Raw genomic sequence first — 40,906 nt, forward strand, 5'->3', positions numbered from 1 at the left:
ATAATGAGATGTAGACTCGTAAACGGCAATCATTCCAGTCTTTTTGTTTGTGTACTTCACTATCGACATCTTTCATCCAACCTCCTTAACTGTACTTGGTACTATTTATTATATATCATACCAATATTTATGTCAATACGTGTATTGGTATTATTTAGTTATATAGTACCATTATTTTCCACAAACTTTCAATCAGAAATTAGTGCAAAATGCAGAGAGGCCGTAACCCCAGACATAATCTGAGTTTACGACCTCTTGCATCAATCAGCACTTATATATTTTTAGTCAATCATTAGACCGTGAATAGTAACGCGGCATGTGATTTTATAATTAATTACCAGCAACCATGTACAGTGAATAGAACTGCCCCTTTTCTTCCATAAGATCCTTGAAATTTCCAATCTCGCATGCTATCCCGTTTTTTAACATGATTATTTCGTCATATTGCTTCAGGATTTGCTCATCGAGTCTATGTGTGACAACGATGCGTGTCATGTTCTTTAAGGCAAGAATAGCTGTTGAAACATGCTTTGCAGTTTCGTTATCAAGGGAAGCGGTTGCTTCATCAACAAGAAGGACATTGCTTCCTTTGAGAAGACTTCGTGCAATGGCAATCCGCTGGCGTTCGCCACCGGAAAGTTTGTTTCCGTTTTCTCCGCAACTATAGTCTTCGCCCCTTTCTTTTATCACGTCCTCCAAGCCAGCAAGCTTGATTGCCCTATTAACTTCTTCATCTGGAAAAGAAGCAAACATGGTGATATTATTCCGAATGGTATCATCAAACAGGAAAATATTCTGATCTATAAGGCTCATTAGGTCATACATGCTGTCGGAAGAAAAGGATTTTACATCAGTTCCATCTATAGATAATAATCCGTCGTAGGTTCTGTATGAACCCATAAGAAGTTTTAGGAGAGTTGTTTTTCCGGATCCCGATCCGCCAACTATTGCATAACTTTTTCCGGATTCAAAGTTGCAGGATAATCCTTTGAGGATGGTCGAAGATGCTTCATATCCAAATGAAAGATTCTGCACAGCTATGTTACTCTTTATCGCCTGTGGAGCCGGAGCTCCTAATGTATTCCCTGTTTCATCTAGTATTGAGCCGAATTTATCAATAAGAACTTTTGCTGCTTTCAAGTTTGCATAACAGGTCGGGATATTCTGAACCGGTTGATTTACAAAATTGCAAAGGTTTACGAATACAAGGATGGATCCTACTGTCAGCTTCCCGCTAAAAACAAAAAGAGCTCCAATAAAAATAATGCAGAACTGAACTGCCATCCCGGAGGATTCAGAAGCTGACGTAATGATTCCCAAGTACCTGCGGCGTTTTTCTTTGGACACTTCCAGTGCATGATTTTGGGCACAAAAAACAGACTCTAAGCGCTTTTCAGCCTTAAAACATTTTATTACAGCAAAACCACTAAGTATATCCTTTAGTTTCGAAGTATAATGTTCATTTTTGTCAGAAACCTTTTTCTCCCGTCCAGCCAGTTCTTTTCCCATTAAAACGGATATTGTAACAGGCAAGAAGCTAAGAATGATCACGATAAGAGTCAGCAAGGGATTATACCAAATCATCATTGCAAGTGTCATTATCAGCATGGAAACATAGTAAACAAACAGAACAATATTATTAAGGTAATTTGTCTCAACAGAGATGGAATCATTTGTAAAAGCTGAAAGATATTTGCCGGTGTTTTCGCCTGATATTGTTGATATGGATTTTTTAGTTAGGATTTCGAATGCTTTCGTTTTATACTGACTGATTCCACGATGTACAAACCTTGCCTTTATGATTGTTGCTGCTGTATTGATAAGGAAGATTGTTGGAACACTTATGAGAACAAATATCCCAAGACGATATAGGCAAAGTCTGTCAGATGAGCTTATTGCATCCAAAGCAGCTCCAAGTTGCCATGAGATAATGAGATTACACGAAGCTCCTAGTATCTGAAATATAATAGCTGCCACGAAGGTGGCTATGTTGTTTTCATAAAGCGCTGTGCGCAGATGGTTTGCTGAATTATGGCTTTTCATTTTTCTGCTCCTTGGTTAATATTGGTTTTTTGCGGCCATTCCAATAGCAAAGATACGAATCATTCTTTTCATTTAGCCAGCGAGACAGAAGCATGAATGGAACAAAGACATCACTACTGTCATTTAATGAATAGGTTTCTATAGGGGTATCTTCAAGTTCTACCTCTGTCTTTTTGAGGATATTGCATTCTGTAAGCTTAATAAGTAATTTTTCTGTTGTTTCCACAGAAATATGGGCCGCTTTTGCTATAGCTTTTTTGGATCTATAGTTGGATTTTCTCGCATACAGTGTTCTCAATATTTCAAGTGCTCCGGGCATTGCGAGCGTAGAAAAAAGAGTACGATATTCTTCATTATCAGAAAAGTGGAGTTCGTATCCGTCTACTGGCTCTGGCATTACCATGAACAGAGGACAGTCTTCAGCCGGTATGGCAAGTTGAATTCCATTATCTAAAATGATTGCAGATCTGAACCACGCAGTCTGCTTGGGCATGCTGGCATCAATTGAGTAACAACTGCTTATAGGTAATTTTATTATTTCATTTCCATCAGCACTCTGTATATTTATGTCGACATAATATGGATGTCCAAGAGTACAACATAGTAAAGAAAATAACTTGTACATACGCTTTTCTTTAGGGAATTTTGAAAGCCAGTTCAGAAGAGTGGTTTTCATATCTTTATGAGGTTCGTTGGAGCGACCATACAGAGTGTCTATCGTAACACCAAGAGTATCTGCAATTTCCGGAAGCATTTCTGTATCAGGAGATCCACCGTTTTCCCACTTGCTGACAGCCTGGCTGGAAATTCCCAAAGCTTTCCCTAATTGCTCCTGCGTAATACCGCGCTCTTTTCTTATCTTTGCAATTGTTTGACCGATTTTCATGTGCACATTTCTCCTTGATTCAAATCACATTTGTATGATAACAAAACCAATGGTTGATAACAATGGAGGTAATTTTGAATTATTACAACTGTTAGTTGTTTTGTTGGGTTTAATTGAGAATAGCGGAGGATAGCATGTTGCTAAATCTTTATTTTGGGTGATATGTTTCTGCGGTATGAATCGTATTATAGTTAGAAGGCCTTCTAAAAAATACAGAGTTTTGTCATGGAGGAAAAAGAAGCTAGGCGGATACTGGAAACATATGCTGATATGATACTGAGGATCAGTTATAGTTACTTACGCCAGACATATGACGCAGAGGACATCTGCCAGAATGTAATACTGAAATACCTGTCCTCCCACCAAAGATTTGATAGCCGCGAGCATGAAAAAGCCTGGATAATCAGGACTACGATCAATGCCTGCAAGGACCTGAGAAAGAGCGCTTTCTTCGGAAAGACAATAGGGCTTGATGCGCTGCCGGAAAGAGCTGTGCCGGAAGAACCGGTGTCTGTACTTCCTAAATATTGGTAGCTCTCTTTTTGGAATTGGATTCCTCAAAGTAGCAATAATCTGCTTTTTTTCATTGACGCAAAAGTATATAGTAGATGTATGTATTTTGCTAGAGGGAACCAAATGTTGGTTAATGCAGGAAAAGACAAATGAGATTAGATTTTTATTATTATTCCTATCAATGTCCTCTGAATGATGACATGTTACAGCTTTTGGAAAAATATAGGGATAAACTGGATATTTATTACCATGATATTTCAGAAGATCCTGAAACTGCGAAGAATATGGGGATGTTTTATCCGACTTTGATGGTTTTGGATAATAATAAAAGGTATTATAGTCCTATCAGCAGATCATTCTTAGAACAGGTGGTTAAAGGAGCTTACCCTACCGAAAAGCCATATATGTGCACTTTATCCCAACAGGTTGTGGCAGGTAATATAGAGGCTATAACAGCCAAAAACATTGAGACAGCTTGCGAATGCTGTGAGAATGCAAACATAAGTAACTGCCGTAAAAAAGCCGGTTTTTTAAAACAGTATGGTGACTGTTATGGATTCCTTAATATGGATGACGACGGGAAAATGCTTGGTGGAGTAGAGTTTTTGCCGTCAGAAATCATTCCATACGACATTCCACGTGGTAAGCATATTGCTTTTATCACATGCATATATAGGTCTGATTCGGAATACGATTATAAGACAGCCCCATTACAAGCGCTGGAGCAGCATTTACGTGGAGAATATTCGGAAATAATCGCGATAACTGATGAAAAGGGAGTGTTTCCAAACGGGGATTTGGATTTTTTCATAAGAAACGGTTATATTGACAAAGGTGTAGTATTCAAAGATAAAAGCTATTGCACTCTGCATCTAGTATCAAAGCGACTATAGCAACTCTCAATAATGATCATTTTTTAATAATTATAGAAATAATTTACATATAGATAGGAGTCTTCTGTGTGGAAATCATTAAAAGAATAGAACCAACGGATTATAACTATGTTCTAAAACTGAATGAAGAAAATGTCGATGTCCTGATACCTACGGACAGAGAAGAACTGGAATACCTTGCAGAAAAAGCAGTGCTCTTTCATGTTATCTATGTAGATGAGAATCCTGCCGGCTTTATCATTGCCTTACGAGACGGTCTTGAGGACTATGATTTCAAGAGCTATAGATGGTTTAAAGAGCGGTATTCCAAATTCCTTTATATAGACAGAGTTGTTGTTGATAAAAAATACTGGAAAAAAGGTTTAGGACGCAAGTTATATCAATATGCATTCGATTATGCCAAAGTAAATGACATAGAGATAGTAGGCGCTGCAATTACTACTATCCCTTATAATAAAGAGAGTCTGGCTTTTCATGCAAAACAGGGCTTCCATGAGGTAGGAGAGCAGCTAATTCGTGGTGGTACTGTTAAAATATCCCAACAAATTAAAGAAAGAACTGAGGAATAGGTATGGCATTTGAAGAAGATAGCATTGTTCAGGAATGGATGGCGCACCTTTCAGATTTAAATGTTGAAACGAAAAAGATGTTCGGATGTTATTGCTTATACTGTGATGGCCAGGCTGTTGGTTGGATTCATGACAGTGTATTAAGTTTGCATGAAGTGGGACTGAGCTATATCCCTGAAGATGTCAAAAGACCCGGGAAGGATGACAAAATACAAGAGATGGTTATCCCGCTGGATTATGTGAATGCGGATTGGCTATCCCAAGCAGTTCAAGATACTGCTGATATGCGAAGAGAATGCGGGAAATGACTATGTACATTGAAGGGACTCTTTTGATTTCAACCTCAGGTTGTACAGACTTGAAATCTGCGTCATTGTGAGCAAGTTGGCAATATTCAAAAATTATTCTTCTTAGAGACATAGAAAGTGAGAGAAATTATGGAACATAAAGAGATTATTGGAAAAAGAGTCATTTTACGAGAACAAAGAGAAGAAGACGCAAAATTCTTTGCTCATTGGTTCAATCAGCCTATGGTTATGTTTCAGTGTGGCTTTGAACGCCCTACGAATGAAGAAGAGGAGAAAAAGTATATCAATGCATCCCACAAATCAGAAGATTCGGTTTGGTTTACAATCACGGACCTTGATGGAAATGTTATTGGTGAAACTGGACTGCTTCGAATGTTCCCGGATTGGCATTGTACTGATTTAACAATTATTATTCCTGATCCTAAGAGCCAGCACAAAGGGTACGGCACAGAGGCAATACGATTAATACTGGATATGGCATTTGAAGAATTTGACATGAACCGTGTATCTATAGGTGTAGTGGGGCTTAATACAGATGCTTTGGAATTTTATAAGAAGATTGGTTTTAAGCAGGAAGGCATACAGGAACAAGGGTATTATTACAATGGTGAGTACAGTGACTTCGTTATGATGCGTATTCTTCGTTGCGAATGGAAATAAAGAACACTCCGAGTTTGTCATACACACAGTAGCAAGTTATGCTCCGCCTAAAAGCTCTGCAACTGTGCATGGCTCTCCGGAAGCTAGTCTCAAAAGGACAATATTAGAAAAACCGCAATTCCAGATCCATCGATTTGGAATTGCAGTCTAAATCACATATTTTGGACCTGTATCCAAACTCTTCTTTTATTTCTGCCGTCAAAATATCCATCAAGATATATAAGGGCTACAAGATACACTATCTGGATAATTCCCAAGAACAATACGAGATTTATGCTTATAATGCTCTTGATGCCTGATCCAAATACAATCATCACAGCCAGAGATAAAAGCAGGACTTTCAGAGAAAGGTTGCACCAGCGCTTTCTGTAGTATAGCCATAGTTTGTATATTCCAAAGCTAATTCCGGCGATACTTGCAATCAGAAGTGCAAATGATAGAACCCTAAGAAGCCATGCAACTCCGGCAGAGTAAGCAAAGAGTTTTTCACTGCCATCTACATACTTGGTATAATAGGGTGTTGCCATCCATTTTGCATAGATGCTAAGGTTATTCAAAGCCCACAGAATGGGAGCTGATATGAACTCCCATGCATCCTCTAAGAAGGCAGGATAAGCCATGAGGCAGCAATATAGTGTTACGATAAGTGATCCCCATTCAATCTGTTCTCTTTTCTTAGCAGCTTTGATCTTGGTATTGGCCAGCCTTATTGCATCAGTCTTTGCAGTGATGGCTTCAGAAACCTTGCTATTAGCTTCCTCTTTACAGTCAGCAACATCCTGTCTGGCCTTAGCCTCGGCAGCCGTCTGGGCTGCCTGAGCATTTCTTACGGCTTCAACACTGGACATATTGACTAGTTTCTTTGTATCAGAGAGAAGGCCCTGAGTGGTGGTGAGTTCTTCTTCGAGCTTCTGCTGCTCTTTCCTGGTCAAGAGTCCTGCGCTGTTCCTCAAGCTGTCGTTCTCTGTCACGAGCTGCTGATTCACGATCTGCACGGAGGATATCTCTGCTCTGAGATCTGCTATTACAGATGTCAAATCTGACTTCTCTGACAAGGCGGTCTGTATCTGATTCCTCAGGTCCTCTATCGTTTCGTCCTTCTGCTTCAGCACTGCTTTCTGCTCCTGTATTGCCTTCGACTGAGCCTCCACCACCAAGTCCAGCGATGGCTGATTCAACTTCTGCATAGTATCTCTCGAAGTCTGCTGGGATGAGTTCTGCTGAAGATTCTCTTTCTTCGTCTGCTCTGTTGTCACTGAGTCTGATTTCTTTCTGTCTTTCAAATTCATTTGTAAGTGCCTCCTTGTTCACGTGTAGACCTGCAAAGGTCTTTTCAATTTTGCTGTCACGGACTTTATCTCCGTTTTCATTTTCAAATACTATATGCTTGCGCTTATCCTCCCACTTCACAGACCAGCCTTTCTCTGCCATTCCGGAAATGAATTCCTCTTTGCTGGCTGACTTTGGGATTACTTCCATAAGAGTAATTCCGCAGTCTGCCAAAAAGCTCTTTTTTGAGTCATTGGTAAGAAGCTTGTAAGTATTCTTGTTCCATGTGATGATCTCGCCTGACTCGATAGGAGTACCATCAAAGTGATGTCCTTTCTCAGCTACATGCAGTCCTCTTTCACGGCAAAGGTTGTTGGTAAATACCTTCTGCTGTTCCAAGTCTTTTTTAGACTGATGGAGCTTTCTGCCATCAATATAGGAAACGCTGTTGGTTACGATATGACAGTGAAGGTGGTCTCTGTCCTGATGAACTGCAATAAGGCTCTGGTGCCCTGAAAAGAATTCCTCCGTAAAAGCCCTTCCTATTTCAAGGACTTCAGCAGGAGTGACCTGTTCATCTTTGTGAAAACTGATGACGTTATGAGCACACATCCTTCCCGAATCCTTATCCCACAGTTTCTTTTCTTCCAACCAGGCCCTATACACCGCATCGTAGTTGACTGTAGGTTCAAGATAAGGCCCGATCACATCCAGATAGCCTTCCCTGACCTTTTCATCCTTTAGTACGTACTCTATGGTGTTCCTCAAGCCCCCGTGGCTTTTAGCGGGCTTACCGACTGCCTTATTAATCGCCATCTGTTATCATCCTCCTTTCGAAATTCCAAAATCATATCAGCAATCTCATCCATTTTTTCTACTGTTGGTAAGAGACCCTGACCATTTGCAACATGTGCCATCTGATTAATGTTGGTGGCTATTCCTCTTAGCTGCCTGTCCTGATCAGCAAAATTCCTGCTGATATCCTTTATTACCTCTAACTCCTTGGCAGAGGCGATGTTTGAGTCACGGATTGCACTTATGATAAATGACTGCTGTGTCAATCCGGATTCTTTTATTTTTTCCTGTAATCCATCATATTCAAAATCATTCATGCGTATGGTGATTGCTTTATTTCTTCTGCGTTTAGCTTTTGACATGCTTATCATGCTCCTTTCATATATATTCGCTGGTTTCCAAAGGGAAGCGGATCCCTTTGGCGGAGTGCAGAGGCAGAGCCTCTAGACTATCGAACGTAGAAAAAGAAATTATCCGGGGGATGATTTCTTTTTCTGAAGTCCGGTAGTCGGCTCCGGTGTGCAGAGGTTGGATAAACCTTTGCTGGGGGTTCCAAGGGGGCAAAGCCCATCTGGCAAGTTTAGCGAAAGAGAGAATGCCGATAGGCGTTTTCGATGAAGCGGTGCAATGTGGCTTGCCACTTTGCGAAACTTGCCATATTTTTCCATCGCCGATACGGCATTTAAGTATGGGGCGGTGCGTCGGGGCGATGGGAAAATATGTGGTCTTGCGATTTGCCCGGGAGGAGATACACGATGCCGGTATGGAGAGCATGAATGTCAGTTCCGCCAGGAAGTGGTGTTCATGTTCTTCATACTGGCAAACGAAGAAGGAGCAAACAGTCTGGTGGACTATTTGCCCCTTCGCAGTGGTCTTGTATCTACGGCTCGGGAAGAAATGATATGGGTGCGAACAGCGCCTATATCATTTCTGGTAAATCGCCTCGCGTCAGCGAGCAATCTCAGTTTTCGCTCCCATGGCATCATTTTGATGCCATATGAATTTTTGTGGTGGCTCCAAAGTGATGCCACGTTAAAATTCATCAAGAAAACTGAGGGCTTCTTTGCTGACAGCCCTATATTCATATGTCTGTGGTTCATCCTTGGCTATTGTGGTCGAATTCACATTACTTTCGGTTACAGGCATTTCTTTATCCTGTATTTGAACTGCACCTATTTTATTTACAACCAAATCTGCGATTCTTTCTGCCACAGTGTTCAATGAAGAACCTTCCGTGGACTCAGTATTTAATGCACCCTTACATATAAGTCTGAGAGCCACTGCATTCTTGGATGTGTTTTCTTCTTCAGAAATCCTTTGGAGTAATTCCCAGGCTTCTTTATCCTGGGGGTTATCCATACGAAATCTGAGGCTCAATCTCTTTTCTGACATACAGTCACCTCCGGGAAAAGAGCTTAAGCTCCCTTCCTAAGCTGGTGCTGTGCGTTATAGAGTTCCTCGTAGCCCTTGGCTGTAGCACAGATATCTTCAACGATCTCTACGCTTGAAGCATCATATTTTCCGAAGTTCCTTATAAGGCACCCACCGCCTCCGATGATATGGAGCTTAACAAGTTCCGGATCATACTCATATTCGCTGAGCTTATCGAAGATCATCTCGGTATATCTGACCGCCTCGCGCCTCATCACATTCTGGATTCTCTCGGATACATCAGCAGTACCGTAAATGAGGAAATCTTCAATAACGCTTTCATCAGGAACCTTTCCGCATTCTGCCTGAACTTCATTCATGATTCTTTTAACACACTCATGAACACCGATCTTGTCGGTAAACTTCTTGTCGGAAAGAGGGCGGCCATTTGTGATCACAAGTGTGTTCATGGTGCCGTTTCCAATATCTGCCAGCATGTGAACTCCCTTATAGTCCTGCAGAGAAGCCGCAACAGCAGCATATCCCTGAGGATATATCGCTACATCGCAGATTCTGATGTGATAATACCTGCCACAGAATCTGTAGCTGACTTCCTTTCTTCTCATGAGGTAGTCCCTGAAGGAATCCTTCTGCTTGGACATCCAGTGTAGCGGAAGTCCTACAGCAAGGATCACATCAGCTGATCTTAAGCCTCTAAGCTCAAGTTCTTTCGCCACAGCAGCAAGGGTTAAGATGTAGTAGTCATTATCTCCATCCTTATTAGCAATGAAAACCTTATGGTTCTCACCGATGACATAATACATGCCGTCAAGCTGCAATACGTTGGTCGCTATTGCAGGCTCTTCGCCATATGCCTTAACTCCGCTCTTGAAGACCTCGTTTCTGGTCTTCATGTTTCCATAACCGTGATCAATTCCGATCACTAACTTTCCATCAAAAAACAAATCTTTCATACCTTAAATTCCTCCATTCTCTCGAATAATTGTTCATCAGTTGCACAGAAGCTGTCTTTCCAGCTCCTCAAAGTCATAGTCATTTCTCTGCTCGAAGTTGCAAAATGCATTCTTCCTTGGCGGCGCACCAGGCATTGTAGCCGGGCGGGCCTGCCTTTCCTTACACCAGGCCTTTATAGTCTCGTAGTTAAGGCATCCCCTATAGCCGCGATCCTTGATACGCTGTATCTGGTAGTCAACACTTCCCTTGCCAAACTCCGAAACCAGATCTTCATATTCGCTGTCCGTGAGTGTGTCCTCCTCACTACACACTTCTTTAGTAATAGATTTATAGTTATTAGATATATTATTAATATATTGTGGCGGATTCTCCGGACACGGTTTTTCCGCATGCGGATTTACCGCATCCGGTTTTTCAGGACACGGTGAAGAGTCAGGTTTTATCGAGAATTCCTTAATAACCTTTCTCTTGGGATCAGTAGGATCTGTTGGCTGTGTTGGCTCTGTCGGAATGACAGGTGTCTCATGGACTTCAAGGATTGTAGAATCAAACTTTCCTCCGCCGTCCCTACTTTGTTCCCTGGTGATATAGCCTTTATCTATGAGACTGTTCAGCGTCTTAGATACCTTATCTTTTCCATCCGGAAGGATCTGACACAGGCCTTTGATGGTAAGCTGCCAGCTATCCGGTAAGGAAAGAAGAGTCAGAAGCATACCACGTTCTGTAAGCGATAAGCTTCTGTCTCTCATAATATTCTGAGAAACCAATGTGTAGTTTCCCTGAGTTTTGTTCTTTAGTACTGCCATTAAACTTTTTCTCCTCCCCTTTACAGGTACAAAAAAAGCTCTCTGAGAATCTCCTGGATAGGATTCTCAAAAAGCTTTCTGTTCTAACTTTTGTTCTAACTTTTTTGCTTTATTCTGTTTTTATTCTGTGTTACCTCATGTTATACTGTATATGCAATCCTATAGAAATGCAGGAAATAAGCGGCTTTGTAACAAAACGGTATAAGATAAAAAGTCCGTAACGATATTCGGGACGCAGAGGCCGCAGGTTCAAATCCTGTCATTCCGACTAAAGTTTAAGGACTTGAAGAGATTCAAGTCCTTAATTTTTTGCTTTCGGTATTATCCTGCTCTCTTTTATCCATAAGAAATCCGATAACCGTGCCTATTACAACTCCTGAAATTGTTCCCATCCACAAGTTTGACAGAGTTATTCCGATAATAAACCCGGCTATCATTCCAATCATGACATATAAACCTGTCCAGGAAGTCTTCTGCTTTTTCATGGAGTAATAATCATTTCCGTCCTTAAATTCCCGAAGGACGTAGCCTGCTTTTTCGAGCCCTCGGACAAGGTTCTCGTTCTCATGTCTGCAGACAGTGCAGATTTCCTTAACCTTCTCGGATTTAAATACAAAGCTGGCCACTGCATAAAATATCTCCGAAATATGTCCCCCTTTATAGGTCTCATCAAATGAAACACTAAAATGGATCTCCCCATGGACGTTGGTATTCTCAAAGCTAAGGCTGCCTATCTTCTTTTTCTCTCCACTCTTTAGGCATACATCCCACTCTTCATCCCAAAGATTCTCCATATTTTGTGGCTGTATTATAAAATGCCCGGTATCAAGCGGTAAAACATTCTCTTTCATATCCATATCCTCGTTTCTATTTATCTATATCCAGCACAATAGTCACCGGCCCGTCATTTACCGATTCAACCTTCATATCTGCCCCAAATTCGCCTGTTTGTACGTTAAAGCCCCTGTCCCTGCACTCGGAAACCACAAGCTCATATAAAGGCTCTGAGACCTCCGGTCTTGCAGCGTCCGTAAAGCCCGGTCTTCTTGAACTGCAGTCCGCATATAAAGTAAATTGACTTACTATCAAAAGTTCAGCCCCCGCATCTTTGGGGTTAATATTCATTTTACCATTCTCATCCTCAAAAATCCTGAGTCCACAGATTTTATCGGCAATCTTTTTTGCTTCTTGCTCTGTATCACCCACCTTGACTCCCAGAAGAACCAAAAAGCCCTTTCCTATCTCTGAAACCTTCTTACCATCTATTGTAACTGAAGCAGATAATACCCTTGTTAAAACCGCTCGCATTTCATCCTCCCATTCATAAAGCCTTACGGCAGTATCAACCTTTATTTTACAGGAAAATCAAAGATTTTTGCAGAAAAAAATACCTTCCCAGAATATTAGGGAAGGTATCTATAGTCTCGTAATATGAAATATTACATCATCTTAAGCACTTCATCTCTCACACCGTCCATACGGGCATCAGAGAGACCAAAATCCATCTCTTTGTAGCTCCATGCAGCACGTCCGATATTGTACTTGTTAAAGCAGGTTCCAATTGCTGTATACCACTTTAATGCATCCTCGGGAGTAGCTCTCTCGATAACACCGTACTCACCGCAATAAAGTGCAACGTTTCTCTCCTCGGCTACTCTTACAGCCTCCTGCATATACTGCTCAAAGTACTCGATTCCAAGCTTCTTATCGGGATCATCAACTTTGATTTCCTCAGGTCTGTTTCCAAGCTGAGCAAAAGCATTCTCATCATACTGACGATATGTGGAATCAAAAGCCATACGGAAGTTCGGATCCATAGTCTCAATCCACGGTGCTCCCTGATGTGTGAAGATCAAAGGCTCATAGCAGTGGAAATTGTAAACCACGTTCTCATCATAAGGATCACAGATGTCCTTGAGTGCAACAATACTGTTGTTGTAATAACCGCCAAGAAGAATCTTGATTGTCGGAGCATAAACTCTGATTCTCTTGATGCACTCGGTTGAAATGCGATTCCAGGTCTCACCGTACTCAGGCTTTGTTACCTCATTTAAAAGCTCAAAGGCAAGTCTGTCTTCATATTTTCCGAAACGCTGAGCAAACTGCTCCCAAAGCTTATAGAAGCGCTCCTGGAATTTCTCATTTTCAAAGAATCCCGCTTCCTGCTCGCCGCTGTCAAAGCTGTAGCCATAAGTCTTATGAAGATCAAGAACTGTATTAAGACCATATTTTCCGGTCCAGTCAAGAGCCTTCTGGATATATGCGAAGCCTTCCTCTTTATAAGTTCCGTCCTTCTCCTCTACAAGATCGTAGTCTACAGGAATTCTTATATGATCAAGACCCCAGCTCTTTATCTTCTCGATATCGCTCTCTGTAATAAAATTGTCGTAACGCTCTTTGGTATGATCGCACTGTGACAGCCATCCACCAAGGTTTATTCCATGTGAAAATCCCGGGAATTGTTTCATTTCATTCTCTCCTTAAATTTTATTTGAAATAGAAATCTACAGGTGACTATTTTATTACTGCATATATCTTATTTTATACTAAAACCATATTATTTTTATCAAAATCATGGCCTTATTATGATAATTTAAGGTCACCCTCACCAATCCAGCCGATTTTTCTGAAAAATGCTCCGAAAATGCATGTAAGAACTGCAGGAAGGACAAAGCAGATAAGCACAAGGCCCAGCCAGTCAAATCCGGTAATGCCTGCCTTTGCTCCTGTAGCAACATCGTTTACCCATCCGGCATAAACACCGATCTGTCCGACAAGTCCGCAGGTTCCCATTCCGGAAGCAACCGCACTTGCGGGATCGTTCATCTGAAGGTGGAAAACGCAGGTCGCGATAGGTCCTGTAATCGCACTGGTAAGAATCGGTGCAATCCAGATCTTAGGATTTTTAACAATGTTTCCCATCTGAAGCATTGATGTTCCGATTCCCTGTGAAATGAGACCACCCCATTTATTTTCTTTAAATGACATGAAGGCGAAACCGACCATCTGTGCACAGCATCCTGCTACGGCAGCTCCTCCCGCAAGACCAGTAAGTCCAAGTGCTGCGCAGATTGCTGCAGAGGAAATAGGTAAAGTAAGAGCAATTCCCACAACCACGGAAACAATGATTCCCATGAGGAACGGCTGCTGCTCCGTAGCCCACATAACCACGCCTCCGACTGAGGAAGCTGCAGTTCCTATAGCAGGAGCAATTAAGGCTGCAAGCCCTACACCCACAAGAATAGTCACTATCGGGGTTACAAGAATATCTACCTTTGTTTCTTTGGATACCGCTTTTCCGAACTCAGCGGCAATTATTGCTATGAAAAGAACAGCAAGCGGGCCACCGGCTCCGGATCCACCCGAAAGTGTTGTACTTCCCAGAGCATTAGCTGCATATCCAACCGTTACAAGTGAAAAAAGTACAAGGGGCGGTGCCTGTAGCGCATAACCAATCGCTACGGCCATAGCTGCTCCGCTCATCGACGAAGCATACTTACCAATCTCGGATAACCACGCAAGTCCGCACTGTGTGCCAATGGTGTTAAGAATTGTTCCAATCAGCAGCGACGCAAACAATCCCTGCGCCATTGCAGACAGTGCCTCGATACCGTATTTCTTTCCGGAGATTACGATATTCTTTCTTTTCAAAAACTCTTTCATTACTCCTCCTTGCCTCCTTATATCAGCCTCTTTAGGCTGTATACGTGAAGGTCTTAAAAAATTAGTAGTTTCCGAACACGCCCCCATACGCGTTCATAGATTTATGCTTCAACGACAGCTGTCACGAAGGCTTCAAGCTCCGGTTCATCTGTCACATGAAGTGCACTCTTGATCGTGAGAACAGGCTCTACTATAGTTACATTTTTAAGAGTCTGAAGCTTCTCTGTCATGAGTTTACCTGAAGCAGGTGCCCAGGTTCCGTTTTGCGCAAGTGCGAATATTCTGTTCTGAACTGTAAGCGCCTGGCAGTCTGACAGGAAGTTCTCCATAGGAATATATATTCCGTTATTATATGTAGGACAAAACAGTACAATCTTGCCGCAGCGCCAAACCTCGGATATCAGCTTTGAAGGATGGGTCTGTGATACGTCATAAACACTGACCTTCTTTCCGCTCTTTTCACGAATCATGGCTGCTGCTCTCTGCGCCGCACTCTCTGTATGTCCGTAGAGACTTCCGTAAATGACAACAATTTCGTCATCCTCGGGAGTATAGGTGCTCCACTTCTGATATTTATCTATAAACCATGCTATATTCTCTCTCCAGATCGGACCATGAAGCGGACAGATATATTTAATGTCGATGGCTGCGGCCTTCTTAAGAACTGCCTGAACCTGCATACCGTATTTGCCAACAATATTAGCATAGTACCTTCTGGCCTCGTCAAGGAATTTCTTCTCGAAATCATATTCATCCGCAAAAATTCCCGCATCTATTGCACCGAAAGTACCGAATGCATCAGCACTAAACAATGCTCCGGTTGCCTTGTCATAGGTAAACATTGCTTCCGGCCAGTGCACCATAGGTGCCATTACAAAGGTCAGCGTGTGCTTACCAAGCTCAAGGGTATCTCCTTCAGCAACAGTGATTTTACTCTGAGCGCCGAGCTCCGGGAAAAACTGTGACAGGAAAGTGAAAGTTTTAGCATTACCAACCAGCGTTACCTCAGGATACATAGCAACAACAGTAGCTATCTGTGAGCAGTGGTCAGGCTCCATATGATTAATGATCAGATAATCAAGCTTCTTATCACCGAGAACACCGGCTACATTCTCCAAAAACTGATCGGAGATTGAAATATCGGCCGTATCAAAAAGCGCTGTGTTTTCATCCGCAATCACATAGCTGTTGTAAGATACGCCATCCTCAAGAGGGAAGATATTCTCAAATCTTGAGAGTCTTCTGTCGCTTCCTCCAACCCAGTAAGTTTCATCTGTAATCTTTGTGTAGTTGATCATTGTTTCTGCCTCCTTTTACCCTCATCTTTTAAAAACGGACGCCAATACTGTAATTGGCGCCCGTATAAAATCAGTCTATTTCTATCTCTTCGTCCTCTGGATTCTTTGCCTCCGTGGATTCATGATATTCTTTCTCTGTATTAACACTCCAGATGTTGCTCCTGTCGCGTGTGCCTGAAAGAATATTCTTTACAGTTTCAAAAGAAGTGCACATTGAGTGGTCTATATTGTTGTATCTGTGCTGTCCGTTACGTCCAACGCAGAAAAGGTTGTCGATGGTGTTGAGATAATCTACAAGTGTGTCCATCTCATCATAGGTGTCAAAGTAAGCCGGATATGCCTTTTTAACACGCTCTACATGATAATCAAGAACCTCTTTTTCCTCATCGATGAGGTTGATCTTAACCATCTCCTTGATTGCCATCTTGGCAAACTCATCATCTGTCATACTCCACATGGAATCGCCTTCGTTGCAGAAATACTCAAGACCCATCCATACGGTATTATCAATATCCTTAACAAGATAAGGTGACCAGTTGTTGTAGATCTGGAAACGTCCCATAGATACGCTGCGATCATGAACATATACCCAGTTATCCGGAACGATGTTTCCAATTGTTTTGGTGCTTGTCTTATTCTCGAGATTAAGATGCGGAATAAGAACACCCAGTGTCATGTAATCTCTGTAAGGAAGTCCTGCTGCGATTCTTGCAGGATCAGCGGGAACATCATTCATTCCTGCCACGAGATCCTTTATAGGCATGGAGCTTATTATGTAATCACCCTCTATGGTGACATTCTGTCCATCCTTCACATAAGTAACACCTGTGAGATGTTCTCCATCCTTATTAATCTTGGTAACCTTGGCACCTGTAATTATGGTACCGCCCTTTTTCTGAATTTCGGATGCGGTTACGTCCCAGAGCTGTCCGGGACCGAGCTTCGGATAGCTGAACTCTTCGATAAGAGATGTCTCAACCTTTCCGCCTGTCTTGCCGCTCTTTTTCTTAAATGCATTGGCAAGAACCGCCATTATGGAGACACCTTTAACGCGCTGAGCTCCCCAGCTGGGATCGATCTCGGAAGGATGTCTGCCCCAGAGGTTAGCTGTGTAGTGCTCAAAGAACATTGAGTAAAGCTTCTTACCGAAACGATTTACATAGAAATCTTCAAGTGAATTCTCTTTACGCTTAAAGAGCATCGCCTTTATGTATGAAAAGCCTGCTACGATAGTTGTGCCGAGTCCCATGTTCGTGAAAGTCTCAACCTTCAGTGTTATGGGATAATCAAAAAATTTGCCGTTAAAGAAAATACGTGAAATACGATTTCTTCTAAGCATAACCCTATCCTCTGTCTCAGGATCGGGACCGCCCTTTACAACAGTAGACGGACGTTTTAAAACTATATCATCATAGGACGGGCTTCCCTGTCTGGGGAGCATATTATCCCACCATTCATTAACTTCAGGGACCTTGGAGAAAAATCTGTGTCCTCCCATGTCCATACGGTTTCCTTTATACTCAACCGTTCTGGAAATACCGCCGAACTTGTCTGTCTCCTCAAGGACAACAACTTCTATATCGTTGGTTTTTTCCAATAACTCATATGCTGCCGTAAGTCCGGCCGGACCGGCACCTATGATCAATGCTTTCTTCATCTTACTATTTGCTCCACTATCTTATTAATATACGTTCACAATAGTGTAATTTTATCATTTAATAATCTCTATGTCGACTGCATATTTGTTTTTAATGACAAAATTGTAGCCTCCACAACCTTCATATCTATGGGCTTTGACACATGTGCATTCATTCCCGCATCAAGTGCTCTCTGCACATCATCGGCATAGGCGTTCGCAGTCATAGCAATTATCGGTATTTGTGAGGCATCCTCCTTGTCCAGTTTCCTTATTGCTGCCGTCGCCTGATATCCGTTAAGGAATGGCATCTGAATATCCATAAGAATCATGTCATAATATCCGGGCTCTGCCTTTTCAAACATCTCCACAGCTTCCCTGCCGTTGGATGCCCTCTCGATCACAGCACCTTCCATGTTCATTAGCTCTGAAAGTATGTCTGCATTTATATCATTATCCTCTGCTGCCAAAAGCCTTATTCCCTTAAGCGGTTTTTCAAGTTGCTTTTCCTTTTCCGTACCAACCCTGCATACAACATTTTCCATGAGTTGACGGAAAGTAGATAGGAAAAACGGCCTTTGCAGGAAATCATATATTCCGGCCTCCCTAGCCTCAGCCGCAATTTCTTCCCAGTCATCAGTTAACAGGATAAAAACAGGCTTATGTTTAAGCGGCTTTTCCTTGAGATATGATGCGACCTCAAAGCAGCTAAGGCTCCTTATCTGCATGCAAAAAACAATAACATCAATGCTCTTATCTTCCTCATCACCTGCATCTATGAGCTTAATTGCCTTGTATCCGCTCGAGCAGATAAGGACTTCTACCCCCGTATCCTCAAATACTGTCTCTATGTTATGGCACTCATCTATATCTTCGTCAATTACAAGTAATCTGCGGATTTTGTTCTTTTCCCAGAAATCATCCGCCTCATGTCTGATACTCTGAAGTCTCAGGGTTATTACGAAGGTGGATCCCCGGCCCTCCTCGGAGTCTACCGAAATGGTTCCGCCCATCATCTGTACCAGACTCTTGGTTATGGCCATTCCAAGACCTGTGCCCTGAATTCCAGAAGTCTCCTTTCTCTCCTCTCTGGTAAAGGCATCAAACAGCTTTTCCTGAAAATCCTTGCTCATTCCTATTCCGTTATCTCTTACTGAAAAACGCACATCCCAGTAATCCCCGCTGGTGCACTTTTCTTCTGATACGGAAAAGACAATTCTTCCGCCTGTCGGTGTATATTTGACCGCATTTCCAAGAATATTTACAAGCACCTCATTAATTCTTTTTTTGTCGCCGACAAAACGATCCTGGGGCATTGATCCGGATTTTATCTGATAATCCAATTGTTTACTTTTAGCCTGAAAAGCCACAACGGAATTGACCTCTTCCAAAAGAAGCCCCAGCGCAAATTCTTCATTGTGAATATTTGCTTTTCCGCTTTCAATCTTACTCATGTCAAGAACATCGTTCAAAAGCGAAAGAAGATTCTGACACGCAAGTCCGATTTTGTGTGTATAATCCCTGACTTTCTGTGGATTGTCTGAGTTCTTGGCAATCAGAAGATTAAAGTTTGTTATGGCATTCATGGGCGTTCTGAAATCATGGGACATATTTGCGAGGAAGCTCGTTTTTGCCTCATTAGCGGCATTAGCAACCTCAATCATATCCTCCATCTGGCGCTTTCTTTGGATCTCCTCTGTAATATCCACCCAAATCAGAAGGAAGTTGTCGCCTCCGTCCATATCTGTGTGGTTAATGCTGCCTCTGAAATATTTTGTCTCTCCTGTTTTCTGATTATGTGCTTCTAATACTTCGGCCTCTATAGTCTGTCCCATCGGAACCTTTTTAATAGTGTCGTCCGAAGGCGGAATCTCTTCCTCTACCCTCACTCCCAAATCTATAAGATTTCTGATGTCCTTGTAAATGAGTTCTCTGTCCACGCCAAGAATTTCCTCAGCATTATCAGTCAGAAATTCAACCTTAAAATCCTTTGCTGAGAAAATAGCAGCTACCGTTCTGTTTTGTTTTATAACATAATCAAAAAACCATTCCTTGCACCGGATTTTTTTGTCCTGTGCTTTTTCTTTATTATCACTCATAGGCTCTCGTGCCCCCTGACCTTAAGTGCTTTGACCGTATTCTCAAAAAGCTTTAAATCAATCGGCTTTGGTATATGTGCATCCATCCCCGACTCACTGGTTTTTTCTATATCATCCTTAAATGCGTTTGCACTCATCGCTATAATCGGAATCTTGCCTGCATCCTTCCTGCCCTCATCCTTCATCGCCCTAATGGTCATAGCGGCCTGGTAGCCATCCATGTTTGGCATTTGAATATCCATTAGAACCATGTCATAGTAGCCTTCACCCTTTTCTTTGAATGCTTCTACAGCTTTTTCACCGTCCTCAGCTACGTCCACAAGCGCTGCGCCCTGCATTTTAAGTATTTCTGTAAGTATTTCCGCATTCAGCTCATTATCCTCTGCCGCAAGGAAACGCATCCCCTCAAATGTATTCTCATCCCCGGAATCATCCTGCATATTTCCGTTTTCCAAAACCTCTTCAATCTCTCTTATCTCATCCAGTTCGGTTTTGGGCGCTATATCAAAGGCCAGTCTCACGGTAAAGATACTGCCCTCATTAATCTTGCTCTCAACATTAATGGTTCCGCCAAGCGATTCAACCATCTTTTTGGTTACCGTAAGTCCAAGACCTGTACCCTGTTCCTTGCTTGCATTTTTCCTCTGTTCCCTTTTGAAGGGCTCAAAAATGTGCTCCAAAAATTCACTGCCCATCCCGATTCCGTTGTCCTTGATCTCGAATCTGAGCATAAGCCTCTCGGTATCTTCTTCATTTTCGGGAGTGATATCAACATTAATGATTCCGTCATTCTCTGTGTAAGTTACAGCATTCTGAATTATGTTCTTAAGAATTATCTCAAGCTTAAGATCATCACCGACAAATATATCCTCTTTGACCTTACCTCTGTCTATCGTAAGCTTCAGCCTTTTGTTATCCGCAAGCGCTCCCATCTCCTGCCCGACTCTGTTAAGAACATCACTCAGATAAAATCTCTCATACCTGACCTCGTCGCCTCCTTCTTCCATCTTGCTTAGATCAAGCACGCAGTTGATCATATTGAGCATATTGCGATGAGCATACTCGGCCTTTTCTCCGTATTCCCGGACTTTATCGGGGTCATCTGCATTTTCTTTCATAAGGGTCAGATATCCCGCCAATGCGTTCATAGGTGTCCTGAAATCATGGGACATGTTGGCAAGAAACCTTGTCTTTGTTTCATTCGCGGAATTGGCAACAACAAGCATTTCCTGAACAGACAAATAACGAACTATCACCATAATGACAATTAGAACAATAGCAAATGCCACAATAAGCAGTATATTGTTGATCATTTTTACCTGAGAAATATTCTTATCTACAGCATTTGCCGGAGTAAGGCATACAAGCATGCTGTCATCAATTCCGCAGGGCATAAAAGTTATATAGTAAGCTATCTCATCCAGTTCCATGACAATAACACCGGTCAAACGGCTTTCAATTTCTGCCCTGAAGCCTTTTCCGATGGGATCATACAAAACCTCGCCGTTTTCCGAAATGTAATCGACAATGTTTTCTATTTCCTGAGATTGCTTTACAGAGGTGATTATCAGATTTCCGCTTTTATCTACCAGGTAGTTCAAAGATCCGGCCATGTCACTTCTCTTTACAGAGAGCCGGCTCTTCATCTGATAGGAATCAAGCCCCATACCAATTGCGCGATAAGTGACACCCTCATATTTTCCGGGCTTTACACTTAACACAAAAAGGTCCAGACGCTTACCGTTTGTACCAATTATGTGGGAAACCTGCTTATCCCCTACGGTTTTAAGGCGATTGATAAAGTCCTTGTTCTCATCAATCGAACCTATATTACCTTCCGTATCCAGATAGTTTCCCTCTTCATCAAACAGGTATATCTGCTCGACGTCCCATATTCTCTTTTCTGTGGAAATGTAAGAATTGAAATCTTCTATCCCTGATGATTTCTCGTGTTCAAGATGATATGACCAGCTTCGAAGGAGCTTATAATATCTCGTAAATCTGGTCGAAATAATAGACTCCAGCTGCGAATAATAAGTTGTCAGCTGAACCATGCGATCGCTGTATATGAATCTGCTCTGAATGCTGTTCACCATTAATATCAAAACAGCAAAAAGTATGACAATGGCTATCGGCACTGTCCACTTTGACTTTATTGCACTACGCATATTATCCCCTCATAAAATAGTGCACTTAAAAATCTTTATCTGAGTTCGTACATTCTGTCTCCTTTAAAATACTCTCCGCATTTGGAAAACTCAGACAATACCAGATTATAACTTTTCAAATTATCCATCCATGTATCTATACATATTCCCCTTGTAACAACAGGACATACGGTTATCCTGATGTCACGAAGCTCCGACTGAAAAGTCATGAGCGCTCTCCTTGCATGAAACGCCTGACAGCAAAGGATTATGTGGCGTATATTTTCCTCTTTCAGATCCTCTTCTATTATTCTTCTGGAAAACTTCGCATTCTCAAAAGTGTTTGTTGATTCCTCTTCAAGGATTACTGCATCCTTATCGACACCCTCTCTTATCATGAGCTTAGTAAGAAACTCTGCCTCCGTTACAGCTCCGTCCCTGTCCCCGTTACTTGCAGAATATCTGTTAAACTCATCCTCAAGACTCTCATAAGTCATATAAAATTTTCCGGTGACAAGTATCTTTGGTGCAAAACCTTTTTTCCACAGTTCTGCTCCGTGAAAGGCAAGTTCCTGCAGCGGTGCCCCGGGAATAAGAATAATATCTGCCGGAGTTGGCTCGTCAGAAAGAAAAATAAATTTTCCTATTTCTTCGAAGGATGCTATATTTGCTGCTTTCATCGAATCATTACCTTTTTGATCTCAGCTATATAATAATAGTGATAATCACCCTTTGCGTAATAATCGGCAATCAATCTTCCGTTAACAAAGCATTCTTCCTTCATAAGCTGCTTATACAGCACCCTGCATATAATGACATTATCTGCCTCGTCTATAAACGGAACACCGTCATCAAAGTTCACATTAAGCTTTGCATTCTTTATCTTGTCCTCATCTCTTCCGGATACAGAACCAAGATATTTCTTAAGAGATTTATATGTGTCATGATGAAGAAATGAAAGTGAAAACTTCTTCTGGGCATCAATGAATTCCTTTGTATATCTGGACTCACGAACATAAATAATGGCACAGGTTTTATCCCAGATATGCGTTATACCGCCCCAGGATATCGTCATGGTATTGGCTTTTTCTTCATTTCCCGCTGTAAGCAGTGCCCAGGTATCGCCTCCGAATTTAAAAGCACCTTCCAATATTTCATCCAATTCAACAGGTTGGAATACATGAAGTCCCATATTTCTTCCTCCTTAAAAGTCTCTTAGCTTATCTTCTTCTGTCAGTTCCGTGTTCTCTATCTTCAGGATAGTTATGTCATAGCTGTAGTCACTGTTTACTTCTATAGTGAGCTTGTCTCCCACTTTATGTCCGAGAAGCTGTTTCCCCATGGGAGATTCTATACTGATAAGGCCCTTTAAAGCATTTCCTCTCATGGTGGTAACTATCTTATAAGTAGCTTCCGATCCGTCATCCTCCAGCCGCACTGTGACGGTCTTATTCATTCCTACTTCATCCTCCTTACTGGAGTCATCTATTATCTCAGCGGTCTTTATCATTCTCTCAAGAAATCTGATTCTGCTCTCATTGGCATTTTTAGCTTTCTTTGCCGCATAATATTCAAAATTCTCGCTTAAGTCTCCCTGGGCTCTTGCTTCCTTTACATCCTCAAGGAGCTCCTTTCTGACAACGGCCTTGCGGTGCTCTATCTCCGCCTCCATGTCCTCGATGTCTTTTTTTGTAAGCTGGTTGTGCATTTTATTAACCTCCCTATTCCCCTCATCCGTCGTTTCCCTTACGGGAAGGCATAGGATGATATACTAATTTTACACGATATATTGAAAAAATAATATTAAGAAACAGTAAAATATAAAAAAGCTGCCACAGGAAAACCCATGGCAGCTTTACATTTTATATATTCGCTTTTATCAAGCCTTACCGTCAGAACCAAGAACGTTGATGATCTTGTCGTGAACGATTTCCTTAACATAAGCGCGGCCGTCGCCAAGATACTGACGAGGATCGAAGTGCTCAGGATGCTCAGCGAAGTGCTGACGGATACCTGCTGTCATACCAAGACGAAGATCGGAGTCGATGTTGATCTTGCAGACTGCACTCTTAGCTGCTGCACGAAGCTGCTCATCCGGAATACCGATAGCATCCTTCATAGCGCCGCCGTTAGCATTGATGATTCCAACGAACTTCTGAGGAACTGCTGAAGAACCGTGAAGAACGATCGGGAATCCGGGAAGTCTCTTAACAACTTCCTCAAGGATATCAAGACGAAGCTTGGGATCCTGGCCGGGCTTAAACTTGAATGCACCGTGGCTTGTTCCGATAGCGATAGCCAGTGAATCAACGCCTGTACGCTTCATGAAATCCTCAACCTGATCAGGATTTGTATACTGTGCTGCATCATCAGCAACGTTTACATCATCCTCAACACCTGAAAGAGTACCAAGCTCAGCCTCTACTGTGCAGCCCTTTGAATGAGCGTAATCAGCAACCTTCTTGGAGAGCTCGATGTTCTCTTCGTAAGGCTTTGAAGAAGCATCGATCATAACAGATGTGAATCCGTTGTCGATACACTCCTTACAAATTTCGAAGCTTGCACCGTGATCAAGGTGAAGAGCGATCGGAATAGATGTTGACTCAGCAGCTGCCTTAACCATGTTTACAAGGTAAGGGAACTGTGCATACTTGATTGCTCCTGCAGAGCACTGAAGGATAACGGGGGACTTGAGCTCGTCACAAGCCTCTGTAATAGCCTGAATGAACTCCATGTTGTTGATATTGAAGGCACCAACAGCATATCCACCATCATATGCTTTTTTGAACATATCAGTCGTTGTAACTAATGGCATAGTTTGTACCACCTTTCGTAAATATTGTTAACAAAACACTGAAAATATTATAGCTCATTACTTAAGGCAAATACAATCTTTATTTGCTATCAGATTGGTTTTTCCTAAGGATTTTTATGATACAATAAAGCGTGGAATTTCCGATTCGAATTCATTTTTTTCGTTAACGGAAATCCGTATTACCTTTGGGGAGGAAATAACGTGAATAAAAAGCTCTCACTTTTCATAAAAACAGCAGTGTTTCTCGCTATTCTCTGCGTTTGTTTTATCTGTATGTCACTTCTTGTAGAGCGCAAATCCAGCTTCAATAAAAATCAGGAGTTTTTCGAGGAGGCCAAAAAGGATCATATCGATGCATTTTTCCTTGGTTCCTCTCATGTCATAAACGGAATCAATCCTCTGCAGCTATTTGAGGATTACGGATATACTTCCTACAACCTCGGCGGCTACGGAAGCGTTCTTCTTTCAAGCTATTGGCAGATGATGCTTGCTCTCGATTACTGCACTCCTAAGCTGATGGTTGTCGATTCGTATATGCTGGAAAACAATATCAGATACATAGATGATCCCGAGGCAAATGTAAGCAGCGATGAGCTTCATCTCAATATTGATCGTTTTCCCTTAAGCAGAACAAAATATCACGCCATAAACGATATGTTTCAAGACAGAGACGAAAAATACCCTTATTTAGCTGACTTCATTGTCTATCACGACAGATGGAAGGAGCTTGAGGCAGACGACTTCAAGCGCTTTACAAAGGATGCTAACGTAAATCGCATGATGGGAGCGGTTATGGAATATGGCATCCACTCTCAGGAATATACCTACACCGATTTTCAGGCAGGGACTCTTGAACAGGAAACCGTCGGAACCGCTTATCTTCGAAGGATCATTGAAGAATGTCAGAGCAGAAACATTCAGGTTGTGGTAGTAACCCTTCCATTCCTTGCCATGTATGATAATCAGGCAGCTGCTCATACTGCGACTCAAATAGCTGCGGAATATGGTGTCCCTTCACTCAATATGCTCGAGATTCCCGGAATAATTGATGTCAATACCGATATGGAGGATGCCGGTCACCTGAATGTACTTGGCAGCAGAAAAGTCACTTCCTGCCTCGGAGATTTCATAGCACAGAACTGTCCTCTCCCGGATCACAGAGAGGATTCCGGATATGAAAAATGGAATGATTACATCGGGGATTACAATGCAGAACTGGCTTCGATGTGCGAAGGAAATGATGACCTGTACACTCAACTAATGATGCTGCAGCTGAATAACTCCAATAAAACCTTCACCATTTCGGTAAGAGGTGACACTGCTGTTTATTCCGACCCCAGCCTTGTACGTCAGCTTCATTCACTTGGCGCCACGGAAATGCTTGATCAGGCAGTTTCTTCAAACTGCTCCTATATGATGATTTCCGATCATGGAGTGATCACAGAATTTGTCGGAGATTCAGAAAATGAATTTACTGTGGAAACCTCTGACGGAGTATTTTTATACAGTCCCGCAAGTGCAATATACAGGATTCTGTATGTAAACGGTGATACTGAGAATAACTACCTATATTCCGATGATCATGCCTATGCGGATGTGCAGCTTTTGTTCTTCTCGGGCGGCGTTTGCACATCGCATCAGTACTACACCTGCGATCATTTCACCTATGATTATGACCAAAGATAATTAAATCCGGAGGATGACATGCAATTTGTTTCACCTAAATTTCTACTGTTTTTACTAATAACCATATCCGTTTATTTTGTTCTTCCAAAAAAGATAAGATATATCTGGCTTCTTGCAGCGAGCTGGGGATTTTACTATAAGCTAAGCGGTAAGCTCCTTTTACTGCTTATCGCTGTTTCGGTTATAACCTATGTGGCTGGAATTCTTATGGGAAGATCCGATACTTCCGGAGAAAACAGAAAAGGCAAAAAACCTGTACTCGTTACAGGAATTGTTCTCCTGCTCCTTGTTCTCGGATACTTTAAATATACGGGATTTCTTCTTGAAACAGTCAAATCGCTCCAGGATGCCCTCGGGATTGAGCCGCTCGGAATCGTCGCAGAGATCGCGCTTCCTGTCGGTATATCCTTTTATATTTTCCAGGCGATTGGCTATCTCGTAGACACCTATAGAGGAAAAATACTCGCTCAAAAGAACTTCCTTCGTCTTGCTCTTTTCATCTCATTTTTTCCTGAAGTTATGTCGGGACCTATTGAGAGAGCCGGCAATATGATTCCTCAGTTTGAAAATCCGAAGGACTTTTCCTATGAAAACATGAGGGAAGGACTTCTTCTCATGCTGTGGGGATATTTTCAGAAGATCATAATTGCCGACAGGCTTGCTCCCCTTGTGGATCACATTTACTCATCTTACAGTAACTACACCGGAACGCTTCTGTTCCTTGCTACAATTTTCTATACGCTGGAAATATACTGTGACTTTGCCGGCTACTCCAATATAGCAATTGGAAGTGCAAAAATACTTGGCATAGATATCATGAAAAACTTTGAGCAGCCCTATCTGTCGCGCTCAATTGCAGAGTTCTGGCGAAGATGGCATATTTCTCTTTCTTCCTGGTTAAGGGACTATATCTATATACCTCTTGGCGGAAACAGAAAGGGCTATGTCAGAAAACTGATAAACATATGTATCGTATTTGCTTTAAGCGGACTTTGGCACGGTGCTGCCTGGACCTTTGTTTTCTGGGGACTGCTCCACGGCTTGTATCAGGTAATCGGTATCATTACAAAGCCCCTTAAAGAAAATCTGACAGCAAAATTAAATATTGACCCGCAGGGGCTTGCGCTCCGGCTGGTCAATATAGTGGTTACCTTTATTCTTGTAAACATCGGCTGGATCTTCTTCAGAGCGCCTTCCTTCAAGGTTGCACGTTACGTTCTTACAAACATGTGGAAGTTTAAGCCCTGGGTATTATTTGACGGAACACTTTTCAATCTCGGACTTCCCGAAGCTGACATAAGGCTTCTCGGTGTTTCGATCATCGTCCTGGCTATAGTTGATGTATTAAACTACAAAGGCATTGTGGTTCGAAAAGCCCTGACAAATCAAGCGCTTTGGATCAGATGGATAGTTTACTTTGCCGCAGTACTGTTTATTGTTACCTGCGGTGTCTGGGGGCCCGGCTATGATGCAGCATCATTTATTTATTCTTCTTTCTAAAGCATGCTGCAATAATAGCCAAAACAAATGCGAGTGTTACAAGCTCAGCTATTCTCCAATATAAAGGTTCTCTGAATCGAATCTTTATAACTGAGTCACATCCCGCGGGAAGAGTGATCCTGAGTTTATTATTATCTCCTGCAGACAGCTTATAGCTTTGCGCACCATCTGTAGCGTAGTAGTGAGGATATGCAAGAAGCGGAAGGTCTGCATAGCCCTCTTCCCCGGAGCTGTTGATCAAATGAAGTTCATACACGCCTTTTTCTCTGCTTTCTCCATCGTAGGTTATTTCCTCCGATGAAGGAAGCACAGATGCATACTGAAGTCTCTCAAGATCTGTACCTGTCAGCATGTACTGTCTGTCATCATCGAATGAAGTCCATTCATCAATACTCTCAATAGACACAATATTTGTCTGCTTTTCAAGAAATGTATTTATATATCCTCCGCTCTGCCAGATGGTGAGCGCAAGAAGCACCACACTCATAACATAAGCCGGTCTGTGCCTTCTTATAATCGCATATAGAGTACAAATCAGCATTGTTGCCGCGGTAAGGTATCTTGCAGGATACTGAATACTTCCAAGTAGCTTAAACAAAAGCTGCGCCTTGCTAAGTAAAAGATCATATGGGAAGTAACAGGTACTAAGTACAATTGCAAATACTGAAAGCGCTATCAGCGTTATTGCTACCCTCTTATTCTCTATCTCTTTTCTGTCCTTAATAAGAACAATCACCGCTATCACACAAATAAGAAGAAGTGCCAGCCCGGGTGACTGGGGAAGCTCATCCACTGGCTCTGTTCCAAGCTCCAATATTGGGGCAAGAACATTGTAAAATGCTCCGCCGAGCTGCCTCCAAGTTATGCCAAAGGTCTGGATCGGAGTCTTTTCAGCTGAGTTAATTAGCATTGGCGCATTCTTGTAATAATCCATAAGGGGTACAAGCTGCCACAAATTGAAGACAAGCGTCCCCACCGCTGCACCTATAAGACTCTTCCATCTTCCCTCTGAAAGCATAGTCTTTATATCAGCTATCACAAATATGACAATAAACAGCATCGCCATCACAACGCTGAGAAGATGCGTCATAAAAAGGCCTGTCATACCAAGGCCAAGGAGAAATGCTCCGCGCCCGCTATTTTCATTCCTGTGGATTCTGGCAAGGCCAAGGACTATGAGCGGCAAAAATGCAAAGGCACTGTATTCTCCGACAGCTTCTCTCGAAAGGAGATCCGTCAGTCTCCAGAAGGAGAGCACATATAAAAGCATTGTGATAGCAGCTGTAATTCTGTCGCCTGAAATATACTTAAAGCAAAGATATGCAGTAAGCGCCGTGAGAATCTGTATCAGCGCGAAGTACCACATATATGCCATCCATAGCGGCATTCCCATAAGATGAAGAACCGCCGGAATATATAAAAGGGCATCTCCGTACATAACGCCTACCGGATAGCCATAGTTATTAAACCAGTAGTGCTGCATCTTTACAGGGAATTCCCCGCATTTTAGTCCCTCTGCAATTCCTGCAATTCTTCTTAAGTGGAACGGAAGATCATGTCCGAAAGGTATTCCTGCCTTATCGGATTCCTCTTCAGAATTCGCAATTTCTACAGGCTCTCCGCACCACACGATAGATGAGCCTTCAAATTCAAGAGTCTGGTTACAACCGATGCTATAAAGTGCATCTACAGCCTCGGGATTTCCCTCAAATACAAGATAGACATAATCCGGGCTGAGGTCCTCTGGCATATTAAATAAATATCTTCCGTAAAAAGAAGTATCCCCCATGTTAAAGTCATAGGGTGACAGCTTTGTTCCGAGCAAATAGTAAATATATGGCGGAATATACGGCTGGTTGTTATGAATTACAACTACCTGCTTTTCAGCGAAATATTCCTCTTCTGAAAGAATCTTTATAGGTTCGTCAAGCGGCTTCTGGAAAAGGTAAAGATTATCGGAATAACTTCCAAGATATTTAGTAAAGAATGCTCCTCCAAAGGCTATAAATACTGCCCCGAGAACAACGCCAGCTACCAGATACAGCTTCTTGTTTTTGGAAAAAAGACCAAGCAGGGCATCGATTCCGAAGGCCGCAAAAAAGGCAAGCGTAAAGAATATTCCGTTCATCTTATTTACGTTTGGTCCATCTCCTCCAAGCATTGAGCCTATAAGGAGCTCTGCCAGAAACCAGATGAGAGGCAAAAGAACAAAATTAAGCTCTTTTTCCTTAACTGATTTTCCGATGGAGAAGAATGAACGTATAAGTCCAACTACAATAAAGGGAATTGTAATATAATATATCGTTCCAAAGGTAGGAATGCTGTTGTAATCAAGGCTATCATAGAGAAAGATGCACTTTAAAGCATTTATAAAGCCCGAAAATGTCGGCGCCATTATCTCTCCGCCGCGGTAGAAAGTAAGTGCCGGCATTGTGATGATTCCAAACACTATGGACTCGCTTCCCGTAATGTTCACATACTGTGTTATAAGAAGCGGAAGTGCCAAAATCCCAAGCGGAATAACAAAGCAAACAACTCTCAGTATGTTTAATTTCTTTGAAAAAAGAAGTATCAGGAAAAATACCATCAAAAAGATGGGCATGATGGCATAGCAGATTGCATAGGTATAAAGAGATACTCCGGCAAAAACTCCGGCAAGAGCATAGTCGCCTGCTTTTCCCGAATCCACTGCTCTCATAAGTCCATATAAAAACAGCGTAGTCATTCCAAGCATGAGATTACAGTCAAGACCAAACCTGGCACTCATAACAAATGCAGGACATACCGTATACAGGACTGGATAGATGTAAGAAGCCGTTGAATCCTCACCGCAGACCCTTCTGACTATCGCTTCTCCGGCAAAGAGTGTTACAAGTGAAAAAAGCACACCCGGAAGTCTTATCGCGATCATATTAAGGCCCATGAACTTGATAAATATAGCTGCCACATATGCATAGAGAGCACTCTGTCCGCCGCCGTAATTTATCAGATATACAGGGAATGACAAAAGATTTCTGTCTACGCCGTAGTTAGCAAGACAAAATGCATCATATGCCATTCCTGCTTCATCCACGTGAAGCCCCGCAGGCGCAGACTTAAGGAAAATAAGCCTGGAGCACACTGCAATTATATAAACTATAATAAAATACCAGTTTCGTTTATTTATGCTTTTTGTATCAGACAGCATTCTTTTTCTCCGTAACTAAAAGTATTATGAGTGCTATGATTCCCGCTATAGCCATAAATATGCCTATGGTCAGCCCCGGTGTGTGATATCTAAGCTCAATGCTGTGGGTTCCCGCACTTATTGGAGTCCCAAGTAACATAATATTGGCTTTTTCCGGAGTTCTTTTTTCTCCGTCCACATATATTCTCCATCCCTTATCATACGGAATGTTAAGAACAAGGTAGGAATCCTGACTGGCAATTATAGTGCCTGTAATTTCATTTGTCATAAGCGACAGGGCATTTCTGTGAAGATTATTATCTGTCATTGTTTCTTCTGAAAGTCCGGCTGCATTTTCCGCGAAGCCGTTCATCGGCTGACATATAACCTTCAGCGCATCAAAACTGTATTTTCCTTTTGCGGTAAACGTTATCTTTATACGGGTTCTTGCCTCATCGCTGTAGCACATATTCACCAGATAATTGTGCCAGCCGCTGTAGAACTGGCTTAGCGGTGTCTTATAAAAAATCGTCTTGGTAACCTGCCTGTTTTCCGGTGTGTCCGTGGAAACTATTATATTTACCGCACCATACTTACTTTCACACTGAAGGTTCTCAAAATATAAATAGGTTTCGCAGCCAGGTACCCCTTCAAAGGTCAAAGTACATTCAGCGTTGTCCTTTTTTGCCTTAAAATATCCATCCTTTACCTTCACACCATCCGTGTCGGTTATCTCATAAGGTACCTCTACATCCGAGTAATATGAAGGATCTTGAACATTCATTTTCGTAAGTTCACTGTCATCGTTTTTACTTTCCGATTCCCTGACGGCGCCATAAAGAAGTGCCTGCTGCCTTTTTATCGGCGAGAGCGCATCATAATCATCTCTTGAAATAACCTGATCCTGTGTATATCCAAAGGCAGGGACGTTATTTCCCGCATATATTCCGAAATTGTACCACTCGGAGAAGGGCGCATAGCCATAGGGCACATAGCTCTGCTCCTGTTCGTTGTTGTATCGAAGAGAATAATATTTAACTCCCGAAAGAGTCAGTGGAATCGCTCTGTCATCAAGCCCAAAGAACTGGAAATTTGCCATCTCGTTAATTGCCAATGACTGCAAAAAGTCTGATACGGAACCGTTTGCAAGACTCCAGTAAAACTGAGTTGAAGGAATACTGTAAGGAAGCGAAGCATTGAAGGTAAGATTTCTTCCGGTATAACTGTAATATTGCTCATAACCCTCGGGAACTGTCTCTGTTACCGCTCTGAGTTCCGTATTCATGACAAGCTCGTCATATTCCTCGGGCGACATCTTATCCACATAACCGCTCGGAAGGTTTCCTGCCTGCGGCGCATTGGCTGCATATCCGTTTTGAACAACAGCAAGAAAAACCAGTAATAATATCGCTGCTCTTCTTACACTTACCGGAATCTTTTTTATCAGAATTATTATCCAGAACACTCCCAGAAATACCAACTGGGGATAAATCAATTTGGATGTATCTCCGAACATAAGAACTGCTGCCAAATATAGGATACAAATAACCCCGAGGATAATCTGTTTAACCATGCTGAGCTTATCCCCGTTTTCCGTAAGCTCTGTTGCCAGATAAGATAGCAACAGACAATATGCAAAACTCCAACGATTTATTGTATAGGAAAAGCCGGTCATAACATACCCGGCAACCGGGAACAAAAGCATCAATGTCATAAGCACGGCAAGGATTCTCTGTCTTAAAAGCGTCCCTTTTTCATCCTCTTCTCTTTTGAAGATAAGAAAAACAAGTGCCGGAAGCGCGATGAAAGTAAAGCCTATAACCGTGTCATAGGACGGGAAATATCTATAAGCAATAAGACTTCCGATCAGTTCCTTATAGTACTCTGCCTTGTAGGTAAGCGGAACACCATGAGAGCCGAGTCCGGCTCTTGGATTAGACAAAAATGCGAGAATTACAGGCAAAAGGATTGGCATGGATATTAATGTTCCGATAATGCCCATGCACATAAATCTTCCAATGAGCTGAAATTTCACAGATAATGTCTTAACCTCATCAGAGGTAAATATGTAGATTAGCCCGTAAACAAGCGTCATCAACACAAGCATGTAGAAGAAATAGAAATTACTCACAGCGGATAGAACTACCGCCAGAACAAACGGAAGCGATTTCCTTTTACTAATAAATGTTCTCACTCCATACACAAGAAGCGGAAGGCAGATCATCGGCTGAACAAACTGCGGATTCCACATTCCTATGAACATAACTATCCCGCAAAAGGAATAAGATATTGCTCCTGTGAGCTTTGAAACAAGAGTAAATCTTTCTTTTCCGGATACCAAAAGCAAAAAGGAAAGTCCCGCCAGATAGGGGCGAAGCAAAATAAGAAATTGAAAATAGTAATAAACGTATTTTGAAGGCAAAAATGCCATGGGGAGATTCAATGGATCTCCCACGGCATAATATTGCATTGAGGTCAGAAAATCGGCTCCGTATCCGATTCCCAGATCATAACTTTGAATATCGAATTTGTGCTCGGAAAAAATCCTGTGTGCAACACCTCTTAGAAATCTTCCGTATTTTGAGAGTGCATTAATATGCTGCTCGAACGCATCCGTCGTATTTATCATGGACTTTTTGCTGTAATAAAACCAGCCCCATACAAGCAGTGCGGTAATTATATATAAGATAGTAAAAGAAAAAAACACTGCTTTCTTTGAATGACCTGCTGTATTCTTCATTGTCCAAATCCTCGGATACGTATTTTGTATTATTACATGCGGAAGAAGTTGGTGGACCAGAAGGATTCCTCGTTCACCGCAGTAATTCTGCTATATTGCAGAACAACGGCCGAATCAGCGCCGTAAGCTCTGACAAGCTTGCCGTTTTTTACACTATATGTTAAAGCGTCCGTTTTAAAGCCCTTAGAACCGCTCTCCATAACCCTGACAAGTCTCGCTTCCTCAGGTATTCCAAGCGGAGCAAGGCTTATCTCGCTTACCGTAAGATAGTCTTTTGTGTTTATTACAACTATAGTTGCGCTTATACGGTTAAATCTTCCATAGGCAAGTATGCCCTCACCGGCATCAAGTCTTACAAGCGATCCGGTTTTGAGCTCTACGCTTGTCTTATGAAGATGGATCATCTCCTTGTGGAACCTTATCATCTCCTGGTCTTCGGTTCCCCAGGGATAAGTTCTTCTGTTATCGGGATCCGTAAAGCCGCAAACACCGGCCTCGTCCCCATAATAAATTGTAGGCGCTCCGGGCCAGGTCATCTGGACAACAACTGCCTGCCTCATGATAGCCTTACTTACACCCTCTTCAGCAGCTTTATGTCCTCTTGTGCCGCATCTTCCCACAACATGATTCGTTCTGGTAAGAAATCTCGAATGGTCGTGATTCGACAGCTCATTCATGGCCACAAGGAGCGAAGGATGTGAAAAGTTTTCTGCCGCCGCACCCAGCATGCAGTCCCAGAATCTGTCCACATTGCCGATAAACTCGCCATGATAACCGTCACTGTGCTTCTCCATTCCCGTCAGGAAATAGGTCAGCGGCTCCATAAAGGCATCGTAGTTCATAACGCTGTCCCACTCACCGCCTACAAGCCAGTTATGGGCACTTCCGTAATGCTCAGCCAAAATCAGGGCATCCGGGTTGGCTTCTTTTACAGCCTTTCTGAATCTCCTCCAGAAGCTGTGGTTGTAGTCCTCCGAGTGTCCCAGATCCGCTGCCACGTCAAGTCTCCAGCCATCTGCAAAATACGGCGCGGAAACCCATTTTTTACCGATTTCGATTATGTAGTCCTCAAGCTTTTTACTGCCCTCATAGTTGAGTTTTGGAAGAGTATCATATCCCCACCATCCCTCATAATTATTGTTATAAGGCCAGTTACCGCCTGAAAAACCGAAGTAATCATGATAAGGGCTGTCCTTAGAAACATAAGCTCCCTTTTCATATCCCTTGGCATTCTCATATATGCACTCTTTGTCCATCCACTTGTTAAAGGATCCGCAATGGTTGAACACGCCGTCGAGAATTACTCTGATGCCGCGCTTATGAGCTTCCGCAACCACTTTAGCAAAAAGCTCATCCGATGCCTCCAGATTTTTCTTGTTTGTAACTCTGTCTATATACCTTGTAGCATCCTTGTTCGAATAACTATTGGTTAAAAGGTTTCCTTTATCCGATACAATTTTTCCAAAATGAGGATCGATATGGTCGTAGTCCTGAGTATCATATTTATGCGATGAAGGAGATACGAAAAGAGGATTAAAATAAATAACCTCTATTCCAAGATCCTTAAGATAATCAAGCTTATCCAGGACTCCCTGAAGGTCTCCGCCATAGAATTCTCTTATATCAGCGTTAGGATCCGGATACTGATTCCAGTTTGTAACCTGTATGCTTTTTCCGCCGACATAATTATACTCATCCGTAAGAACATCATTATCCGGATCTCCGTTCCTGAACCTGTCAACAAATATCTGATACATGACAGCTCCCTTCGCCCAATCCGGCGTATAGAAATTCGGAATCATTCTGAATTTGAATTTATCGGGAACAGTTTCCCCTGCTCCCCTCTGATCATAGTAAAGAGTCTCCCCCTCTGACTCAATCCTGAAATAATACTGAACTATACCACTGGTTTTAGGTACTATGCCCTTGGCAAGATAATAATCAAAGCCGTCCTCCGAATGGTGTATCTTCATCTCAACCTCATCGGATGCTACTTCGCTGTCATAGATAAGCGTTATCCTGCCGGCATCGCCCTGTCCGCACCGAAAATATACAAAAACCTGCTTTCCGGGTTTTGGCTGTGGCGGCTGGTGGTAATCCAGCGTCAAATCATGGAACAATCTGTCCCGCCTAATCATAAATAATCTCCTAAAAAATAGATATAAAAAAAGACAGCTTAGGGTTGCTGTCTTTTTTAGAGAAGGTATTTCTTTCTTATGGGTATAGCAAAAAACTTTAATGTATTGGGGGTTACAAGAGTATATTAGCACCACCTCGATAATGGGTAAATACTCACGTTTCACAAAATTACTAAAACCCCGTATGCATTTTTGTCTATTTTGCACAAGCGTCAAATTTTATCTGCCAGTGCAGCTATGTCTTCTCCCAGTGAAACAGCCTGATGGAGCGTGAAAAGAGCTTCAAACTCTGCACGTCCTATTTTTTCTTTTTGAATTAAAAGCTCAGCGCTGGAGTGAAGAATATCCTCATAGGATCTGAGAATCTCTTTTGCCTTTGCATAGCACAAATCGATGATATCCTTGACCTGCTTATCAATCTCGCCAGCCATAAGCTCAGAATTGCGCTTGTTGTGCTGGATATCATAACCGATAAACACGTCTTCTTCCTGCTCGTTATAATTGATGATACCGATTCTCTTGGACATGCCATAAACGGTAACCATCTTTCTTGCTTCGCTGGTAGCTTTCTGAATATCGCTTGATGCTCCGGTTGTAATATCTCCAAAGATGATCTCTTCGGCAATTCTTCCGCCGAGGACAACCATTATCTCCTGAAGCATTTTGCCTTTTGTAAGGAACATCTCATCCTTTTCGGGAAGCGGCATCGTGTAGCCTGCTGCTCCCATACCTGTGGGAATAACAGATACCGTATATACCGGTCCTACATCAGGAAGAACATGGTAAAGTATCGCATGTCCGGCCTCATGATAAGCAGTTATCTTCTTTTCCTTATCGGAAATGATATGACTGTGTTTCTCTGTTCCTATCCCAACCTGTACAAAAGCTTTCTGGATGTCTGACTGCGTGATGAAGCCTCTGTCATCCATCGCAGCATTGATTGCAGATTCATTTAAAAGGTTCTCAAGATCCGCTCCGGTAAATCCTGCTGTAGTCTGTGCAATGCTCTGAAGATCAACGGTCTCTGCAAGAGGCTTATTTCTTGCATGAACCTTAAGTATCTCCTCACGTCCTCTGACATCCGGACGGGCAACCGTAATCTTTCTGTCAAAACGTCCGGGACGAAGTATCGCGGGATCAAGAATGTCTACACGGTTTGTGGCCGCCATGACAATTATTCCTTCGTTTACACCAAATCCGTCCATCTCAACAAGAAGCTGGTTCAGTGTCTGTTCACGCTCGTCATGTCCGCCGCCCATACCGGTTCCGCGGCGTCTTGCAACCGCATCAATCTCATCAATAAATATAATACAGGGTGAATTCTTCTTTGCATCTGCAAAAAGGTCTCTTACACGGGAAGCTCCGACACCTACGAACATCTCTACGAAATCGGATCCCGAAATGCTAAAGAACGGAACACCGGCTTCACCAGCGACAGCTCTTGCAAGCAGTGTTTTACCGGTTCCGGGAGCACCTTCCAAAAGTACACCCTTTGGTATTCTGGCTCCAACCCTTGTAAACTTTCCTGCATCCTTAAGGAATTCGATTATCTCGGCAAGCTGCTCTTTTTCCTCAACAAGTCCTGCAACGTCCGTGAGCTTTATCTTGTTGTCATCGCCTGTGGACAGCCTTGCTCTGCTCTTGCCGAAGTTCATCATCCTGCTGTTGCCGGATGACTGTCCCTGCGCATTATTCATCATCACAAACAAGAAGGTGATGACGAACAATCCTACAAGAATCGGTATAATGCTGCTTATCAGAAGGTTCTCGCCCGGAACATCCCTTACTACAGGGTCTATTCCGTTCTCAACAAGAATTGCTTCGATCTCGGAAATATCCGTAGCATATAATACCTTTTCGTTTTTATTGGTAAGAACAATCTTTACTACTCCGGTCGGAGTCTCCTCATTCGGAACGATTTCCGCGGAATATATCTTGTTTTCCTGGAGATCCTTGACCAGCTGGCCTCTGGTGTAGGCTGTATCCGATGACTGAATTCTGCCCTTACCGTACTCAAGAAAAGCAAGAGCCAAAAGCAGAACTATAATCAGTCCAAAGTAAAAACTAAAGCCCCTATTTTTATTCACTGTTTATCCCCTTTAATCGAACTCTACAACTCCAATGTAAGGAAGGTTGCGATATCTCTGATCATAATCGAGACCATAACCCACAACAAACTCGTCCGGAATCTCAAAGCCTGTATAATCAACATTAACATCCATTACTCGTCTCTCAGGCTTATCAAGGAGAGTACAAAGCTTGATGCTTGAAGGTCCTCTGTCAGCAAGCATCTTCAGAAGATAGCTGAGCGTTCTTCCGGAGTCTACGATATCCTCAACTACAAGAACATCTTTTCCTGCAATGGGCTCATCAAGATCCTTTACGATCTTAACAACGCCGCTGGATTTTGTAGAAGATCCATAGCTTGAAGCTGACATAAAGTCCATAGTTACGGGAACCGTGATTCTCTTTGCAAGCTCACACATAAAGAAAGTACCGCCCTTAAGTACACAAATAAGATGTACTGTTTTACCGGAATAGTCTTTGCTTATCTGCTCACCGATCTCCTGAATTCTTTTGTCAACTTCCTCCTCAGACAGTAAAACTCTAACTGATTCTGCCATATTTACCTCTTTTCCGGGAGTGCTCCTGCGCTCCTTGTTTCTTTATCTTTTTGTTACTACAACTTCCAAAACTCTGTTTGAATCATCACTCAGTCTGTAGGCGTCTCCCATACGATGCTCGGGAACCCATAGAACATTGTCCCCCTCTGCAAGTATGTAAAGCGCATCTCTCTTATCAACCGGGATTTTTTCATCTATCATGAATTTCTTCAGTTTTTTATTTCCGTTACCTACCGAAATGGTATCACCCGTTTTTCTGGTGCGGAATTGCAGACTATTCTTTATTTTATCATAATTGAACCATTTCGTATATTCTCCCATAGGGATTTTAAGGTCACTTTTATAGGGAAAAATTCTTAAATTTACGACTCCGAGACGCGGAACTTCAAGTTCCACCTCCCCGCCTTCTCTCAAAGCTTTCATATCAACACTGATATCGGCATTTTCCATACCTTGGCTCTTATCAAAACAGAGCTTTAGTTTGTCATAAGTCCTGATTGCTTGTATGCCATACGGAAGGCTTAGTTTTGCTGACCCATCGGTACTAAGCGGAAACCTTGTCAGTTCTCTGATATGTACCGCCTGTATATCTTTCACATGCGGGTATAAAAGGTGAATACCGTTTGTAATCAGCCTTTCCCTTATTATCTCCGGCTGTGCTGCAAGGATGCCACAGTCAAGTACCACCTCGTCCTTGCTGCTCTCTACTAGCCATCCTTCAACCAGTCTCGCCTGCTCATCAATATAATCATCTATTCTTGAAAGGTAAGCTGCTGCTTCCGCGACGTGCCTGCCAGCTTTAGCATTTATCTGCTCCTTCGCCACCGGAATGACGTTGTGCCTGATGCGATTTCTGGTGTAATCATCAGTAAAGTTGCTACTGTCATTACAGTATTTAAAACCTTTTTGTTTTAGGTATTCCTCTATTTCGCTTCTCTCTGTTTCCAAAAGAGGCCTTATCAGTACGACGCCGTCGCGTTCTCCCTTTGCTCTTATTCCCGAAAGTCCTTTAATCCTGCTGCCTCTGAACAGATTATGAAGAACCGTCTCCGCCTGATCGCCCATATTGTGAGCGGTAGCTATTTTTACAGTCTTTCCGGTTTTTCTCGAAAGCTCGCCTGCTATATCAAGGAAAGCTTTATATCTCTCATTTCGCCCGGCTTCTTCCTCAGACAAATCTGCCTTTTGGACTATCCCCGGTATATTAATATCCCTTCTGTAAAAAGGTATCTCATTTTCACCGCAAAGCTTCTCGACAAATAGCGCCTCCTCTTCGGCAGCCTCTCTGATCATATGATTGATATGAACCACCGCAAGATCAAAAGACAGTTCCTCCCGGAGCTGTCTCAAAACATGAAAAAGGCAGACAGAATCAGCCCCTCCGGATACACCGGCAAGAACAACTTCACCGTCTGCGATAAGCTTTTCTTCAACTATGAACTTTTTTATTCCTTCGCCTAATCTGTCTTCCATATATTCGATATCAGAAAAGCTCCGGAACTTCTCGCCTCCGGAGCCTTTGTTTTTATTTAGTTTCCTGAGCTCTCATCCTTGAAGATTATCTCTCCCGGATATACAAGGCCCAGCTTTTCTTTTGCAACCTTCTCAATATACTTTCTCGTTGTAGTATATGTCTCAAATTCTGCTATCTCTTCACTGCGAGCCTGCTCTGTTTCTATCTGGGTCTGCAGAGTCTCTATCTTGCTGCGGTACTGATCTCTCTTCTGCACCAGACTGAAACTCCTTACAAGAACCACAATAAGAAGCAGAGCCACTGCAACAGTAGCCATTATCATTCCATATGTATTTTGAACGTTGCCCCTTTTATATCTTGCCTTAGCTGCCATTATTACTCCCCATCCGAAAAACTTTATATCATTATCGTTATTTCGGAGATATAACCTCTCAAGTATATTTTAGTACTTGAAAAAAGCACTGTCAATGTGAGTGGTCAGATGTATAGGGTTGTTTCATGAAGAAGTTTTTGTGCAGGAGAATGCCATAATCAGGTGGAGTAGTTGCTTTTTGAGATGTTATTATCCTATATTCAGCATAAAAAAGCGCATAGTTATCCCTATGCGTCATCAAAAGGAGTAAAGGTATTGTTATTCTCAAAAATCAATACATACTGGGAATTGGTTCAAAAATAAACTTTGCCACACATGTAAGATCCGAGTCCACTTCATCCATTATATCTATCATCTGTATCCGGTTCACAGGATCTTCTAATTGCATCAGCCTTGCTACGTTATATGATATTTTTCGCAAAACGGATAAAGCATCTTTGCTCTGTCGGGCAACGCATT

The 40,906-nt window shown here is 42.3% G+C and carries 35 protein-coding genes; 7 read left to right on the forward strand and 28 right to left on the reverse strand.

What is annotated here, in order from left to right:
• Positions 1–330 precede the first annotated feature (330 nt).
• Positions 331–2,043, reverse strand: a complete 1,713-nt coding sequence (locus tag BLR42_RS16025) for an ABC transporter ATP-binding protein (RefSeq protein WP_091871224.1) — start codon at positions 2,041–2,043, stop codon at positions 331–333.
• Entirely contained in the window at positions 2,030–2,929 is a 900-nt protein-coding gene (locus tag BLR42_RS16030; RefSeq protein WP_091871226.1) for a helix-turn-helix domain-containing protein, read from the reverse strand. Before BLR42_RS16030 ends, BLR42_RS16025 begins: the two co-directional genes overlap by 14 nt.
• A 225-nt stretch (positions 2,930–3,154) precedes the next feature.
• Between BLR42_RS16030 and BLR42_RS16035 the strand changes: the two genes are divergently transcribed.
• The 5 genes from BLR42_RS16035 (at position 3,155) to BLR42_RS16055 (ending at position 5,872) form a co-directional block, all read left to right on the forward strand.
• Entirely contained in the window at positions 3,155–3,463 is a 309-nt protein-coding gene (locus tag BLR42_RS16035; protein ID WP_091871229.1) for an RNA polymerase sigma factor, read from the forward strand.
• Between the two features lie 128 nt (positions 3,464–3,591).
• Entirely contained in the window at positions 3,592–4,335 is a 744-nt protein-coding gene (locus BLR42_RS16040; protein WP_091871232.1) for a hypothetical protein, read from the forward strand.
• A gap of 68 nt (positions 4,336–4,403) precedes the next feature.
• Complete coding sequence (locus BLR42_RS16045) at positions 4,404–4,904, forward strand: GNAT family N-acetyltransferase (protein ID WP_091871235.1); 501 nt, start codon at positions 4,404–4,406, stop codon at positions 4,902–4,904.
• Between the two features lie 2 nt (positions 4,905–4,906).
• Positions 4,907–5,212 (forward strand): hypothetical protein, encoded by a 306-nt coding sequence (locus BLR42_RS16050; protein WP_091871238.1) that lies wholly within the window; start codon positions 4,907–4,909, stop codon positions 5,210–5,212.
• Between the two features lie 129 nt (positions 5,213–5,341).
• Positions 5,342–5,872, forward strand: a complete 531-nt coding sequence (locus tag BLR42_RS16055) for a GNAT family N-acetyltransferase (RefSeq protein ID WP_091871240.1) — start codon at positions 5,342–5,344, stop codon at positions 5,870–5,872.
• Between the two features lie 152 nt (positions 5,873–6,024).
• Here the strand turns inward: BLR42_RS16055 and BLR42_RS22900 are convergent, their stop codons facing one another.
• The 18 genes from BLR42_RS22900 to fba form a co-directional block, all read right to left on the reverse strand.
• Complete coding sequence (locus tag BLR42_RS22900; RefSeq protein ID WP_170832829.1) at positions 6,025–6,804, reverse strand: DUF6040 family protein; 780 nt, start codon at positions 6,802–6,804, stop codon at positions 6,025–6,027.
• Positions 6,740–7,957 carry a relaxase/mobilization nuclease domain-containing protein gene (locus tag BLR42_RS16065; protein WP_242879382.1) on the reverse strand — a complete coding sequence of 406 codons (1,218 nt, stop codon included), beginning with the start codon at positions 7,955–7,957 and terminating at the stop codon, positions 6,740–6,742. Before BLR42_RS16065 ends, BLR42_RS22900 begins: the two co-directional genes overlap by 65 nt.
• A complete protein-coding gene (gene mobC, locus BLR42_RS16070) occupies positions 7,906–8,322 on the reverse strand; it encodes a plasmid mobilization protein (RefSeq protein ID WP_278289361.1) in 417 nt (138 codons plus the stop codon). The genes BLR42_RS16065 and mobC overlap by 52 nt, the downstream gene beginning before the upstream one ends.
• Before the next feature lie 646 nt (positions 8,323–8,968).
• Complete coding sequence (locus BLR42_RS16080) at positions 8,969–9,328, reverse strand: hypothetical protein (RefSeq protein WP_091871251.1); 360 nt, start codon at positions 9,326–9,328, stop codon at positions 8,969–8,971.
• 23 nt (positions 9,329–9,351) lie between these two features.
• Positions 9,352–10,281, reverse strand: a complete 930-nt coding sequence (locus BLR42_RS16085; RefSeq protein ID WP_091871253.1) for a ParM/StbA family protein — start codon at positions 10,279–10,281, stop codon at positions 9,352–9,354.
• Positions 10,282–10,317: 36 nt separating this feature from the next.
• Entirely contained in the window at positions 10,318–11,088 is a 771-nt protein-coding gene (locus BLR42_RS16090) for a helix-turn-helix domain-containing protein (protein WP_091871256.1), read from the reverse strand.
• 293 nt (positions 11,089–11,381) lie between these two features.
• Entirely contained in the window at positions 11,382–11,939 is a 558-nt protein-coding gene (locus tag BLR42_RS16095; protein ID WP_170832831.1) for a GNAT family N-acetyltransferase, read from the reverse strand.
• A gap of 16 nt (positions 11,940–11,955) precedes the next feature.
• Positions 11,956–12,396 (reverse strand): D-aminoacyl-tRNA deacylase, encoded by a 441-nt coding sequence (dtd, locus tag BLR42_RS16100; RefSeq protein ID WP_091871261.1) that lies wholly within the window; start codon positions 12,394–12,396, stop codon positions 11,956–11,958.
• 131 nt (positions 12,397–12,527) lie between these two features.
• Entirely contained in the window at positions 12,528–13,556 is a 1,029-nt protein-coding gene (locus BLR42_RS16105; protein ID WP_022761731.1) for a glycoside hydrolase family 5 protein, read from the reverse strand.
• 115 nt (positions 13,557–13,671) lie between these two features.
• The gene (locus BLR42_RS16110; RefSeq protein WP_091871264.1) at positions 13,672–14,751 is read right to left on the reverse strand and encodes a PTS sugar transporter subunit IIC; all 1,080 of its coding nucleotides are present in this window, start codon (positions 14,749–14,751) and stop codon (positions 13,672–13,674) included.
• A 101-nt stretch (positions 14,752–14,852) separates the two neighbouring features.
• The gene (locus BLR42_RS16115; protein ID WP_091871267.1) at positions 14,853–16,049 is read right to left on the reverse strand and encodes an FprA family A-type flavoprotein; all 1,197 of its coding nucleotides are present in this window, start codon (positions 16,047–16,049) and stop codon (positions 14,853–14,855) included.
• A 70-nt stretch (positions 16,050–16,119) separates the two neighbouring features.
• Positions 16,120–17,706 (reverse strand): NAD(P)/FAD-dependent oxidoreductase, encoded by a 1,587-nt coding sequence (locus tag BLR42_RS16120; RefSeq protein WP_091871269.1) that lies wholly within the window; start codon positions 17,704–17,706, stop codon positions 16,120–16,122.
• A 68-nt stretch (positions 17,707–17,774) separates the two neighbouring features.
• The gene (locus BLR42_RS16125; protein WP_091871270.1) at positions 17,775–19,784 is read right to left on the reverse strand and encodes a hybrid sensor histidine kinase/response regulator; all 2,010 of its coding nucleotides are present in this window, start codon (positions 19,782–19,784) and stop codon (positions 17,775–17,777) included.
• Positions 19,781–21,952 (reverse strand): hybrid sensor histidine kinase/response regulator, encoded by a 2,172-nt coding sequence (locus BLR42_RS16130; protein WP_091871273.1) that lies wholly within the window; start codon positions 21,950–21,952, stop codon positions 19,781–19,783. Before BLR42_RS16130 ends, BLR42_RS16125 begins: the two co-directional genes overlap by 4 nt.
• A 35-nt stretch (positions 21,953–21,987) precedes the next feature.
• Entirely contained in the window at positions 21,988–22,611 is a 624-nt protein-coding gene (locus tag BLR42_RS16135) for a YdcF family protein (RefSeq protein WP_091871275.1), read from the reverse strand.
• Positions 22,608–23,123: a flavin reductase gene (locus BLR42_RS16140; RefSeq protein WP_091871278.1), complete on the reverse strand. Its 516-nt coding sequence runs from the start codon at positions 23,121–23,123 to the stop codon at positions 22,608–22,610. The genes BLR42_RS16135 and BLR42_RS16140 overlap by 4 nt, the downstream gene beginning before the upstream one ends.
• A gap of 12 nt (positions 23,124–23,135) precedes the next feature.
• Positions 23,136–23,639 carry a transcription elongation factor GreA gene (gene greA, locus BLR42_RS16145; protein ID WP_022761739.1) on the reverse strand — a complete coding sequence of 168 codons (504 nt, stop codon included), beginning with the start codon at positions 23,637–23,639 and terminating at the stop codon, positions 23,136–23,138.
• Between the two features lie 171 nt (positions 23,640–23,810).
• Positions 23,811–24,746, reverse strand: coding sequence for a class II fructose-1,6-bisphosphate aldolase (gene fba / locus BLR42_RS16150; protein WP_026526196.1), 936 nt, complete (start codon positions 24,744–24,746; stop codon positions 23,811–23,813).
• Between the two features lie 201 nt (positions 24,747–24,947).
• On the opposite strand from fba, the gene BLR42_RS16155 reads away from it, so the two are divergent.
• Positions 24,948–26,432: an SGNH/GDSL hydrolase family protein gene (locus BLR42_RS16155; protein WP_091871280.1), complete on the forward strand. Its 1,485-nt coding sequence runs from the start codon at positions 24,948–24,950 to the stop codon at positions 26,430–26,432.
• A gap of 18 nt (positions 26,433–26,450) precedes the next feature.
• The gene (locus BLR42_RS16160; RefSeq protein WP_091871283.1) at positions 26,451–27,932 is read left to right on the forward strand and encodes an MBOAT family O-acyltransferase; all 1,482 of its coding nucleotides are present in this window, start codon (positions 26,451–26,453) and stop codon (positions 27,930–27,932) included.
• On the opposite strand, the gene BLR42_RS16165 is transcribed toward BLR42_RS16160, so the two are convergent.
• The 8 genes from BLR42_RS16165 to BLR42_RS22905 form a co-directional block, all read right to left on the reverse strand.
• A complete protein-coding gene (locus BLR42_RS16165) occupies positions 27,913–31,119 on the reverse strand; it encodes a glycosyltransferase family 39 protein (RefSeq protein WP_091871286.1) in 3,207 nt (1,068 codons plus the stop codon). The genes BLR42_RS16160 and BLR42_RS16165 overlap by 20 nt on opposite strands.
• The gene (locus tag BLR42_RS16170) at positions 31,109–33,838 is read right to left on the reverse strand and encodes a YfhO family protein (protein ID WP_091871288.1); all 2,730 of its coding nucleotides are present in this window, start codon (positions 33,836–33,838) and stop codon (positions 31,109–31,111) included. Before BLR42_RS16170 ends, BLR42_RS16165 begins: the two co-directional genes overlap by 11 nt.
• Positions 33,839–33,870: 32 nt before the next feature.
• Positions 33,871–35,976 (reverse strand): glycoside hydrolase family 13 protein, encoded by a 2,106-nt coding sequence (locus BLR42_RS16175; protein WP_091871291.1) that lies wholly within the window; start codon positions 35,974–35,976, stop codon positions 33,871–33,873.
• Positions 35,977–36,188: 212 nt separating this feature from the next.
• Positions 36,189–38,063 (reverse strand): ATP-dependent zinc metalloprotease FtsH, encoded by a 1,875-nt coding sequence (gene ftsH, locus BLR42_RS16180; RefSeq protein WP_022761746.1) that lies wholly within the window; start codon positions 38,061–38,063, stop codon positions 36,189–36,191.
• A gap of 12 nt (positions 38,064–38,075) precedes the next feature.
• The gene (gene hpt / locus BLR42_RS16185; protein WP_091871293.1) at positions 38,076–38,600 is read right to left on the reverse strand and encodes a hypoxanthine phosphoribosyltransferase; all 525 of its coding nucleotides are present in this window, start codon (positions 38,598–38,600) and stop codon (positions 38,076–38,078) included.
• 42 nt (positions 38,601–38,642) lie between these two features.
• The gene (gene tilS / locus BLR42_RS16190; protein WP_091871296.1) at positions 38,643–40,073 is read right to left on the reverse strand and encodes a tRNA lysidine(34) synthetase TilS; all 1,431 of its coding nucleotides are present in this window, start codon (positions 40,071–40,073) and stop codon (positions 38,643–38,645) included.
• A gap of 56 nt (positions 40,074–40,129) precedes the next feature.
• Positions 40,130–40,447 (reverse strand): FtsB family cell division protein, encoded by a 318-nt coding sequence (locus BLR42_RS16195; RefSeq protein ID WP_022761749.1) that lies wholly within the window; start codon positions 40,445–40,447, stop codon positions 40,130–40,132.
• A gap of 271 nt (positions 40,448–40,718) precedes the next feature.
• Positions 40,719–40,906: hypothetical protein (locus BLR42_RS22905; RefSeq protein WP_207648562.1), on the reverse strand; the 188-nt coding region annotated here is incomplete at its 5' end.

It is taken from the genome of Butyrivibrio sp. INlla16, from assembly GCF_900104155.1.
Lineage (GTDB): Bacteria > Bacillota > Clostridia > Lachnospirales > Lachnospiraceae > Butyrivibrio.

Bases quoted from the DNA above. Each gene is read 5' to 3' on its own strand.
- BLR42_RS16140 (WP_091871278.1), bottom strand. From the start codon at position 23,123: ATGGGACTTCATGTATTCCAACCTGTTGAATTGGATGAAATATTGGAA.
- BLR42_RS16175 (WP_091871291.1), bottom strand. From the start codon at position 35,976: ATGATTAGGCGGGACAGATTGTTCCATGATTTGACGCTGGATTACCAC.
- BLR42_RS16090 (WP_091871256.1), bottom strand. From the start codon at position 11,088: ATGGCAGTACTAAAGAACAAAACTCAGGGAAACTACACATTGGTTTCT.
- BLR42_RS16025 (WP_091871224.1), bottom strand. From the start codon at position 2,043: ATGAAAAGCCATAATTCAGCAAACCATCTGCGCACAGCGCTTTATGAA.
- BLR42_RS16165 (WP_091871286.1), bottom strand. From the start codon at position 31,119: ATGCTGTCTGATACAAAAAGCATAAATAAACGAAACTGGTATTTTATT.
- BLR42_RS16095 (WP_170832831.1), bottom strand. From the start codon at position 11,939: ATGAAAGAGAATGTTTTACCGCTTGATACCGGGCATTTTATAATACAG.
- dtd (WP_091871261.1), bottom strand. From the start codon at position 12,396: ATGCGAGCGGTTTTAACAAGGGTATTATCTGCTTCAGTTACAATAGAT.
- BLR42_RS16110 (WP_091871264.1), bottom strand. From the start codon at position 14,751: ATGAAAGAGTTTTTGAAAAGAAAGAATATCGTAATCTCCGGAAAGAAA.
- BLR42_RS16105 (WP_022761731.1), bottom strand. From the start codon at position 13,556: ATGAAACAATTCCCGGGATTTTCACATGGAATAAACCTTGGTGGATGG.
- BLR42_RS16195 (WP_022761749.1), bottom strand. From the start codon at position 40,447: ATGGCAGCTAAGGCAAGATATAAAAGGGGCAACGTTCAAAATACATAT.
- BLR42_RS16035 (WP_091871229.1), top strand. From the start codon at position 3,155: ATGGAGGAAAAAGAAGCTAGGCGGATACTGGAAACATATGCTGATATG.
- BLR42_RS16115 (WP_091871267.1), bottom strand. From the start codon at position 16,049: ATGATCAACTACACAAAGATTACAGATGAAACTTACTGGGTTGGAGGA.
- BLR42_RS16130 (WP_091871273.1), bottom strand. From the start codon at position 21,952: ATGCGTAGTGCAATAAAGTCAAAGTGGACAGTGCCGATAGCCATTGTC.
- BLR42_RS16160 (WP_091871283.1), top strand. From the start codon at position 26,451: ATGCAATTTGTTTCACCTAAATTTCTACTGTTTTTACTAATAACCATA.
- hpt (WP_091871293.1), bottom strand. From the start codon at position 38,600: ATGGCAGAATCAGTTAGAGTTTTACTGTCTGAGGAGGAAGTTGACAAA.
- BLR42_RS16080 (WP_091871251.1), bottom strand. From the start codon at position 9,328: ATGTCAGAAAAGAGATTGAGCCTCAGATTTCGTATGGATAACCCCCAG.
- tilS (WP_091871296.1), bottom strand. From the start codon at position 40,073: ATGGAAGACAGATTAGGCGAAGGAATAAAAAAGTTCATAGTTGAAGAA.
- BLR42_RS16085 (WP_091871253.1), bottom strand. From the start codon at position 10,281: ATGAAAGATTTGTTTTTTGATGGAAAGTTAGTGATCGGAATTGATCAC.
- BLR42_RS16055 (WP_091871240.1), top strand. From the start codon at position 5,342: ATGGAACATAAAGAGATTATTGGAAAAAGAGTCATTTTACGAGAACAA.
- greA (WP_022761739.1), bottom strand. From the start codon at position 23,639: ATGCACAACCAGCTTACAAAAAAAGACATCGAGGACATGGAGGCGGAG.
- BLR42_RS16135 (WP_091871275.1), bottom strand. From the start codon at position 22,611: ATGAAAGCAGCAAATATAGCATCCTTCGAAGAAATAGGAAAATTTATT.
- BLR42_RS16050 (WP_091871238.1), top strand. From the start codon at position 4,907: ATGGCATTTGAAGAAGATAGCATTGTTCAGGAATGGATGGCGCACCTT.
- BLR42_RS16125 (WP_091871270.1), bottom strand. From the start codon at position 19,784: ATGAGTGATAATAAAGAAAAAGCACAGGACAAAAAAATCCGGTGCAAG.
- BLR42_RS16120 (WP_091871269.1), bottom strand. From the start codon at position 17,706: ATGAAGAAAGCATTGATCATAGGTGCCGGTCCGGCCGGACTTACGGCA.
- BLR42_RS16040 (WP_091871232.1), top strand. From the start codon at position 3,592: ATGAGATTAGATTTTTATTATTATTCCTATCAATGTCCTCTGAATGAT.
- fba (WP_026526196.1), bottom strand. From the start codon at position 24,746: ATGCCATTAGTTACAACGACTGATATGTTCAAAAAAGCATATGATGGT.
- BLR42_RS16065 (WP_242879382.1), bottom strand. From the start codon at position 7,957: ATGGCGATTAATAAGGCAGTCGGTAAGCCCGCTAAAAGCCACGGGGGC.
- BLR42_RS16170 (WP_091871288.1), bottom strand. From the start codon at position 33,838: ATGAAGAATACAGCAGGTCATTCAAAGAAAGCAGTGTTTTTTTCTTTT.
- BLR42_RS16030 (WP_091871226.1), bottom strand. From the start codon at position 2,929: ATGAAAATCGGTCAAACAATTGCAAAGATAAGAAAAGAGCGCGGTATT.